Source organism: Sphingomonas sp. 8AM, assembly GCF_902506455.1.
Lineage (GTDB): Bacteria > Pseudomonadota > Alphaproteobacteria > Sphingomonadales > Sphingomonadaceae > Sphingomonas.
The window spans coordinates 2,591,093-2,646,996 of record NZ_LR733844.1; the positions used below are offsets into that span (position 1 = coordinate 2,591,093).

Consider the following 55,904-nt stretch of genomic DNA (forward strand, 5'->3'; position numbering starts at 1 on the left):
GGCCCGGACATTGACGTCCCGGCCCCCGGTACGCCGGGACCCTCGACTCCCAGCATCTGAAAGGCCGAGCGCATGACAGAGAAGACGATCGATCCGATCCCGAACCGTGACGACGAACGGCCCGACATCCAGCAGGCGGTCGAAGCGCGCAGCGATGCGGTGGCACGTGGCGAAGGCGGCAAGGAGCCGGCACGCTTCACTGATACCGGCGAGTTCGACGGAAACAGCGGCACCGGCGGCGAGGTCAAGAATCAGGACCTGACGCAGCAATAGCGCACCGCTTCAGCGGTCTCGCGCCCGCATCTGACCGCGATACTCTTACGTCGCCCCGGACTTGATCCGGGGCCCCGCTTCTTCTGCGCACTCAGGCAAGAAGAAGCGGGATCCCGGATCAGGTCCGGGATGACGAGAGAGTACGGTGGCCCGGTCACTATCGATCTTCACGACTGGGCGCCTTCAGTCTTCGTGCGAGATGCCCTCGCCTTCGATCCTGAGCCACGGCTGCTTGTACTGTTCGAACACCGATACCGTCAGGGATGAAGTTCCACGTCGTTCGCATCGTCCGCGAACGCGCCGATCGGGATTGCGATCAGCCCGTCCAGACCCTCGTTCGTATAGGCGATCGTTCCACCGCACTCGCCGCACCAGCGATACCAGGCGTGGCGACCGCTTTCCGCAACCCGTTCCCAGACGCGAAAAGCGCCCGCGATCGTCACCTTGTCGATCGGAAAGCGCGCCTGCGCCGAGAACGGTCCGCCGGTGCGCCGCTGGCAGGCCCGGCAGTGACACGCCGATACGCGAACCGGCGCGCCGAAGCAGGTCGCGGTCAGCTGACCACACCGGCAATGCGCGTGCCGCGCAATCGTCACCCCAGCGCCTTCTTCAGCAAATCGTTGACAACGGCCGGGTTGGCCTTGCCGCCCATCGCCTTCATCGTCTGGCCGACGAAGAAGCCGAACAGCGCGACCTTGCCGCCGCGGTACTGCTCGAGCTGGCCGGGATTCTTCGCGAGGACGTCGGCGATCACCGCCTCGATCGCGCCCGTGTCGCTGGTCTGCTTGAGCCCGCGCTCCTCGACGATCTTGCCGGGCGCGTCGCCGGTTTCCAGCATCGCCTCGAACACCTGCTTGGCGAGGCTGCCCGACAGCGTGCCGTCGGCAACCAGCGCGAGCAACTCGGCGGCCTGACCGGGCGTGACCGGGCTGTCGCCGATCGACTTGCCCAATCGATTGAGCGCGCCGAATAATTCGCTGCTGACCCAATTGGCGGCGGCAACGGGCTTCGCACCGGCATCGAGCAGCGCGTCGAACCAGCGCGCACTTTCGACCTCGCCGGTCAGCACCTGCGCATTGTACGGCGTGATCCCGAGCGCTTCGTAGCGGGCGCGCTTGGCGTCGGGCAGCTCGGGCAGGCTGGCGCGGCATTCATCGAGGAACGCTTCGTCGAGTTCGAGCGGAAGCAGATCGGGATCGGGGAAGTAGCGGTAATCGTGCGCATCTTCCTTCGAGCGCATCGACCGCGTCGTGCCGCTGTCCGGGTTGAACAGCCGCGTCTCCTGCACGATCGTGCCGCCGGCCTCGATCACCTCAACCTGCCGCGCCGCCTCATGTTCGATCGCCTGCATCACAAAGCGGATCGAGTTGACGTTCTTGGTCTCGGTACGGGTGCCGAATTCGTCGCCCGGCTTGCGAACCGAGACGTTGACGTCGGCGCGCATCGAGCCCTGGTCCATATTGCCGTCGCACGATCCGACATAGCGCAGGATCGAGCGCAGCTTGGTCAGATACGCCCCCGCCTCGGCGGGCGAGCGCATGTCGGGACGGCTGACGATTTCCATCAGCGCGACGCCCGAACGGTTGAGGTCGACATAGGAGCGCGTCGGATGCTGGTCGTGCATCAGCTTGCCCGCATCCTGCTCGACGTGGATGCGCTCGACGCCGATCGTCTTGGTGTCGTCACCAATCTCGATGTCGACCGCACCCTCTCCAACGATAGGATGATAAAGCTGCGAGATCTGATAGCCCTGCGGCAGATCGGCGTAGAAGTAGTTCTTTCGGTCGAACCGCGACCATTTGTTGATCTGCGCGTCAATCGCCATGCCGGTGCGCACCGCCTGACGGATGCACTCGCGGTTTGGGACCGGCAGCATGCCGGGCATTGCGGCGTCGACCAGCGAGACCTGCGTGTTCGGCTCGGCACCGAAGGTGGTGGCCGCGCCGGAGAACAATTTGGCGTTCGACGTCACCTGCGCATGGACTTCGAGGCCGATCACGACCTCCCATTCGCCGGTGGCGCCCTTGATGCGGAACGGGGTGGATGCGTCAGCCATGATTCGTCTTTCTTACCACCACTTAGCCGGGCGCGCCGTGAAGCCCGCGCGTTCCTCGATCGCCAGCGCGGCGTTGAGGACGCCCTGTTCGTCGAGCGGTTTGCCGATGATCTGAAGCCCGAGCGGCAGCCCCGACGCATCCAAACCACCCGGCACGCTCATCGCAGGCAAGCCGGCGAGGCTGGAGGGGACGGTGAATACGTCGTTGAGATACATGGCCAAAGGATCGGCTGACTTCTCGCCGAGCGCGAACGCTGCCGACGGCGCGGTCGGGGTGAGCAGCACGTCGCAGACCTCCCACGCCCGCTCGAAATCGCACGCGATCAACGTGCGGACCTTTTGCGCCTGCGTATAATAAGCGTCGTAGAAGCCGGCGGAGAGCACGTAGGTGCCGATCAGGATGCGGCGTTTGACCTCGTCGCCGAAGCCTTCGGCGCGCGTCCGTGCGTACATCTCCTGCAAATTAGCCCCCTCGGGGAGATCGCGGAGGCCGTAACGGACCCCATCATAGCGCGCGAGGTTCGACGAAGCCTCCGCCGGTGCAATGATGTAATAGGCCGGCAGCGCGTATCTGGTGTGCGGCAGCGAGACGTCGACGATCTCGGCCCCCGCATCCTTCAGCCACACGATCCCCTGCTGCCAGAGCGCCTCGATCTCGGCGGGCATGCCGTCGACGCGATACTCCTTCGGGATGCCGACGCGCTTGCCGGCGAGCGAGCCGTTGAGCTGCGCTTCCCAGTTCGGCACGGGCAGGTCGAGCGACGTCGCGTCCTTCGCGTCGAACCCCGCCATCGCCTCCAGCATGATCGCGCAGTCGCGGACGTCGCGCGCCATTGGCCCGGCCTGATCGAGCGACGAGGCGAAGGCGATCGTCCCCCAGCGCGAGCAACGGCCGTAGGTGGGCTTGATCCCCGAGATGCCGACGAAGGCCGCCGGCTGGCGGATCGAGCCGCCGGTGTCGGTGCCGGTCGCGCCCGGTGCGACACGCGCCGCGACCGCCGAGGACGAACCGCCCGACGAGCCGCCGGGCGCGAGCGGCGCGTTGCCGCCGTCGTTGCGCCGCCACGGGCTGATGACGTTGCCGAAATAGCTGGTCTCGTTCGACGAGCCCATCGCGAACTGGTCGAGGTTCAGCTTGCCGAGCATCCCCGCGCCGGCGTTCCACAGGTTCTGCGACACCGTCGACTCATACGCGGGCGTGAAGCCTTCGAGGATGTGGCTGGCCGCGGTGGTCGGCACGCCCTTGGTGCAGAACAGGTCCTTCATCCCGATCGGCACGCCGGCCATCGGCCTCAGCGTCTCGCCCGCCGCGCGCGCCTGATCGGCGGCGTCGGCGGCGGCGAGCGCATGCTCGGGGGTTTCGACGAGGAAGGCGTTCAGCGGCTTTGCAGCGGCGACCGCGGCGTTGAACGCCTCGGCCACTTCGCGCGCCGAGAAATCGCCGTCGCGGACGCCGTTGCGGATCGCGGCGATGCCCAGATCGGTGAGTGCGGTCATTATTCGATCACCTTGGGCACAGTGAAGAAGCCATGTTCGGCCTGCGGGGCGTTGGCCAGCACCGCGTCGCGGACCCCGCCGTCGGTGACGACATCATCGCGCAGACGCAAATGGTTGGGGATCACGGCGGTCATCGGATCGACCCCGGCAGTATCGACCTCGCCCAGTTGCTCGATCCAGTCGAGGATGTTGCCGAGTTCGGGCGCGAGCCGGGCGGCTTCGTCGTCGGTGATGGCGATACGGGCGAGGCCGGCGATGCGCCTGACGGTTGCGGTGTCAACGGACATGCCGCCGCCGCTACCACCCGGCGGCACGATCTTGCAACACGCCTCGCACGGTTGCGCGACGCGCATTCCTGAGGCACCAGCTTTGCGGTTGCGGACCCGGCGCTTTTGCTGCACCGCACAATGGTGACGCTCATTTGGCCCGCAAATTCCTCTACGTCGTCGTCGCATTGATCGTGCTGGCGACTGCGGCTGCCTTTGCCTATCGCCTGTGGGGTGTCGGGATGATGCGGATGGCAATGGTGCCGGGCGAGTCGTTCCGCGACCAGAAGCTGCTGACCGCAAGGGATTATGCGCCGGATTCGATGTGGCTGGCGCGCCCGGCGCTCGCGCGCAATCCGGCCTTGTGGACCCCGCCCGGCTATACGCCGCGCAAGGCCCCCGGCGGCGCGGCGGTGTTCTTCATCCACCCGACCTCGTACCTCAATCGCGCGCACTGGAACGCGCCGTTGACCGATGAGGAGGCGAACAACCGCGCCGCGCTGTTCCTGCGCGGTCAGGCGAGCGCGTTCAACGAGGCGGGCGAGATCTGGGCGCCGCGTTACCGGCAGGCGACGTTCGGCGCGTTCCTGACCGATCAGCGCGCCGCCGAACAGGCGCTGGCGCTGGCATATGGCGACATCCTCGCCGCCTTCGACGCCTTTCTGGCCGAGGCCGGGCCGACGCGCCCGATCATCCTGGCCGGGCACAGTCAGGGCGGGCTGCACCTGACGCATCTGCTCAAGGACCGGGTTGCGGGCACCCCGCTGGCGAAGCGGATCGTCGCGGCCTATGTCGTCGGCTGGCCGGTGTCGGTGAGCAACGATCTGCCGGCGCTGGGGCTGCCGGCGTGCGAGCGCGCCGACCAGCGTGGGTGCATCTTGTCGTGGCAGACGTTTGCCGAGCCGGCCGATCCGTCGCTGATCCTCGACAATTACGATCGCTCGACCGGGTTCGACGGCAAGCCGCGCCGCGGTACGCAGATGCTGTGCACGAACCCGCTGACCGGCACACCGAACGCCGTCGCGCCGTCGAGCGCCAATCTGGGCACCCTGTTCCCCAATGCGGCGATGAGCGAGGCGCGGATCGAGGCGGGGCGGATCGGCGCGAAGTGCGGCGGGCGCGGGCTGCTGCTGATCGGCTCTCCGCCCGACGTCGGACCGTATACGCTGCCCGGCAACAATTATCATGTGTATGATTACAGCCTGTTCTGGGCGAACGTCCGCGCGGATGCGGTGCGGCGGCTGGCGGCGGGGTGATGTGGCGTGATCTGCAACGTCCACGCTTCGTGCCGCCTGAGCTTGTCAAAGGGCGGGTTCGCCGGGGCACGTGCTTCGACAGGCTCAGCACAAACGGGTTCATCCGTCATTGCGAGCGTAGCGAAGCAATCCAGAGCCGGACCAGGACGCTCTGGATTGCTTCGCTACGCTCGCAATGACGGGGGAGTTGCCTTCGATGATCGTCATTGAAGCGGCGGCGTTTCGCGCCATGCTGCCGGAGGGCGGGCGGCTGCTCGGGCTCGACGTCGGGACCAAGACGGTCGGCACCGCGCTGTGCGATGCGGAGTGGAGCTTCGCGAGCCCGGCGCAATTGATCCGGCGCGCGAAGTTCACCGTCGACAAGGCGGCGCTGGTCGCACTGTCGGAGGCGCAGCAGGTGCGCGGCTGGGTGATCGGGCTGCCGCTGAATCTCGATGGCAGCGAAAGCCCACGCAGCCAGTCGACGCGGGCGTTCGCGCGCAATTGTCGCGACACCGGGCTGCCGATCCTGCTGTGGGACGAGCGCTGGTCGACGGTGGCGGCGGAGCGCGCCTTGATCGAGCAGGACTTCAGCCGGGCGAAGCGGGCGGAGCGGATCGATAATCATGCCGCGGCGCATATCCTGCAAGCAGCGATTGATGCGCTGGTGGCGGTTTGATGCGACGAACCGTCCGCTAACGCCCAGTAGCGGACGATTCGAGAGCCCGGGAGTGAACGCTGGTTTTGTACCGGCTAGGTGAGACCGATTGAGGCGCTCGGATGTCGATCAGCCTTCAGGAGAGTAAGCGTGCTTTTTCACACCATGGTCGGATCGAACGACATTGAACGGTCCAAGCGCTTCTACGAAACGGTGCTCGGCACCTTGGGTGCAGGGGAAGGGAAGCGGAACATCGCCGACAGCGGCCATACACGTCTAATCTACAATAACGGCAACGGGACGAACTTCATCGTCAGCCAGCCGATCAACGACGAACCGGCAAGCGTCGCCAACGGCAGCACCGTCGCCTTTTCCTGCGACTCGCCCGAGCAGGTGAAGCAGCTTCACGACACCGCCATTGCCGCTGGCGGCACCTCGATCGAAGCTCCGCCCGGACCACGCGAAACTGCCTCCATGGGCACCATCGAACTGGCCTATTTTCGTGACCCTGACGGTAACAAACTGTGTGGAATTCATTTTCCTGCCTGATCCGTCCGGTACGGCTCCGCTGTTGACCTTGGCGGACCTCGATCATGCAATCGCGCGAATGTCCGCTAACCACCATAATCGAACATCGCGAGTAGTGCGTTTCGGGGTTTGTGGACGCCCTTGAGTCGGCGAGCAGGCACCAGTAAACCATCGGGTCGCGCAGCGCACGCGAAGCGGCGCAGCCATTGTCGAGAGATCATCGCAGTTTCGCTCATGTCTCCCGTCAGGCAGCGGCGCCATCGTCTCTGCGGCCTTTGCGTGCTCCGCGCGAACCCACGCCGACTTGCCCCCTCCCCGCTCCGCCATTAGGCAGCGGCTTCGATGAACCAGTCGGACCACCGCCCCGCCACGCTGATCCCCGGAGGCGCGGTGTTTCCGCACCGCCACCTGACCGGGATCGAAGGCCTAGAGCCGCACGAAATCACCTTCCTGCTCGACGAGGCGGAGACCTGGGTCGAGGCGAACCGCACCCGCGCCGCGCCCGATCAGCGGCTGGCGGGCTTCACGCAGATCAACGCCTTTTTCGAGAACAGCACGCGCACGCTGCTGAGCTTCGAGATCGCGGGCAAGCGGCTCGGCGCCGATGTCGTCAACATGCATGCCGCGCAGTCGAGCGTGAAGAAGGGCGAGACGCTGATCGACACCGCGATGACGCTGAACGCGATGCGCGCGGACGTGATCGTGATCCGGCATATGTCGAGCGGCGCGGTGCGGCTGATCGCGGACAAGGTCGATTGCCCGGTGCTCAACGCCGGGGACGGGCGGCACGAGCATCCGACGCAGGCGCTGCTCGACGCGCTCACGATCCGGCGGCGGCTGGGGGGAATCGCGAACAAGCGCGTCGTGATCTGCGGCGACCTGCTCCACAGCCGCGTCGCGCGCTCGAACATCCTCGCGCTGACCGCGCTGGCCGCCGAGGTGCGGGTCTGTGCGCCGTCGACGTTGATGCCGCCCGCGATCGAACGGTTCGGCGCGACCGCCTTCACCGACTTCGACAAGGCGATCGAGGGCGCGGACGTGGTGATGATGCTGCGGCTGCAGACCGAGCGCATGGCGGGCGGCTATGTCCCCTCCACGCGCGAATATTATCTCCGCTACGGGCTGACGCTCGAGCGATTGAACGCGCGCGCGCCGGGCGCGCTGGTGATGCATCCCGGGCCGATGAACCGCGGGGTGGAAATCGATTCGGCGGTGGCCGACCATGTCGAGCAATCGGCGATCACGGAGCAGGTGCAGATGGGCGTGGCGGTGCGGATGGCCTGTCTGGATGTGCTGACACGGCGTGCGCGCAAGGTGGAGGGCTGGGCATGACGCAGGCGCTGCACCTGACCAATGCGCGGCTGGTCTGCCCGGCCGGCGGCGAGCGCGACGGCGAGTTATTGATCGTCGACGGCACGATCGTTTCGGGCGAGGCGCCGAGCCATGCCGAGCGCATCGATTGTCGCGGCAGGTTGCTCGCGCCTGGCATCATCGACGTCGGCGTGGCGCGGATCGATCGCGCGGCGGCGCGCGCCGGCGGCGTGGTGCGGGTCGCGCCGATGCCCGATCAGGTGCCGGTGCTCGACGAGCCGGGCGCGGTGCAGCGGCTCGCGCTGATCGGGCGGCCCGATCTGTGGATCCATCCGATCGCGGCGGCGACGCGCGGGCTGGCGGGCAAGGACCTCGCCGAGATGGCGATCTGTTTGTCGGCGGGCGCGCGCGCCGTCGGAACCGGGCGCGGCTGGATCGCTGACTCGGGCGTGATGCACCGCGTACTGATGTATGCGCGCGATCTTGATGTGGTGGTCGTCTCGCATGCCGAGGACGGCGGGCTGGCGGCGGGCGCGGTGGCGACCGAGGGCGAGACCGCGACGCGGCTCGGGCTGCCGTCCGCGCCGGCGCTTGCCGAGCCGCTGGCGATAGCGCGCGACCTGATGCTGGCGGAGGAGACCGGCGCGCGGTTGCACCTGCGTTGCGTCACCACTGCGGCGGGGTTCGCCTTGGTGCGCGCGGCCAAGGCGCGCGGGGTGCGGGTGACGTGCGGCGTCACGCCCGCCTATCTGTTACTCAGCGACAATGCGATGAGCGATTTCCGCACCTTCGCGCATCTCTCCCCGCCGCTGCGCAGCGAGGACGATCGCAAGGCAGCGCTGGCGGCGCTGGCGGACGGGACGATCGACCTGCTGTGTTCGGGGCATGATCCGCGCGGGCCGGAGGAAAAGCGCCTGCCGTTCGCCGACGCCAGCGCGGGGGCGGCGGATGCGGCGACGCTGCTGCCGCTGGCCTTGGGGCTGGCGCGCGACGGGCGCGTGACGCTGCCGCAGCTGTTTGCACTGTTGGCGACCGGACCGGCGGCGTTGCTCGGGCTGGAGACGGGCACGCTGGCGGCGGGGATGCCGGGCGACGTGATCCTGATCGACGAGAGCGCGCCGTGGCAGATCGACGCCGACCGGTTGCCGGGCAAGGCGGGCAATACGCCGTTTGACGGGTTGCCGGTGCAGGGGCGTGTCACCGCGATGTGGAAGGGTGGCCGCGCGATCGCGGGGTAGCGTCGCCCGGGCGCTGTTCCGGGGTGACGGGACGATCAGCGCGCCGCGACTGCCACCGTCGTGGGGTCAGCGCGGCGGAGCGCGAGCGCCTCGGGCTGGCCGGGGTCGTTCGCGGGGATGATCCTGAGCAGTGCGGCAACCTGCTCCGCCGCGGCTTGCGGGCGGGCGAAACGCATCCAGCCGAGCATCCGTTCGCGCGCCTGCGCCGGCGGCAGGTCGAGCCCGACGAGGAAGAAGGCGTCCGGCCATTCGCCGGCCAGTGCAAGCGCCAGCGCGAGGTTCTGCCGGGTGCGCGCATCGGCACCGGGAACGCGCATCGCCGCCATCAACACCTCGACGCCCTGCCCCGGCTGTCCGGCCAACGCCAGCGCCAGCCCGCGATCGGCAGCCGGGATAAGCGCGGCGTAGCGCGATAGCGTCGCCTGTGCGGCATCGTGCTGCCCGCTCGCGATCTGCGCGAGCACGAGGTGGAGCGCGGTGGCGCCGTCCGCCTGTCGCAGTGCGAGCGCGTCGTCGAACGCCTGCGCCGCCGAACGGAAGCGACCAGCGCGCAGGTACGCGGTGCCGAGCAGCACGCGGCGGTCGCCGTCGCTGCCGTCGTGCATAACGGCCTGTTCGGCGCGGGCGACCGCCACTGGCCAGCGGCGCTGGCGGAGCGCGCGCTCGGCGGCCACCTCATCGGCCGCGCCGGCATCGGCGACGACAGGGGCGCGGCCGAAATCGAAATGCCAGACGCTGCAGCCGGCCAGCGACAGCGCGGCGGCGACGATCGTCGCGAGGCGGGACAGACCGGCGCTCATCAGGTCAACACCCGGCGGCCGAAGCTGTGCGCGGTCGCACGCACCGCGCCATAGCCGCCACCGGGCGTGCTGGTCGTGAAGACGGTACGCCGGAAATTCTTTTCCAGCCGGTCGAAGACCTGCGTCCAGAGCGCGACGATCTCGCCGGCGGCAGCCCCGTCCGGGTCGGTTTCGATCACGGTGCGACCATCCGCCATCGCCGTCGCAAATTCGGTGTGCTGGTGGAGGGTGACCGCGGCGACCGTGCCGTGCTGCGACAGGGCGATGGCGGTGTCGGCGGTGATCGCGGCGCCCGCAATCGCGGCGTTGACGACGAACAGCAACGGCTTGCCCGAGCGTTCGCAGAGCTCGACGGTACCGCCGACCGCATGGAGATCGTGCGGGCTGGGGCGCGTCGGCACGACGATCAGCTCGGCGAGGTGGATCGCCGCCTGGATCGCGACGGTCAGCGCCGGCGGCGTGTCGATCACCACCAGCCGCACGCCCTGCTCACGCAGCGCGTCGAGATCCGGCGCGAGGCGGGTGACGCCGGTGGCGGAAAAGGAGGGCGACGGCGCGGTACGCGCGGCGGCCCATGGCGCGAGCGTACCGTGCGGGTCGAGGTCGAGCAGCGCGACCGGCCCGAGGCCGGCGCGTTCCGCCTGCACCGCCAGATGCCCGGCAAGCGTCGTCTTGCCCGACCCGCCCTTCTGCGATGCGACCGCGAGTACGCGCATGTTGGCTGCCGATGTCCCCGTTGATCCGTGCGGCTGCTTGCCACGCGGATGGTGGAGGAAGCGTTAATGCCGTTCGATCAGATACTTGCCCATTCAGCGCGCGGGACGCCCTGTGCCCAGAGCAGCGCGCTCAGGTCGCCGTGCTCGATCCGCGCCGCCGCCGCCGCGGCGACGATCGGCTTGGCGTGGTAAGCGACGCCCAGCCCGGCGACCTCGATCATCGCCAGATCGTTCGCCCCGTCGCCGACCGCGAGCGTCGCCGCGTCCGCGAGCCCGAGCGCCGCGCGGGTTTCCAGCAGCGTCTCGCGCTTGGTGGCGGCGCCGACGATCGGGCGCGCGACGGTGCCCGACAGCATCGCACCGTCGATCTCCAGCACGTTGGCGATCGCGCGGTCGAAGCCGATTTCGGCGGCAACCGGTTCGGCGAAGCGCGTGAAGCCGCCCGACACCAGCACTGCGCTCGCCCCCCACCCGCGCATCGTGCGGACCAGCGCGCGCGCGCCGGGCATCAACTGCACGCGCTCGGCGCGGCAGGTGTCGATGACCGCAGCGTCGAGCCCCCTGAGCAACGCGACGCGCGCGTCGAGCGCGGCCTCGAAATCCAGCTCTCCACGCATCGCCGCTTCCGTGATCGCGGCGATCTTCGGCTTGAGCCCGGCGTAATCGGCGAGTTCGTCGATGCACTCGACGGTGATCATCGTCGAATCCATATCGGCGACGAGCAGCATCTTGCGGCGACCGTCGCGCGGCTGGACAATGATATCGACGCGGTCGAACACGCCCTCGAGCGCGGCGCGCGCGTCGGCGGGGGCCAGCTCGAACTGCCAGTCGGCGGCGTCGCCCTCGTCAATCCATGCCAGCGTCGTCGGCGCACAGCCGGCCGCGGCGAGGCGATCGTGCGCCTCGGCCATGATGTTGGGCGTCAGCCGCCCTGCTGCTATCAGCGTCGCCGTGAACATGCCTAACCCCGCAAAGCCAAGGCTGGCGCTCATCGCAGGGCCGACCGCCAGCGGCAAGAGCGCGCTGGCGGTCGAGCTGGCGGAGCGGATCGGCGGGACGGTGATCAACGCCGACGCCAGCCAGGTCTATCGCGACCTGCGCGTGCTGTCGGCGCGCCCCTCCCCCGCCGACGAGGCGCGCGTGCCGCATCGGCTGTTCGGTTATGTCGATGGCGCGGAGGCGTGTTCGGCGGCGCGCTGGGCGGCGGACGCGGCGGCGGAAGTGCGGCGCGTTCATTCGGCCGGCGGCGTGCCGGTGCTGGTCGGCGGGACCGGGCTGTACCTGCGCACCCTGCTCGACGGGATCGCGCCGGTGCCGGAGATCGACGCCAACGTGCGTGCCGCGGTGCGCGCGCTGCCGGTCGCGGAGGCTCACGCAGCCCTCTCGCGCGAGGACCCGGAGGCGGCGGCGCGGCTCAACGCGCGCGACACGACGCGCGTCGCGCGTGCGTTGGAAGTCGTGCGGTCGACGGGGCGGACGCTGGCCGCGTGGCAGGCAGCGCGGTGCGGCGGAATCGGGGACACGGTCGACGTGCGCGGGCTGGTGCTGTTGCCTGGTCGTGAGACGCTGATGACGCGCTGCGACGCGCGGCTGGTGCAGATGTTTGACGAAGGTGGAGTCGACGAGGTCGCCACGCTGCTCGCGCGCACCGACGTGCCCGCCGACGCGCCGGTGCGGCGTGCGATCGGCGTGCCCGAAATCGCCGCCATGCTGTCGGGTACGCTGTCACGCGATGACGCTCTGGCGGCGGCGCAACTCGCCACGCGGCGCTATGCCAAGCGGCAATATACGTGGTTTCGCAATCAGTTGCCCCGGGAGTGGCAATGCTGCACCGCGCCAAATTCGCAATTTTATTTCTCCAATAGCGGTTGACGCGTAACTTTCTATGCCGTAGCGCCCCCGGAGCCGGCAGGCTAAGACGCTTGCCCTTTCCCAATGAGGAGACGTGACGTGACCGAGAAGAGCGGAGCAGACATCCTGGTCGAGGCGCTGTGCGATCTCGGCGTGGAGGTCGTGTTCGGCTATCCGGGCGGTGCCGTCCTGCCGATCTACGACGCCTTGTTCCGGAATTCGGTCGAGAAGGGTGGGCGCATTCGCCACATTCTCGTGCGTCACGAACAGGCTGCGACCCATGCGGCGGAAGGCTATGCGCGCTCGACCGGCAAGCCCGGCGTCGTGCTCGTCACCTCCGGTCCCGGCGCGACCAATGCGGTCACCGGGATCACCGACGCGCTGCTCGATTCGATCCCGATGGTGGTCATCACCGGGCAGGTGCCGACCGCGCTGATCGGCTCGGACGCGTTCCAGGAAGCCGACACGGTCGGCATCACGCGTCACTGCTCGAAGCACAATTACCTCGTGAAGGATCCGGCACGGCTCGGCGCGGTGATCCACGAGGCGTTCCATATCGCGACCTCGGGCCGCCCGGGTCCGGTCGTGGTCGATATTCCCAAGGACGTGCAGGTTGCGACCGCCGGCTATGCGAAACCCGGCCCGATCCAGCACAAGACCTATCGCCCGCAGATCAAGGCCGATCGCGCCGCGATCGAGCAGGTCGTCGACATGCTGGCGGCGGCGGAGCGCCCGGTGCTCTATACCGGCGGCGGGGTCATCAACTCCGGCCCGGCGGCATCGCAACTGCTGCAGGAGCTGGTAAAGATCACCGGCGCGCCGGTCACCTCGACGCTGATGGGGCTGGGTGCCTATCCCGCGAGCGGGCCGCAATGGCTCGGGATGCTGGGGATGCACGGTACCTATGAAGCCAATATGGCGATGAACCAGGCCGATCTGGTCGTCGCGATCGGCTCGCGCTTCGACGATCGGGTTACCGGGCGGCTCGACGCTTTCTCGCCCAACAGCCGCAAGGTGCATATCGACATCGACCGGTCGAGCATCAACAAGACGGTGCGGATCGACCTGCCGATCGTTGCCGATGCCGGCCACGCGATGCAGGACATGATCCACGTCTGGAAGGCGCGCCAGCATCCGAAGCCCGACATTGCCGAATGGCAGCGGCGGATCGAGGGCTGGCGGGCGCGCAAGTGCCTCGACTTCCCGGAGACCGGGCCGAACGAGAACAAGGGCGAGATCATGCCGCAGCGCGCCGTCCGTGCGCTGTATGACGCCACGCACCATCGCCAGCCGATCATCACCACCGAGGTCGGGCAGCACCAGATGTGGGCCGCGCAGCATTTCGGGTTCGATCTGCCGAACAAGTGGCTGACGAGCGGTGGGCTCGGTACGATGGGCTATGGCCTGCCCGCGGCGATCGGCGCGCAGCTCGGCAACCCCAATGCTTTGGTCATCGACATCGCGGGCGAAGCCTCGATCCAGATGAACATTCAGGAGCTGGCGACGGCATCGCAATATCGCCTGCCGGTGAAGGTGTTCATCCTCAACAACGAATATATGGGGATGGTCCGCCAGTGGCAGGAGTTGACCTATGAGAGCCGCTATGCCGAGAGCTATTCGGACTCGCTGCCCGATTTCGTGAAGCTGGCCGAGGCTTACGGCTGGAAGGGTATCCGCATCGAGCGGCCCGACCAGCTTGAGGACGGGATCGCCGCGATGCTCGCGCATGATGGCCCGGTGATGGTGGATTGCATGGTGGCCAAGCTCGCCAATTGCTTCCCGATGATCCCGAGCGGCGCGGCGCATACCGACATGATCCTGCAGGCCAATGAGGTCAGCGGGACGATGGACGACGAGGCCAAGGCGCTGGTTTGATCGAGGCTCCCCTCCCTTTCAAGGGAGGGGCTGGGGGTGGGTGGCGTGCTCGTGATACGGCACCGCCCGCGCCCCGATCAGCTGTACGCCGCCAAGACGCCACCCACCCCCGACCCCTCCCTTGCAAGGGAGGGGAGTGAGAGCTGAAATGCACATCCGTGAAGAGAAAGCCGAACGCCACACGTTGGCGGTGATCGTCGACAACGAGCCGGGCATCCTCGCCCGGATCGCCGGGCTGTTCACCGCGCGCGGCTACAATATCGAGAGCCTGACGGTCAGCGAGATCACCGCCGACAAGGCGGTCAGCCGGATCACGATCGTCACCAGCGCCAGCCCGGCGACGCTGGAGCAGATCGTCGCGCAGCTCGACCGGCTGGTGCCCGTCCACCGCGTCCACGACCTGACCGCCGAGGGCGACCACGTCGAGCGCGAGCTGGCGCTGGTCAAGGTGCGCGGCACCGGCGACCATCGCATCGAGGCGCTGCGGCTCGCCGAAGTCTATCGCGCGCGGGTGGTCGATGCGACGACCAGCAGCTTCGTGTTCGAGGTGACGGGCGGGACGAGCAAGATCGACAAGTTTCTGGAGTTGATGGCGGAGGTCGGCCTGATCGAGGTCGCGCGTACCGGCATCGTCGCCATCGCGCGCGGCAAGGACGCGGCGTAAAACTTCGCTATTGGATCAACATAACCCGTCACCCCGGACTTGATCCGGGGTCCCGCTTCCTCTGCCACGCCAGCGAAGAAGCGGGACCCCGGCGCAAGGCCGGGGTGACGAAAAAGGAGCAAGAACATGAAGGTCTATTACGATCGCGACGCAGATCTGAATCTGATCACCGGCAAGAAGATCGCCATCGTCGGTTATGGCTCGCAGGGGCACGCCCATGCACAGAACCTGCGCGATTCGGGGATCAAGGAGGTCGCGATCGCGCTGCGCGAGGGCTCGGCGACGGCGAAGAAGGCTGAGGACGCCGGGTTCAAGGTGATGAGCACCAAGGATGCTGCGGCTTGGGCCGACATCCTGATGATCCTCGCTCCTGACGAGCATCAGGCCGCGATCTACGAGGACGATATCAAGGGCCGGATGAAGCCGGGCAGCGCGCTGGCCTTTGCGCACGGCCTGAACGTCCATTTCGGGCTGATCGAGCCGCCGGCGGACATCGACGTCATCATGATCGCGCCGAAGGGCCCGGGCCATACCGTGCGCAGCGAGTACGTCCGCGGCGGCGGCGTGCCGTGCCTGATCGCAATCCACCAGGACGCCAGCGGCAATGCGCATGACGTCGCGCTGGCCTATGCCAGCGGCGTCGGTGGCGGGCGCTCGGGGATCATCGAGACGAACTTCAAGGAAGAATGCGAGACCGATCTGTTCGGCGAGCAGGCGGTGCTGTGCGGCGGCGTGACCCACCTGATCCAGGCCGGGTTCGAGACGCTGGTCGAGGCCGGCTATGCGCCGGAAATGGCGTATTTCGAGTGCCTGCACGAGACGAAGCTGATCGTCGACCTGCTGTACGAGGGCGGGATCGCGAACATGCGCTACTCGATCTCGAACACCGCCGAGTACGGCGACATCGTCACGGGTCCGCGGATCATCACCGACGAGACGAAGAAGGAAATGAAGCGCGTGCTGGCCGACATCCAGTCGGGGCGGTTCGTAAAGAACTTCGTGCTCGACAATCGCGCGGGTCAGCCGGAGCTGAAGGCGGCGCGCAAGGCCGCGGCGGCGCACCAGATCGAGAAGACCGGTGCGGAATTGCGCGCGATGATGCCGTGGATCGGCGCGAACAAGCTGGTGGATAAGGAGAAGAACTGATCGCAGCGCAGCGTGCGGCAGCCGTGCTGCCGCCCGACTGCGCCAGATCGGCCGGCGCGGCAGAGCCGGCCCATAGGGCACGGCTTTGCCGGGTCCGACGGGCCGGCGGGTGGCCATCGCTCTCCTCCCGTTCAAGGGCGGTGCCGGGGGTGGGTGGCGTGCTTGTGGTACGATTGCCACAGCTTATGGGGCGGCCGTAACCATCCGGACGCCACCCACCCCAACCCACAAGACCTCGACCAGCCCGAGATACGCCAGGTTGCGGTCGAGCCCGGCGGTCGGGCGCTTGCCGGTTTCCTGGATCGGATGCACCGGGAATTCCAGCACGATCCCGCCCATCTCGCGCACGCCCTCGCGCACGCGCTCCGCCAGCACCAGATGGTGGCGGTTGCACGGGCTGAGATCAGAACCGGTCTGCGCGATTCCGATGATCGGGCGGCCCGACTGCAATTCCTCCAGCGTCAGCCCGAAGTTCAGATAGCGCTCCAGATACAGCGCCGTCATGTCGATGTTCGCCGGATTGTCGAACCACGCACGGCTGCGCAGCTTCGTCGGATCGTGGGGGGCGGTCATGTCAGCAAACTCCGGGGATCAGCGCGCCACCGAGACGCGGTACACCATGCGGTGATGATAGGGCTTGCCCGGATCGACCCGCGCCGAGCCGAACGACGGCTGGTTGGGGGTGTTCGGGAATTTCTGCGGTTCCAGCGCGAAGCCGTCGCCCATGCGGTAGACGTGGCGCTGCTTGCCGACGAACGAGCCGTCGATGAAATTGCCGGAATAGAATTGCACGCCCGGTTCGGTGGTCAGCACCTCGAGCACGCGCCCCGACGCGGTGTCCTCGACACGCGCCGCCAAGCCCGGCTCCTTGGTCGCGCCCTTGTCGAGAACGAAATTGTGGTCGTAGCCGCGGCCGATCACGATCTGCGCGTCGTTGCCGTCACGGACGCTCTGTCCGATCGCACGCGGCCTGGTGAAGTCGAACACCGTGCCGGCCACCGGCGCCAGCTCGCCGGTCGGGATCAGCGCGGCGTTGACGGGCGTGTAGCGCGCCGCCGGGACCGTCAGCAATTGCGGATAAATGCCCGCCGCCGAGCCCTCGCCGGCCAGATCGAACAGTGCGTGGTTGGTCAGGTTGACGACCGTCGCGGCATCGGTCTTCGCATCGAGATCGATGGTCAGCGCGCCCTTGTCGTCGAGGCTGTAGGTCGCCGACACCTGAAGCGTCCCGGGATAGCCCTGATCGCCCGCCGGGCTGGTGATGACCATCGTCACGCTGGCCTGCGGACCCGACTTCACCGACGCGATCCGCCAGATATATTTGTCGAACCCCTTCGTCCCGCCGTGCAGCGAGTTGGTCTTGTCGTTGAGCGGCAGCTGGTACGCCTTGCCGTCGATCGTGAACTTGCCGCCCGCGATGCGATTGGCATAGCGACCGACGGTCTGCCCCCAGAAATTGGGGTTGGTGACGTAGCTGGCGGCATCGTCATAGCCGAGCGTGATGTCGGCGACCTTGCCGTTGCGGTCGGGCGCGTTGAACGACTGGAGCGTCGCGCCGAGCGTCATGATCCGCGCGCTGACGCCGTTGCTGCCCTTCAGCGTGACCGCCTCAATCGCGGTACCGTCGGGCAGCGTCCCGAACGCGGCGCGCTCCGCCGTCGCCGCCAATGCGGAAGAGGCTGTCAAAACACTCGCCAGCGCCATGCCCGCGCCCACCATCCAACGCGTCACCGAATTGCTCACCGACACCCCTCCCGCACTTGCCAGCCAACAGCGTTTGCCGCATTGACCGCTTCTTCGCGGCGAATATAGTCAGACATATCTCTGCGGCGCAACCCCGCCGCGCGAACATGATCAGGTTGAGGAGAGGATGATGGCCGGACCCCCCATTTCACCGGGCGCGACGCGCGCGGGCGGCAGTTCGGGCGGCACGATGCCCGGCTATGGCCGCGCGCTGACGCTGCTCGCCAGCCTGTTCTTCATGTGGGGGTTCATCACCGTCATCAACAACACGCTGCTGCCCCACCTGCGCAGCGTGTTCGACCTGAACTACACGCAGACGACGCTGATCGAAAGCGTCTGGTTCATCGCCTATTTCTTCGCCTCCATCCCTGCGGCCAAGCTTATCGAGCGGATCGGCTATCAAAAGTCGCTCGTGATCGGGCTGCTCATCATGGCGGCCGGCGCGCTGGGCATGGTGCTCGCCGCCAGCCTGCCGAGCTATGGCGTGACGCTTGTCATGCTGTTCGTGATCGCCAGCGGCATCACGCTGCTGCAGGTCGCCGCCAACCCCTATGTCGCGGTGATCGGCCCGGCCGAGACCGCCTCGTCGCGCCTCAATCTGGTGCAGGCGCTCAACTCGGCCGGAACGATGCTCGCGCCGCTGTTCGGTGCGTATCTGATCCTCGGCCGCTCGAAGGGCGGCACCGCCGCGACGGGCACGGTGCTGACCGAGGCGGAGCGGCTCGCCGACGCGCAGTCGGTCGTCCTGCCGTACGTGCTGGTCGCGATCGTGCTGGTCGTGCTCGCCGTCGTCATCGCGCGCTTCCCGCTGCCGGCGATGGGCGGATCGACGAGCCGCGTCGCCAAAGAGGACCGCAAGAACCATTCGCTGTGGAAGCACCGCAACCTCGTGTTCGGCATCCCGGCGATCTTCATCTACCTGATCGCCGAGATCGGCGTCGCGAACCTGTTCGTGAACTTCGTCAGCCAGCCGCAGATCGCCAACATCACCGCCGAACAGGCCGGGCGCTATCTGACGTTCCTGTGGGGCGGGATGATGATCGGGCGCTTCGCGGGTTCGGCGATCATGCAGCGCATTCCGGCGGAGACGGTGCTCGCCGCCTTCTCGATCGGCGCGTTCATCGTCATGCTCATCACCGTGTTCACGACCGGGCCGGTCGCGATGTGGGCGCTGATCTCGGTCGGGCTGTTCCACTCCATCATGTTCCCGACGATCTTCACGCTCGGCATCAAGGGGCTGGGGCCGCTGACCGAGGAAGGTTCGGGGCTGCTGATCATGGCGATCGCCGGCGGTGCGCTGGTGGTGGTACAGGGCAAGCTGGCCGATGCCTATGGCCTGCAGCCGTCGTTCCTGCTGACCGCGGCGTGCGAGCTGTACATTCTCTTCTATGCACTGTGGGGCGCCAAGGCGACCAACGCGCTGCCCGACGTGCCGGTCGACGACACGGCGCACTGATCCCCACCACCGTCCTCCCGGACTTGATCCGCGACCCCGCTTCTTCTTGGCGACCGAAGGAGGAAACGGAATCCGGATCAAGTCCGGAAGGACGTTTGCCCGAAAATGACGCGTACACGAAAAGGCCGGCGGCTCTCGCGAGCCGTCGGCCTTTCGTGTCAGCCGAGCCGCGCCGGCGCGAGCGCTTGACCCGGCACCTCGACCTCGAACGCGAACAGCCCGCCCGCATCAGGCTGGTCGGCCAGCGCCGCGTCGTCGAGCCCCTTGCGCGCGCTGGTCGCGAAGGCGGTCTTCAGATCCGGCCCGCCCAGCGCGATCTTGGTGATGTTGGCGGCGGGCAGCTTCACCTCCTGCCGCAGCGTGCCGTCGGGCGCGTAGCAGCGCGCGCACCAGCCACCCCATAGTCCGAGCCAGACGTTGCCGGCCGAATCGACCGTCACACCGTCGGGCCAGCCATCGGCGGGATCGATCGTCGCGAACACACGCACCGCGCCGGTGGTCCCGTCCGGCGCCAGCGCGACGGCATGGATCACCCCGCCGAGCGTATCGACATGGTACAGCGTCGTGCCATCCGGCGAGAGGCCGGGGCCGTTGGTGATCGCCACCGGATCGATCGCGGTCGTCGTCACCTGCTGACCGTCCCAGCGATGGACGCGCCCGGTAATCCCGGTCTCGCCATCATCCATTGACCCAAAATAGACCGTCCCGTCCTGCGCCACCGTCGCGTCGTTGAGGCGATTGCCCGGCAGATCCGGCTCGACGTCGGCGAGATGCATGAATTCACCGGTGTCGGGGTCGAAGCGCGCGAGCCCGGTCTGCAAGCCGGCCAGCATCGCGCCGCCTGCGCCGGGCAGCACCCAGCCGACCTGCGCCGGTGCCGGCCAGGCGACCACCTCGCCGGAGACCGGATCGTAGCGATGGACGCGCTGCTGCTTGATGTCGACGAACCACAGGACCTCCTGCACCGGGTCCCAGGCAGGCCCCTCGCCGAGGGTCGCCGCACCACGCCACAACGTCCGCACTTCGGTCATCTGTCTCTCCTTGTCCCGTATAGGTCGGCGTACAGGATAGCGCGAGCGGCGCACAGCCTTGACCTCGTCGCCGAAGGCTTTATGTCCTACAAATAAATGGGAGGATGACGTGTCGGGCGGCTACATCGCCATAGATTGGGGAACGACGAACCGGCGTGCGTGGCGGATGTCCGCCGCGGGCGTGGCGGAGGCGTCGCTCAAGGACGCGCGCGGCATCCTGTCGCTGAAGCCTGACGATTATCCGGCGGAAATCGGTGCGATCCGCGCGACGCTTGGCGAGTTGCCGGTGATCGCGGCGGGCATGGTCGGGTCGAATCGCGGTTGGCGCGAGGTCGCCTATGTCGATGCGCCGGCCGGGCTGGACGCGCTGGCGGCGGGCTGCGTGACGATCGACGCGGCGGCGGCGACGCTGGTGCCGGGCGTCGCGTTGCGCGGCGCGGCGCGCGCGGACGTGATGCGCGGCGAGGAGGTGCAGGTGCTCGGCGCGATCACCGCCGGGCTCGCCCCCGCCAATGCCTTGTTCTGCCAGCCGGGCACGCACAACAAATGGATCGCGACCGAGGCCGGGCGCGTCACCGACATCGCCACCGCGCTGACCGGTGAACTGTTCGCGCTGCTGCGCAGGCACGGCATCCTTGCCGGGATGCTCGACGGCACGGTCGCGGACGGCGCGGCATTCCAGGACGGGCTGGCGCGCGGCGCCGGCGCACGTGATCTCACCGTGGCGCTGTTCGAGGTGCGCGCGCGCGTGCTGCTCGGACGGCTCGCCCCCGACGAGGCGGCGGCGTTCGCCAGCGGGGTGCTGATCGGCGCCGACGTCGGCGCGCGCGCGGATCTCGCCGGGCGCACCGTCCAGTTGCTCGCGGGCGGCGCGCTCGCCGATCTCTATGCCGCCGCGATCCGGCACGGCGGCGGCACGCCGGTGACGCTCGACAGCGAGCGCGCCTTTGCCGCCGGCATCCACCGCCTCTGGGAATTGACACGATGACCGAGACACATGCGCGGTTCGACGCCGCCTTCACCGCCGCGCCGCTCGTCGCGATCCTGCGCGGGTTGACCCCAGCCGAGGCGCCCGCGGTCGGCGATGCGTTGGTCGACGCAGGCTTCACGCTGATCGAAGTGCCGCTCAACTCGCCCGATCCGTTCGACAGCATCAAGCTGCTCGTCGAGCGCGTCGGCGATCGCGCGCTGATCGGCGCGGGCACGGTGCTGACGGTCGAGGATGTCGCGCGCCTGCAGGATGTCGGCGGGACGCTGATCGTCTCCCCCAACACCAACACCGACGTTATCGCGGCCACCGCGGCGCGCGGGATGATCTCTATGCCCGGCTATTTCACGGCGAGCGAGGGCTTTGCCGCGCTCGCCGCCGGCGCGACCGCGCTCAAGCTCTTCCCCGCCGACGGCACCACCCCCGGCTATCTCAAGGCGCAGCGCGCGGTGCTGCCCAAGACGACGCGGATGCTCGCGGTCGGCGGGATCGTGCCCGAGAATGTCGCCGAATGGCGCGCCGCCGGGGCCGATGGCTTCGGGCTCGGTTCCAACCTCTATCGTCCCGGCAAGTCTGCCGACGCGGTCGCCGCCGAGGCGCGCCGCTATCTTTCTGCCCTCAAGGACATCGCATGACCGATACCCGTCTGCTTCAACATCGCGGTGACGACGGGCGTCGCCGCGTGATCCTCGCCGAGGGCGACCGCGCGGTCTTCCTGACCGGCGTAGCGACGACCCGCGAACTGGCGCTGGCGGCGATCGCCGCGGGCACGACACTGGCCGAGGCCGCGGCGCAGCGCCGCAGCGACGAGGCGGTCGACATCGCCGCCGAGCTGGACGCCGGGCACCTGCTGCCCGCGATCGATCATGAAGACAGCGCGCGCCTGATGCTGGCGGGCACCGGGCTTACGCATCTCGGCTCCGCATCGGGGCGCGACGCGATGCACAAGGCGGCATCGTCGGCCGAGCACCAGACCGACTCGATGCGAATGTTCCTCGAAGGCGTCGAGGGCGGCAAGCCTGCCGACGGCGTGGTCGGACAGCAGCCGGAATGGTTCTACAAGGGCGACGGCCAGTCGCTGGTCGCGCCGGAAGCGCCGTTCGCGTCGCCCGCCTTCGCGCAGGACGGCGGCGAGGAGCCCGAGCTGGCCGGAATCTATCTGATCGGTGACGACGGCACGCCGTACCGGCTCGGCGTCGCGCTCGCCAACGAGTTCAGCGACCATGTGACCGAGAAGCACAATTACCTGTGGCTGGCGCATTCCAAGCTGCGGCAGGCGTCGCTCGGCGCGGAGTTGCTGCTTGGCACCCCGCCGTCGGACATCCGCGGCACCAGCAAGATCCTCCGCGACGGCCAGACGCTGTGGGAGAAGCCGTTCCTGACCGGCGAGGACAATATGTCGCACCACCTTGCTAATCTGGAGCACCACCACTTCAAATATGCCGGGTTCCGCCGGCCGGGCGACGTGCACGTGCATTTCTTCGGCACCGCGACGCTGTCGGTCGCCGATGGCGTGAAGACGCAGGCCGGTGACGTGTTCGAGATCGCGGCCGCGCCGTTCGCGCTCCCCTTGCGCAACACGCTGACCGATGCGGCCGCCGCCCCGGTCGTGGTGCGCGCGCTGTGACCGCGCCGATCCGTCTCGCGCTGGTCGGCATGGGCAAGATCGCCCACGACCAGCATCTGCCCGCTATCGCCGCCGGCAAGAGCTTTGACCTTGTCGCCACCATCAGCCGCAGCGGCGAGAGCGTCAACGGCCTGCCGTTCTTCCGCGACGTCTACGAACTTGCGGACAGTGGCCTTGAGGTCGATGCGGTGTCGCTGTGCACCCCGCCGCAGGTACGCCGCGCCATCGCGCAATTCTGCATCGAGCAGGGCTGGCACGTCTTCCTCGAAAAGCCGCCGGGCGCGACGCTGGCCGAGGTGATCGCGCTGCGCGACGCGGCGGCGGCGAAGGGCGTCAGCCTGTTCGCGAGCTGGCACTCGCGCTACGCCGATGGCGTCGAGCCGGCGCGCGCATGGCTCGCCGAGCGCGAGGTAAAGCGGGCGACGATCACGTGGCGCGAGGACGTACGCGTCTGGCATCCGGGGCAGGACTGGATCTGGGAGCCGGGTGGCTTCGGGGTGTTCGATCCGGGCATCAACGCGCTGTCGATCGCAACGCGCATCCTCCCGCGCCCCTTCTTCGTCGAGACCGCCGAGCTGGACGTGCCGTCGAACCGCGCGGCACCGATCGCGGCGCGCGTCGCCTTCCGCGACACCGCCGGGGCCGAGATCGCGATGGACCTCGACTTCCGCCAGGAAGGCCCGCAGCATTGGGATATCGAGGTCGAAACCGACGATGGCACCTTGCTGCTGTCGAAGGGCGGATCGGTGCTGACGATCGACGGCAAGGAAGCGCTGGCGCACGACGCCGATCTGCACGGCGAATATCCGGGGCTCTATCACCGTTTCGGCGCGATCGTGCGCGCGGGCGTGTCGGACGTCGACGTCTCGCCGCTCCGCGCGGTGGCCGATGTCTTCCTGCGCGGGCGGCACATCAGCGTCGAGCCTTTTGTAGAATAACCTTATGCCGTCATTGCGAGCGTAGCGAAGCAATCCAGGGCGTCCTGATCCGGCCCTGTATTGCTTCGCTTGGCTCGCAATGAAAAGCCGAACGGGAAGAGCGTAAGCGCTACTCCCGCACCCGCAACATCGCGACCGCCGCACCGGCCATTGTCACCGCGGCGAAAGCCATCGTCCAGATCGGCTCGGTCGGGAAGAAGTGGCGGGTGATCGACCCCATCACCGTCGCGACCAGCAATTGCGGGGTCACGACGAAGACGTTGAACAATCCCATATAGATGCCGAGCTTGCGCTGCGGAAGCGCCGAGGCGAGGATCGCATAGGGCATGGCGAGGATCGTCGACCAGGCGATGCCGATCCCGATCTCGCTGATCAGCAGCCAATGCGCGTCGGGCATGACGAAGATGCTCGCGAAGCCGCCCGCCCCGCACAGCAATCCGACGACATGCGTTCGCGCCTTGCCGATCCGCGCCGACAGCCACGGCAGCAGCAGCGCCGATACCGCGGCGACGCCGTTATAGGTCGCGAACAGCACGTCGACCCAGTTCGCGCCGCGCTGATACGCCGGGCTGGCGGCGTCGGGCGCGGCGAAGAACACCTGCGTGACGACCGGTGTGGTGTTGATCCACATGATGAACAGCGCCGACCAGCTGAAGAACTGGACGACCGCCAGCCGCTTCATCAACGGCGGCATGCCGGCGAAATCGCCGACGATATGCCCCAGCAGCCCCGGCGAGCGCCCCGCCCGCGCGGCGCGGATCGCGACGAGGCTCGCCGCGCCGTAACCGGCGAGTAGCGCCCCGAGCAGGTACATTTCCTTTTCGAGCCCGGCGAGCGCGACCAGCACGACCACCGCCGCACCCGACGCGATCCACAGCAGCGGCGCGATCGCCGGGCGCGCGGCGAGCACGCGCGCGGTGCTGCCGTCCTCCGCCTCCGCAACACCGTCGAACGCCGCCATCTCGGCGGGCGAATATTCACTTGTCGTAACGACGGTCCACAGCACGCTGGCGAGCAGCGCCGCGCCGCCGAACCAGAAGGCGAAGCGCACCGAATCGGGGATCTGGCCCGGCGCGGCGACGTTCGACACCCCGGCCTGTTCGAGCAGCCACGGGAAGATCGACCCGAACACCGCGCCCGCACCGATGAACGCGGTCTGCACGCCATAGCCCGCGGCGTGCTGGTCGCGGTCGAGCATGTCGCCGACGAAGGCGCGGAACGGCTCCATCGAGATGTTGAGCGACGCGTCGAGCACCCACAGCATCATCGCCGCGACGAGCAGCGCCGGGCTGAGCGGCATGACGACCAGCGACAGCGCGGCGAGCAGCGCACCGGCGAGGAAATACGGCCGTCGTCGCCCGAAGCGCCCGAGCCACGTCCGGTCGCTGAAATGCCCGATCACCGGCTGGACGAGCAGCCCGGTAAGCGGCGCGGCGACCCACAAGGCGGGCAGATCGTCGAGCGAGGTGCCGAGCGACTGGAAGATGCGGCTCATGTTCGCGTTCTGGAGCGCGAAGCCGATCTGGATGCCGAAGAAGCCGAACGAGATGTTCGCCAGCCCGGCGAGCGATTGATGGCGGCGGCGCGGGGCGGTCATGCAGGGAGTCCCAGGCCGTATCGACATTCAAGGGTCCCACGATCGTTATCGTCGGTTCGATCCGAACACCTTCCATTCGTCGCCCCGGACTTGATCCGGGGCCCCGCTTCCGGCGACCCGGGAAAAAAGAAGCGGGATCCCGGATCAAGTCCGGGATGACGTGAGGTGAGTGGGTCAGCCATCACGCCACCCTCGCAATCAGCGCGCCATAGGCCGCGAAGCGCGACCCCTCGACGCCACACGCCAGCAGCACCTCGCCGTAAGCCAGCGCCACGTCACGTTCCTCCGGCGACAGGTTAACCACGCACAGCAACCGCTCGCCGTCATGCTCGCGCTCGAACGCGACCACATCGGCAGGCGCGTCCACGAACCGCAGCGTCCCCCATCGCAACGCCGGCGCGGCGCGCCGCACCGCCAGCACGGCCCTCGTCCACTGCAACAGCGACCCGGGTTCCGCCTCCTGCGCATCGACCGCCATCGCGGCGTGGTCGCTCCCGAACGGCAGCCACGGCTCGCCGCTGGTGAAGCCATGCCCCGCGTCCTCGGCCGACCACGGCATCGGCGTCCGCGCGCCGTCGCGGCTGAGCGTCAGCGGCCAGTTGGCGATCGCCTCGGGATCGCGCAATTTCTCGAACGGCACCGCGGTCTGCGTCAGCCCCAGTTCCTCGCCCTGATAGAGGAAGATATTGCCGCGCAGCCCCGCCAGCAGCACCATCTTGGCGCGCGCGAACGCGTCGCGATGCGCGGGCAGCGCCCAGCGCGACACCGCGCGCGGCGCGTCGTGGTTCTCGAACGCCCAGCTCGGCCAGCCCTCACCCTCGGCGCCCGGCCATTGCGACAACGCCGCGCGCACCGCCGCCGGGGTCAGATGATCGGCATAGAGGAAATCGAACCCATAGGCCGTCTCCAACCGCCCCGGCTGCGTATAGGCCTTGCGCACCCAGTCGCTCTCGTCGCCGCCGATCTCGGCGACCGAGAAGCGCGCGTCATATCCGTCGGTCAGCGCACGGATGCGTTCGACGAACGGCAGCATGTCGGGCTGATCCTGACTATGCGTCTTCTGCTGGAAATCGAACGAGCGCGTGCGCGGCTTGTTCGACAGTACGGCCGGTGGGTTGTCGCGCAAATCGGCGGCGCCCATCGCATGGTTGATCGCGTCGAGCCGAAAACCGTCGACCCCGCGCTCCAGCCAGAAACGCCCGACGCCGAGCAGCGCGTTCTGCACCGCCGCGTTGCGGACGTTGAGCTGCGGCTGTTCCTTCAGGAAGGTGTGGAGATAATATTGCTGGCGGCGCGCGTCCCATGTCCACGCCGGGCCGCCGAACACCGACTGCCAGTTGTTCGGCGGCGATCCGTCCGGCTTCGCGTCCGCCCAGACGTACCAGTCGGCCTTGTCGCCGTCGCGCGTGGCGCGGCTCTGCACGAACCACGGGTGGCGATCCGAGGTGTGCGACCACACCTGATCGGTGATGACGCGCAGGCCCAGCTCATGCGCGCGCGCAATCAACGCGTCGAAATCGGCGAGCGTCCCGAACACCGGGTCGACGTCGCAATAATCGGCCACGTCATAACCGAAGTCGGCCATCGGCGAGGTGTAGAAGGGCGAGATCCAGATCGCGTCGACGCCGAGCGACGCGACATGATCGAGATGCGCGGTGATCCCGCGCAGGTCGCCGACGCCGTCCCCGTTCGCATCGGCGAAGCTGCGCGGATAGATCTGGTAGACGGCGGCACCCTGCCACCACGGATAGGTCATCGGCTCTCTCCGATCGCGCAGACGGCATAGCCTAGCGCAGGAAGGCGGACGCGCAACGATCCCGGCGCGGCGGTCTGCGCGGCGCATCCCTCCCCGGCCAGCGTCGTCGCGCTGCCCGCGCCGGTCACCTCGACCAGCCGGTCCAGCGGGGTGGTGGCGGTGTTGAACGCGAGCAGGATTTCGCGCCCGGTCGCCGGATCGATCCGCGATACCGCGAGCAGCCCGCGCGCTTCCTCGCGCGCGCGCAGGATCGTGCGGCCGCGGGTCAGCGCGGGCTCTGCGCGACGCACCCGCGCCAGCATCGCGATCTGGCGGAACAACGGATTGTCCTGCCCGAAATGCGCGGTGGCGGTGGTCGTGTCGGTGCCGAGCAGGCGATTGTCGTTGTAGCTGGCGACACGGCTGGCGAACAGATCCTCGCGCGCATCCTGATCGCCGCCGTCGCCGGTGAAGCCCTGTTCGTCGCCCGAATAGATCGTCGGCACGCCGCGCAAAGTCAGCAGCATCGCGTTCGCCAGCATCGTGCGCCGCAGCACCTCGCCGTCATCGGCCGTGGGGAAGGCCTGTCGCACGAAAAATGCGAACCGGCCATTGTCGTGATTGCTGACGAAGGTCGGCAAGCGCTCCGCCGCCACCGCGCCGCCCTCGTAAAGCGCATCGCCCGCGATCAGCGTCTCGAACGCATCGGTGCCGCGCGTCCCCGCGACGGTATCGAGCACCGCACGGCGGAACGCGAAGTCGAGCACCGCAGGCAGCCTGTCGACGCGCGTGTGCACCGCGAGCGGACCGGGATCGAGCTGGTCGGCGGCGACCTCGCCGAAGATATGGAAATTGGGGATGCCACGTGCGGTGGCGCGCGCCTGCATCGCGGGGACGAACGCCTGCCAGAACTCCGGATTGACGTGGCGCGCGGTGTCGATGCGGAAGCCGTCGACGCCGAAGCGGTCGATCCAGCCGCCAAAGATGTCGATCATCCCCGCCACGACGCGCGGGTTCTCCGTCATCAGATCGTCGAGCCCGACGAAATCGCCCATCGTCGAATTCTCATTGCGGAACGTGGTGTTGCCGCGGTTGTGATAGAACGTGACGTCATTGAGCCACGCCGGCGACTTGGCGCGCTCCTCACCCTTCGGAATGTAAGGCGTGTAGGCATAGGTCGGATCGGTCAGCTTCGCGAAATTGGCCGCAGTCTGCACCTGATCGCCCGCAAAGCCGGGGTTGATCGCGGTGCCGTTCACCCCGCCGCGCCGCTGATACGGGTAATCGGCGCGCGCGCGATAGGCGCAGTCGCCGCACTCGCGATAGCGGATCACGTCGGCGGTGTGGTTGACGATGATGTCCATATAGACCTTCATCCCCCGCGCATGCGCCGCCGTGACGAGCGCCGCGAAGTCGGCATCACTGCCGAAATGTGGGTCGACATGCTCGAAATCGGTGATCCAGTAACCGTGATAGCCGGCGCTCTCCTGCCCCTTCGGTCCCTGCACGGGCTTGTTGCGGAAGATCGGCCCGACCCAGATCGCGGTCGCGCCCAGCGCCGCGATATAGTCGAGCCGGCGCGTGAGACCTTTCAGGTCGCCGCCGTGATAGAAACCCTTCGAGGTCGGATCATAGCCGGTGGTCAGACGATCGCCGGTCAGCCCGCCGCGATCGTTCGCTGCGTCGCCATTGTCGAAGCGGTCGGGGAGCGCGAAGTAGATCACCTCGTCCTGCGGCAGGCGCGTGCGATAGTCCTGCGCCGACGCACTTCCGGCCAGCGACAGCGCCGCCAGCGCGCCCGCGATGATGCTTCTCATGCTCTCTCTCCCGATCGCGGCGTGATGCGCAGCCGCGCCGGGCTTTGCCAAGCGCGCAGCATACGTATTCACAGCCCATGCGCCGCGCAGTAGGATGGCGGTTTCTGCTGAAGGCCCCCGCCGCTGTCCGATCGCGTCACCTCCTTCGACATCGCCGCCGCCGCGGGCGTCTCGCAGCCGACGGTATCGCGCGCGTTGCGCGGCGACCGCACGGTCAGCGCCGCGACGCGGTTGCGGATCGCCGCGATCGCCGAGCAGCTCGGCTACAAGGTCGACCGTGCCGCCTCGTCGCTGCGCCGTGGCGAGGCGAAGACGCTGGCGCTGCTGTTCTTCGAGGACCCGCTGCCCGACGCGACCGCGATCAACCCGTTCTTCCTGTCGATGCTAGGCTCGATCCTGAAGACCTGCGCGCTGCGCGGCTACGACCTGCTCACCTCGTTTCAGCAATTGTCGGCGGACTGGCACAAGGATTACGAGGACAGTCGCAAGGCCGACGGGCTGATCCTGCTCGGCTATGGCGACTGGGAAACCTATCGCGTCCGGCTCGAGCAACTGGTCGGGCAGAAGACGCGCTACGTGCGCTGGGGGTCGGTGGAGCCGAACGGGCTGGGTACGGTGCTCGGCTGCGACAATATCGGCGGCGGGCGCGACGTCGCGCGCCATCTGTTGAACCGCGGACGGAAACGTGTCGCCTTCGTCGGGACGGCGAGCGACCATTATCCCGAATTCCGCGACCGGTATCGCGGTCTGTGCGAGGTGCTGCGCACCGCGGGGCTGCCGGTCGACCCCGGATTGCACGTCGATGCGCTGTCGTCGGAACAGGTCGGCTATGACGCGACCCGTCGGCTGCTCGCGCGCGACATATTCTTCGATGCGCTGTTCGCCGCCTCGGATCTCATTGCTTTGGGGGCGCTGCGCGCGCTCGACGAGGCGGGACGCCGCGTGCCCGACGACGTCGCGGTGGCGGGGTTCGACGACATCCCCGCCGCGCGCCTCTCACGCCCGCCGCTGACGACGGTCGCGCAGGACTATGCCCGCGCCGGGGCGCTGCTGGTCGATACCCTGGTCCGCCAGATCGCGGGCGAGACGACCGAGAACGTCATGCTCCCCGCGACCCTGATGGTGCGCGCCTCGGCGTAGCGCTCGTCATTGCGAGCGAAGCGCGGCAATCAGGGTACCGCGCGGCGCCCGGGATTGCTTTGCGACGCTCGCAATGACGGCCCGGGTCAGAACCGGTACGTCAGCCCGAGGTAATAGTCCGTCCCGTACCGCTGATACCGTCGCACCTGCCGCGGATCGCCGTTGGTGTACTGGAAGAACTCCTGATCGGTCAGGTTCTTGGCCTGCGCGAGGATCGTCAGCCCCTGCAGCGCGCCGCTCTGGAATTCATAGCCGATCTGCGCGTCGAGGATCGTCTCGCCCTTCGCCGTATTCAGCTCCGGCGTCGCCGACAGGCCGCGCACCTCGGCGAGGAAGCTCGAACGATAGCGATAGGTCGCACGCGCCTGGAAGCCGTTCTTCTCGAAATACGCCGTGCCGTTGAGCACCCACTTCGACAACCCGGGCACCGTCTGCACGGTCGCGGGCGAACTGTCGTAGCGGACCGCCGAATGCGTGTAGCTGCCGCTGCCGAACAGGCCGAAGCCATCGAGCGCGGTGGTGAACATGCGCAGCGGCAGCGACGCGGTCGCCTCCGCACCCATGATCTCGCCGCGCCCCGAATTGGCCGGGTTCTTGAACAGGCCGAACTGCGCGTTCTGCGCCTGCACGATCGCCTGCTGCGCCGGTGTCAGCGACGAGAGCAGCGGCGAGAAGTCGTACAGCACGTTGTTGTTCGGATCGACATAGTCGGTTAGGTGCTTGAAATAGCCCGACAGCGCGACATAGCCGCCGGCGCGGAAATACTTCTCCAGCGACAGGTCGATGTTGGTCGACTTGTACGGGCGCAGCTCGGCATTGCCGCCGTCCGACGAGAACGGGCTGCGCAGCGGATCGGACCCCGCACCGACGTTGCCGGGATTGATCGCGACGTTCTGGGAAATCCGCTCCTGATCGAGCCGCGGGCGCACCATCGTCTGCGACGCGCCCATCTTGATGAAACCGTTCGGGATCAGCTCGACCGAGAAGGTCGCGCTCGGCAGGACGTTGGTGTATTTGTCGCCGCCGGACACGTCGGACAGCGTCACCACGCCGCCGTTGAGCCCGGCGATCCGGCCGTCGGAGCTTTGATCGGTATGCACCACCTGCACGCCGATCGAGCCCTTCACCGCCTTGCCGCCGGCCTCGCCGTCGATCACCAGCCGCGCGTAACCGGTCGTGACCTTCTCCTTCACGCCCCACACCTTGGCGAGCGACTCCGGGCGGTTGTCGAACACCGGCGTCAGCAGCCCGAGCACGCCGCGCGGATCGAGCGTCAGCATCCGCGGCACGCCGAGGAAGGCGAGCGAGACCTGCTCGTCGAGCACCACGTCGCCCGGCACCGCAATCGACTTGGGTGTGCCGCTGGCGACGGTGCAGTTGGTGCCGCCGCCCGGCGGGCAGTAGAAGTATGACGTGAAGCGCGCCTTCTTCTCGCGCTGCGTATAATTGCCGCCGACTTCCCAGCCCTTGATGACGCCCAGCGCACCCTGGAAATCGCCGGTCAGATTTGCGCGCAGCGACTTCAGATCGTCGCTGAACTTCGGCCGGTTCTGGAAGCCGGCCTGCACCACCGCGTTGGTGCCGTTATAGCCCCAGCCGCCCGGATCGGTAATGCGGATGACGTTGGTGTCGGCGTAATCCAGCGTCGGGACGATCTGGTACATGCCGTTGTTCTGGCGCGTGATCGTGATCGTGTCCCGCTGCCCGGTGCCGCCATAACCGGTGCCCGAATAGGTTTCGATCAGCTCGTCCTGCCGCGTCGCGCGCGACCAGGCGGCGTCGACGTTGAGCTGGATCGCGTCGTTCAGCCGGACATTGTTGTTCCAGCCGAGCGAGAACATGTCGGACTTGCGGTCGTTCAGATCGTTGCGCTGCACCGTGTATTGCGGGATGAACGTCGCCTTGTCGACGAAGCCATCGGTGACGGTCACCGTTCCCGCGGTCGGCGCGACGTTATAGGCGAGCGGGAATTCGATCCCGCGCAGCTTCTGCGTCTCGGTGAAATGCGTGTAGAGCGCGTCGAAGGTCGAGTGGAACGCATCGCTTGGTGCCCATTCGATCGTGCCGACCCCGCCGTAGCGCTTGAGCATGTTCGACTGGACATAGGGCTTCGCGCCGCCCAGCACGCACGGCCCCGCCGCATCGCCGGTGCAATTCTGCGACAGGTTGTTAAGATTGGGATAGCCCCATGCCTCGTACCGGTCGTAATTGGTCGGCGATTCCTGTGCCGCAGCGCCGATCGCGATGCCGAGCGTATCGTTGGCGAACTTGTCGACATAGGTGGCCGTGGCGCGATAGCCCCAGCGCTCGCCGTCCGGGTTGCGCTTGCCGATGCCGTTGAGCTGGCCGCGTGCCGAAACGATGAACAGCCGGTCCTTCTGGTCGAGCGGGCGCAGCATCCGCAGGTCGACGGTGCCCGACACGCCCGCCGCGATCAGCGAGGCGTCGGCGGACTTGTAGACGTTGACGTTGCTGAAGAATTCCGACGGATATTGGTCGAACTCGACGCCACGGTTGTCGCCGACCGTCACCTGCTCGCGGCCGTTGAGCAGGGTGGTCGAGAAGTCGGGACCGAGCCCGCGGATCGACAGGCTCTGGTCACGCCCCTCGACGCGCTGCGCGGTGACGCCGGGCAGGCGGGCGAGCGAGTCGGCGATCGACACGTCGGGCAGCTTGCCGACATCCTCGGCCGATACCGAATCGACGATCAGCGTCGAACGACGCTTGATGTCCGCCGACTTGGCGAGGCTGGCGCGGATGCCGGTTACGACGATCTCGTCCGCGCCGGCGTCGGTCGCGGTCGGATCGGGATTGGCGTTGGCGTCCGGGGTCGGATCGGCGGCGGGCGCCGGCTGCGTGGCAGTGACCTTCGCGGTCGGGTTGCCGGTCGGCGCATCCGCCTGCGGCGTCGCTTCCTGCGCCAGCGCGGGCGTGGCGACCAGCAGCGCGAGCGCGCTGGCACCGGCCCAGCGGCGAGCTGCGGGCATAAGTGACGGACGGTTCATGTGGAAAATCCTCCCCTGCTCCCGGCGTCCGCGTTGATGCGGACGATCCTCGGGTGTCATGGGAGCCGACTAGGCCCGCACCGGCCGTGCCGCCAAGAAAGTCACATACGTATTCAGCGTTATGCTGTTTGGCTTCCGCTCGTCATTGCGAGCGGAGCGGAGCAATCCAGAGTCGGACCAAGACGCCCTGGATTGCTTCGCTACGCTCGCAATGACGGCGGGTTCACGCCGCCTCTTCCTGCGGCGCCCCCGACGCCGCAGCCAGCAACCTTTTCTCCAGCGCGCGCACCCGCGTGGTGGACGCGATCTTGTCCCCGGTCAGATCGGTCAGATAGAATACGTCGACCGCGCGCTCGCCATAGGTCGCGACATGCGCCGAATGAATCGTCACCTTCGACAGGAACAGCGCATAGGCGAGCTGGTTGAGCAGCGCCGGGCGATCGCGCGCCGCGACCTCGACGACGGTGAAGCGGTTCGACGCCTTGTTGTCGACCAGCACATTGGGCTCGATCCGGAACGCATCCGCCCGCGCGCGCGGAAGCGGCTTGGCCTTCAACCGGTCGGTCAGCTTGCCGCGCCCCGCCAGCGCATCCTCGATCGCGGTCTTGAGCCGGATGAGCTGCCCCGCCTCGTCGAACGGCCGCCCGAGCGGGTCCTGCACAAGAAAGTTGTCGAGCGCCATGCCGTCACGGGTCGTGTGGATGCGCGCATCGATGATGTTGCCGCCCGCGACATGGATCGCGCCGGCGATGCGGCTGAACAGCCCGGGATGATCCGCGGCATAGACCGTCACCAGCGTCGCGCCGCGCTCGGGGTAGACCTGCGCGTCGATCGCAAGCTGCACGTCACCGGTCTGCGTTACGAACGCCGCATTGTGCGCGAGCACGTCGTCGGGCTCGGCGATCCAGTATGGTTCGGGCAGCCGACGCACATACGCCGCCAGCGTCTCCGCATCCCATTGCAGCGATGTACGCAGATGCTCCTGCTTGGTGACGACGCGCTCGCCGCGCCCTTTCTGCTTGTGGCCGAGCCGCAGCACCTCCTCGGCGCGGTCGTAGAGGTCGCCGAGCAACTGCCCCTTCCAGCCGTTCCACGTCCCCGGCCCGACCGCGCGGATATCGACGACGGTCAGCAGCAGCAGCAGCCGCAACCGCTCCGGGCTCTGCACCACTTCGGTGAGGTCGAGGATCGTCTTGAAATCGGTGAGGTCACGGCGGAACGCGGTCGAACTCATCAGCAGGTGATGCCGCACCAGCCACGCGACCGTCTCGGTCTCGGCCGGGGTCAGCCCGAAGCGCGGGCACAGCCGCTCCGCCACCTCCGCGCCGAGGATCGAATGATCGCCGCCCCGCCCCTTGGCGATGTCGTGGAGCAACACCGCGACGTACAGCACGCGCCGCGACACGATCTGCCCCATGATCTCGCTGGGCAGCGGATGATCGTCGGCCAGCGCCCCCGCCTCCATCCGCGCGAGCAGCCCGATCGCGCGGATCGTATGCTCGTCGACGGTATAGTGATGGTACATGTCGAACTGCATCTGCGCGACGATCCGCGCCCAGTCCGGCACGAAGCGCCCGAGCACCCCGGTTTCGTTCATCCAGCGCAGCGGTAATTCGGGATCGTGCGCGCCCGCAAGCAGATCGAGGAAGCGCGCATTGGCCTGCGCGTCACGCCGCACCGCGGTGACCAGCCGCGCGTCGCGCGTCGCGCACCGCAAGGCGAGCGGGTGGATCTCCATCCCCTGTTCGGCGGCGAGCGCGAAAATCTCGACCAGCCGCCGCGGGTCCTGCTGGAAGAAGTCGTCGGACGGCAGCGCGATCCGCCCGCCGTCGTTGGCGAAACCGTCCAGCTTGCGCGGGGTGCGCGCGATCTTGAGCCCCAGCCGGCGCCGACGCGAGAAGCGCTCGTCCATATGCGCCAGGAACAGTCCGGTCAGCGACCCGACCGTGCGCGCCTGCAGGAAGTAGAATTGCATGAAGCGCTCGACCGCCGATTTGCCGGGGCGGTCGGCGTAGTTCATCCGCTGCGCGATCTCGCGCTGATAGTCGAAGGTCAGCCGGTCCTCGGCGCGCCCCGCGATCAGATGCAAATGGCAGCGCACCGCCCACAGGAAATTGTCGGCGCGCTGGAACAGCCGATATTCCTCGCGCGTGAACAGCCCGACCGCGACCAGCTCGTTCGACCGCTGCACTTGATAGGTATATTTGCCGATCCAGAACAACGCGTGGAGATCGCGCAGGCCGCCCTTGCCCTCCTTGATATTGGGCTCGACGACATAGCGGGTGTCGCCCATCCGGACGTGACGCGCATTGCGCTCGGCGAGCTTGTCGGCGGCGAACTGCCGCTCGGTGCCGAGCCGCACGTCGTCGTGGAAGCGCCGCGACGCCTCGCCATACAGATCCTCGTCGCCCCAGACATACCGCCCTTCCAGCAGCGCGGTGCGCACCGTCACGTCGGCCTTCGCCTGCCGCACCATTTCGTCGAGCGAGCGGCTCGAATGGCCGATCTTCAGCCCGAGATCCCACAGCGCATACAGCATCGATTCGATGACCTGCTCGGCCCACGCCGTCTGCTTGCCCGGCGTGAGGAAGCCGATGTCGACGTCGGAGAACGGCGCCATCTCGCCGCGTCCGTACCCGCCGACCGCGAGCAGCAGCAGCCGCTCTCCGGTGGTCGGGTTGGCGAGCGGATACAGCCGCTGCGTGGTGAAGTCGGCGAGCACGCGCAGCAACTGGTCGACCAGATACGCCTGCGCATTCGCCGCCTCGATCCCGCGCGACGGATTGGCGGTGAGCCGGCGCGCGATCTCCGCGCGCCCGGCCTCGAGCGCGCTCTTGAGGAGCAGGCTGACCTGATGACGCAGCGCCGCGGTGTCCTTGCCGGTCGCGGCGGCGACCTGTTCGGCGAGCAAGCGACGATCGACGATCGCGCGGCGATTGGGGAGGTGGTCGAAACGTCCGATCATGCGCGGCGGAATAGCGGGTGGAGGTTAACGCGTCGCGTGTTTTGGCTCCGTCAGGCCGCGCTTCCGTGAAAGGCTGGCTCGAGCGCTCGCAAGGCCCCAAACGCCGGCCGCCGACCCGGCGGAGCGCGCGATCAGTTGCTCCAGCTTCGACCGCAGCGGGCTTTCCATGTCACGTGCAACGATCGAACTGTACATAGCAGACCGTAGCTGAACGCGCCTTGCTCGCGGAACGACACCTCGACGAGCGCGAGCCGTCCGGTCGTCGAAAATACGGGGCTGGTGAAGGTAACGAACATTGCATGGCCCTCATCGTCTCTCGGCGGTGCGGCACGCCCCTTCCACGCACAGATCGGTCGGAAAACGTCCGAGCGGTAAATCTCCTGCCTTGTTGCAAGCTCGGTGAATTCGTCGGCAGACATCGCCAGCCGTTTGCGAGCATCGGGAGCGATGTCGGTCATGGAACCAAGCGAATGGGCGGACGAGCGGACATCGAGGGGATAAGCAGGTGCGTGGTGCCCGATAGCGGCCGTGTACGCGGCCTGAAGGACCGCACAGGTTCTCGGCATCGAAGCGAAGTCGGACACCCGCCAGACAGAAGCTGGCAAAGCCATGGTCGCAGCCGAGGCCGGCATGCCCAGGACCGCAACGATAATCGCAAAGGGCATCAAACCTCCCGTCCCCCTTCGTGTTCACCCATTGTCTATTCAGCGCACCATTGAGTTGCGAAAACCTGCCGTCGCTTGCCAAAAAGCAGCACCGAGGCGTTTCAGCCACGCCGATACAAGCGCAAAACTTTGATGTGACTTACCCTTCCCTCGTTTAGGTAAATCGGTCGAAGATATAATTATTGGCTCATAATGGTGAAAACCGGTTCACCATGGCCCCTGCTGTCCTTCGCGCGGTCGACAATGAAGCGGGCCGCCTGTTATCTCCCCGCTCCTGCAGGACACCGCGCACGAGACAAGAATGCTTTACACCAAACCGCTCTTCCAGCCCGGGGAAGCGACCGCGCTGTTCGATCTGGTCGATGAGGTCACTCATGGTACGCTCGTGACGGCGGTGGGCGAAGGCGTGCAGATTTCGCACCCTGTTTTCATGGCGGATCGCGGCCGGAACCGACTGGTGAGTCACCTCGCACGCGCCAACGACCATGCCGCGGTGATCGAATCGGGTACGCCATCGACCGCGATCATCATGGACCCCGGCGCCTATCTTTCCTCGTCATGGCATCCCGCCGCGCCGCTTCGCGACAGCGCGCCGACATGGGCGTTCCGGGTCGCCCATGTCCATGGACGGCTAGAAACGCTCTCCCGCGCGGCCACGATCGCGCATCTCGCCGAACTGGTCGCGCACCTCGAGAAAAACCGGCCAAACGGCTGGCGGATGGCCGAGCTCGGCCCTGGCGGCCTCGACCGTCGTCTGCCGCGGATCATCGGTTACGAGCTCGTCATCGAGCGTGTGGAAACAAGCTTCCGGCTCGGTCAGGACGAACGCGAACGCGACATGATCGCGGCCGCCGATGCCTTGCGCACCGAAGGAAAAGCAATCCTCGCCGACCGCCTGCTGGCGGCACGCCGCGCGTCACCACCCCGCGACGGGTGAATGCCGTCAGACCCGTCCACGGCGTGCACCCGGAGCAGCCGATCACCTCACCCCTCCCGCGCCAGCGCCTTCAGCCGGTACAGCGTATCGAGCGCCTCGCGCGGCGTCAGCGCGTCTACGTCGAGCGCCTCCACCTCGGCGCGGATCGCGTCGCATGTGTCCTCTTCTGCCTGCATGGCGGCGGCGAACAACGGCAGGTCGTCGAGCCCCGCCGCCAGCCCGCCGGTCCTGGCGCGCCCCGCCTCCAGCTTCGCGAGCACCGCCTTGGCGCGCGAGACGGTCGCGGGCGGCATCCCCGCCAGCCGCGCGACCGCGAGGCCATAGCTGCGGTCGGCCGGCCCGTCGGCGAGTTCGTGGAGCAGCACCAGCTCGCCCTTCCACTCGCGCGCGCGAACGTGGTGAAGCGACAGCGCGTCGCAGCGTTCCGCCAGCCGCGTCAGTTCGTGGTAATGGGTGGCGAACAGGCAGCGGCAGCGATTATCCTCGTGGATCGCCTCCACCACCGCCCAGGCGATCGCCAGCCCGTCATAGGTCGAGGTGCCGCGCCCGACCTCGTCGAGGATCACGAAGCTGCGCTCGGTCGCCTGCGCAAGGATCGCGGCGGTCTCGACCATCTCGACCATGAACGTCGAGCGCCCGCGCGCGAGATTGTCCGATGCGCCGACCCGGCTGAACAAGCGGTCGACCAGCCCGAGCCGCGCCGCCGCGGCGGGCACATAGGCCCCGGCCTGCGCCAGCACCGCGATCAGTGCATTCTGGCGCAGGAACGTCGACTTGCCGCCCATGTTCGGCCCCGTCACCAGCCACAGCCGCGACTTTTCGCCCAGCACGCAGTCATTGGCGACGAAGCGGTCGCCGCTCTTCGCCAGCGCGGCCTCGACCACCGGATGCCGCCCGCCGGTGACGTCGAAACAGGCATGGTCGACGAACGCCGGGCGCGACCAGCCGCCCTCGATCGCGCGCTCGGCCAGCGCGGCGGCGACGTCGAGCCGCGCGAGCGCGTCGGCAGTCGCGGCGATCGCCAAGCGTCCCGCCAGCGCCTGCGCGGTGAGGTCCTCGAGATGCGCGGCCTCGGCGGCAAGCGCGTGCGCGCCGGCCTGCGTCACGCTCGCGGCGACCTCGTGCAACTCGGGCGCGTTGAAGCGCACCACCCCCGCCAGCGTCTGGCGATGCGTGAACCCTGAGTCCGCCGCCATCAACGGATCGGCGGCGCGCGCGGGCACCTCGATATGATAGCCGAGTACGCCATTGTGGCGGATCTTGAGCGCGGAGATCCCGGTCTTCGCGCGGAACGTCGCTTCCAGTGCCGCGATCGCGCGCCGCCCGCCGCTGCCGGTATCGCGCAGCGCGTCGAGCGCCGGGTCATAGCCCGCGGCGATATAGCCGCCATCGCTCGCCTCGATCGGCGGCGACGGCACCAGCGCGCGCTTGAGCAGGTCGATCAGCTCGCCATGCCCGCGCAACCGTGGCGCGATCTGCGACAGCAAAGCGGGCGTGTCGCCCAGCTTGCCGAGCCGGTCGCCGATCGCCCACGCGCCGTCCAGCCCGTCGCGCAACTGCCCGAGATCGCGCGGGCTCCCCCGCCCCGCCGCCAGCCGCCCGAGCGCGCGGCCGATATCGGGCAGCGCGCGCAACGCCGCGCGGATGCGGTCGCGCAGCCCGGCATCGTCGTGAAACAGCCGCACCAGATCGAGCCGCGCCTCGATGTCCGCGCGGTCCATCAGCGGCGCACCGAGGTCGGCGGCGAGCAGCCGCGCGCCCGCCCCCGTCACCGTCCGGTCGACCGCATCGAGCAGGCTGCCCTTGCGCTGCCCCTGCGCGGTGCAGGTGATCTCCAGGCTTTCGCGCGTCGCGGCGTCGATCGCCATCGTGTCGCGTGCGGCCGCCAGCACCGGCGGGCGCAGAAACGGCAATTGCCCCTTGGCGGTATGATCGAGATACGCGACCAGCCCGCCCGCCGCCGCCAGCCCGGCGCGCCCGAACCGCCCGAAGCCGTCGAGCGTGGCGACCGCGAACAGCCGCTTCAATCGCTCCTCGGCGCGCGCGCTGTCGAACTCGGCGCGCGGACGCCACACGGTCGCGGGTGCGTCGCCGCCCTCGGCCGCGACCACCTCCGCCGCGCCGAGCCGCGCCAGCTCGGCGCCCAGCGAGGCGCGGTCGCAGGCGATCACCTCGAACCGCCCGGTCGAGACATCCGCCGCCGCCACCGCGACCTCGCTCCCGGCCTCGCCGATCGCGACGCACCAATTGGCGGCGCGCGCATCGAGCAACGTCTCCTCGGTCAGCGTCCCGGCGGTGACAACGCGGACGATTGCGCGGTTGACCAGCGCCTTCGACCCACGCGCCTTGCGCGCCGCCTCCGGCGATTCGGTCTGCTCGGCGATCGCGACGCGGTGCCCGGCCTTGATGAGCCGCTGCAGATAGGCGGTCGCGGCATGGACCGGCACGCCGCACATCGGGATCTTCTCGCCGGCATGTTCGCCGCGCGAGGTCAGCGCGATGTCGAGCACCTGCGCCGCCACCCGCGCATCATCGAAGAACAATTCGAAGAAATCGCCCATCCGGTAGAAAAGCAGGCAATCCTCGGACTCGGCCTTGAGCGCGAGATATTGCGCCATCATCGGCGTCGGGGCGGGGGTGGTGGTCATTGAAGCGGTCCGGGAATCGCGTGGCGTGTCAGGGATGCGCACGTCGCATCGCGATGCCGTCAGCCATCACGGCGCGCAAGCCACTCCTTGACCGGCAGGCGTCCGGGCTTGCCCCAGGTCTTCAACCATTCGCCAACGATCGCGTGCGAATGGACGCGCCCTGCCGCCACGTCGGCTTCGGCGCGGGCGAGGTCGGCGGCGAGCGCCGACTCGTCGCGGTTCGCCCACCGGTGATAGTCCTCGATGATGCGACACCTATCCATGACGAGAGCATAAGCTGCCCGCCGCACGTCGACCACCCGCCACTTTGACCGCAAGCCGCGGGATGCGGCCCCAGCCGGAAGCCGGTACAAGCATCGCCATGCTCCACTACGCCACCCTTCCCTCCCCCGTCGGCGCGCTGACGCTGGTCGCCGACGACACCGCGCTCGTCGCGATCCTGTGGCCCGACGACAAACCGGAACGCGTACGGCTGGAGGCGACCACCGAGCGCCCCGACCATCCGGTGCTCGCCGCCGCCGCGACGCAGCTGGACGAATATTTCGCCGGCACCCGCACCACCTTCGACCTGCCGCTCGCGCCTCGCGGCACCGCCTTCCAGCGCGACGTCTGGCGCGCACTCGACGCGATCCCCTATGGCGAGACGCGCAGCTACGCCGACATCGCGCAGGCGATCGGCCGTCCCACCGCGACCCGCGCGGTCGGCGCGGCGAACGGGCGCAATCCGATCTCGATCGTCACCCCCTGCCACCGCGTGATCGGCCGATCGGGCGCGCTGACCGGCTTCGCCGGCGGGCTGGCCGCGAAGCAACATCTGCTCGCGCTGGAGCAAGGCCGACGCTGACCGATATTCGCGATGCACCTGCCAACCCCGTCATCCCGGACCTGATCCGGGATCCCGCTTCTGCCTCGGTGAACGAGAGAAGCGGGGCCCCAGATCGGGTCCGGGGCGACGGAGCTACGGAAATCGCACGTCGATAACGCGCGATGATCGTCACGACACGCCGACCATCATCGGCCTCGTGAGATATTCCCAACCGCGCCCGCATTCCGTAAGGGCTGTCGCCATGACCGACGATCGCACCCAGGCCGACGAGCGCAACGTCCAGTTCGAGCGCGAAGCATTATTGTTTCACTCGGAGGGGCGCCCCGGCAAGATCGAGATCGTGCCGTCCAAGCCGATGGCCTCGCAGCGTGATCTGGCGCTGGCCTATTCGCCCGGTGTCGCGATCCCGGTGCAGGCGATCGCCGACGATCCGTCGACCGCCTATGACTATACCGCGAAAGGCAATCTGGTCGCGGTGATCTCGAACGGCACCGCGATTCTCGGCATGGGCAATCTCGGCGCGCTCGCCTCCAAGCCGGTGATGGAAGGCAAGGCGGTGCTGTTCAAGCGCTTCGCCGACGTCGACTCGATCGACATCGAGCTGAAGACCGAGGATGTCGACCGGATCATCGACGCGGTCGAGCTGATGGAGCCGACCTTCGGCGGCATCAATCTCGAGGACATCAAGGCCCCCGAATGTTTCATCATCGAGCAGACGCTGCGCGAACGGATGAACATCCCGGTCTTCCATGACGACCAGCACGGCACCGCGATCATCTGCGCCGCGGGTGTCATCAACGCCTGCCTGCTGACCGGGCGTCGGCTGTCCGAGATCAAGGTCGTCGTCAACGGTGCCGGTGCAGCGGCGATCGCCTGCACCGAACTCATCAAGGCGATGGGCGTCCGCCACGACAACGTCCTGATCTGCGATCGCACCGGCGTGATCTATCAGGGTCGCGACGACGTGAACCAGTGGCAGTCGGCGCACGCCGCCAACACCGATCGCCGCACGCTGACCGAGGCGCTGCGCGGCGCCGACGTGTTCCTCGGGCTGTCGGCAGCGGGCGCGCTCAAGCCGGAAATGGTGGTCGACATGGCTCCCGCCCCGATCATCTTCGCGATGGCCAACCCGGAGCCGGAGATCCGCCCCGAACTCGCCAAGGCAGCGCGCCCCGACGCGATCGTCGCGACCGGGCGCTCGGATTATCCGAACCAGGTCAACAACGTGATCTGCTTCCCGTTCATCTTCCGCGGCGCGCTCGACGTGCGCGCGACCGGCATCAACGACGCGATGAAGATCGCCGCCGCCAACGCCATCGCCGAACTGGCGCGGCAGCGCGTGCCCGAAGAGGTCGCGATCGCCTATGGCGTGCAGCACAGCTTCGGCCCCGAGTACATCATCCCGTCGCCGTTCGATCCGCGGCTGATGGAAATCGTCCCCGCCGCGGTCGCCAAGGCGGCGATGGATTCGGGCGTCGCAACCAAGCCGATCCTCGACATGGCCGCTTATGCAGCGGCGCTGCGCGCGCGGCTCAACCCGACCACCTCGGTGCTCAGCCTCGCCTATGAAGGCGCGAAGGCCAATCCGAAGCGTGTGCTGTTCGCCGAGGGCGAGGAGGAAGTCGTGCTGCGCGCGGCGATCGCATTCAAGGAAGGCGGGTACGGCACGCCGGTGCTCGTCGGGCGCGAGGACGTCTACGACAAGCTCCGTGCGCTCGGCATCGCCAACCCCGAGGAATATGAGCTGCACAACAGCCGCGTCTCGCCGCTGGTGCCCAAGATGGTCGACTTCCTCTACGCGCGCCTGCAACGCCGCGGCTTCCTGCGCCGCGAGGTCGAGCGGATGATCAATCAGGATCGCAACATCTTCGGCTCGGTGCTGCTGCAGCTCGGTGAGGCGGATGCGATGATCACCGGCGTGACGCGCCCGTTCGCGCAGTCGATGCGCGAGATCAAGCGCGTGATCGACCCCGCACCGGGCCGCACCGCGTTCGGCATCCACGTGCTGGTCGGCCAGTCGCACACCGTCTTCATCGCCGACACGACCGTCAACGAGCGTCCGACCGCCGAGGAACTCGCCGACATCGCCGAACAGACCGCCGCGGTCGCGCGCCGGCTCGGGCAGGAGCCGCGCGTCGCGTTCCTCAGCTATTCGACGTTCGGCAACCCCAACGGCCAGTGGCTCGACAACATCCGCGGCGCGGTACAGGTGCTCGACGACCGCAAGGTGAGCTTCGAGTATGAGGGCGAAATGGCCCCCGACGTCGCACTCAACCCGCGCCAGCTCAAGAACTTCCCTTTCGCGCGGCTGTCGGGCCCGGCCAACGTGCTGGTGATGCCGGGGCTGCAATCGGCGAACATTTCCGCCAAGCTGCTGCGCGAGCTGGGCGGCGACGACATGATCGGCCCGATGCTGGTCGGCATGGAAAAGCCGGTCCAGATCGCGCCGATGACCTCGACCGCCGGCGATCTGGTGACGCTGGCGGTGCTGGCCGCGGGGGGGATCGCGCGCTGAGGTGATGGGGGAAAGGCGCTGTCGTGCAGTTGCGGTCGTTTACCTGCACGGCATAGTCCGTAGATGGTCACCGCACGCCTGCCCTTCGGCAAACCTGTTGCTTGGATACTCGCCGCCTTCGTCATACTTGGGCTTCCGGCAACAAGCTGGATTTACTGGCCCGCTGTAGGAAAGGCGGGGGTGCTTTCGCCCGAGGCCGACACGATCATCATCCCGATGGTGAACAGCGTCTTTCTTGCTATTGTGCTTCTGCCCGTCGTCTGCGGAATAACGTGGCTCTGCCTCCGTGGCAAAAATGATGCTGGCAACCTGCTGGCATGGGACGGCACCCGACCCGTCCGCAGCGTCGCCGTGACGCTGTGCTTCGCCATACCGTTTTGCTTTGGACTTTCGTCACTGCTGGATGAGTTTACCGCTCCGCCCGGGTGGCACGGTCTTTGGTGGCTGCCCTATACGTTGATTACGCTGTTCTGGTTGACTGTCATGCGCGGGGCCGCCCTCTCAGACCGGAACGGCTGCTAGCCGCCAACGCCGTCATTCCCGCGCAGGCGGGAATCCAGAACCTCTGACGCTTCGCTTCCATCGACCAACCTGCGCGCCTGGAATGACGGATCGGCGCCGCTAAGCCCCCGCCCGCGCCCGCCGCATCATCCCCTGCGCGCTCGCGACATGGTGCGCATGGCAGATCGCGACCGCCAGCGCGTCGGCGGCATCCGGTCCGGCCAGCTTCGCGCCGGGCAGCAGCACCGCCATCATCGCCTGAATCTGCCGCTTCTCCGCCCCGCCGGTGCCGACTACCGCCTTCTTGACCGTCGAGGGATGATACTCCCCGATCGTCAGCCCCGCGCCGCTCGCCGCCAGCAACACGACGCCCCGCGCCTGCCCCAGCTTGAGCGTCGATTGCGCGTTGGTGTTGCCCAGCACCTCCTCGACCGCCGCCTCGTCGGGCCGCTCGGCGCGGATGACGTCGATCAGCGCGGCGTAGAGGTTCGCCAGCCGGCGCGGCAGCGGCATCGACGGATCGGTGCGGATCTGCCCGTTGCCGACATGGCTCAGCCGGTTCCCCTCCGCGCGGATCACCCCCCAACCGGTGGTGCCGAGACCGGGATCGAGACCGAGGATGATCATGCCTTAAGCCCCTCCCCCTCGGGGGAGGGGTTGGGGTGGGGCAGGCCGGACCACCGATCCGGTCTGCCTTGGAGAGCGGCTACGATCGTGAGGAGGACACCTTCCATGGTGTCGCGGATGTCGAGGTTCGAGAAGCGCAGGGTGTGGAAGCCTTTGTTGCCGGTAAATCGGTCACGCTCGGCGTCTTTGACGGGATCGTGCGTGTCGCCATCGACCTCCACGATCAGCCCCTTCGCCGGGCAGAAGAAGTCGGCGATGTAAGGCGCGATGACGTGCTGGCGTCGAAACTTGTAACTGAGCTTGGTGCCCGACAGTTCACGCCACAGCCGTTTCTCCCATTCGGTGGGATTACGGCGCATCTCCGCGGCGCGGGCCAGCAGCTCCTTCTCGCTCGTCATTCCCCCACCCCAACCCCTCCCCTGAAGGGGAGGGGCTTAAGAACTAAGCCAGCTTCGCCATCACCTCGTCGGACACCTCGTAATTCCCCCACACCGTCTGCACGTCGTCATCGTCGTCAAGCGCGTCGATCAGCTTGAACAGCGTCGCCGCATCCACCTCGGTGACCTCGACCATCGTCTGCGGACGCCACGCCAGCTTCGCGCCTTCGGCCTCGCCCAGCACCGGCTCCAGCGCCTTGGCGACCTCATGCAACGAGCCCTGCTCGGTCCAGATCTCATGCCCTTCCTCGGAGGAGGTCACGTCCTCGGCCCCGGCCTCCAGCGCCGCCTCGAACACCTTCTCGGCATCGCCCGCGCTCGCCGGATAGTTGATGAGCCCCATCCGGTCGAAGCCGTGGCTCACCGAACCGCTCGCGCCCAGATTGCCGCCGTTCTTCGACACCGCGGTGCGCACGTTGGTGGCGGTACGGTTGCGATTGTCGGACAGCGCCTCGATGATCAGGCTCACGCCCCCGGGCCCGAAGCCTTCGTAGCGGATTTCCTCGTAATTCTCGGTATCGCCCTTGCTCGCCTTGTCGATCGCGCGCTGGATATTGTCCTTGGGCATCGACTGCGCCTTGGCGGCGTTGATCGCGGCGCGCAGCCGCGGGTTCATGTCGGGATCGGGCAGCCCCATCTTCGCCGCGACGGTGATTTCGCGGCTGAGCTTGGAAAACATGCCGGAGCGCTTCTTATCCTGCGCGCCCTTGCGGTGCATGATGTTCTTGAACTTGGAATGGCCTGCCATGATCGCCTCTGACGGATAATCCCGTGCCTTTACGCGCGCGGAGCACCATTCGCCAAGCCGTCTATCTTGGCCTCCAGCGCGGCCAGCCGCTCGATCACCAGCCCGTCGATCTTTTCGTGGAGCCGCAGGATCTCCAGCTCGGCACGCAGATTGGTCTCGTAATCGAGGCTCGCGGCGAGCCGGTCCTTCGACGCCTGCCGGTTCTGGCTCATCATGATCACCGGCGCCTGCACCGCGGCGAGCGTCGACAGCATCAGGTTCAGGAAGATGTACGGATAGGGATCGAACTGCATCCCGAAATATTTCAACACGTCGGTGTTGAGCAGCATCCAGCCGATCAGCACCACCGCGAAGGCGATGATGAACCCCCACGACCCGCCGACCGCCGCGACCCTGTCGGCCAGCCGGTCGCCGAAGCTGGCGCGCAGATCGGCCTCGTCGGCGGCGTCGCGGCTGACCAAGGTCCCGGCATCGATACTGTCGAGGACGCGGCGTTCCTCGGCATCCAGCGAGTGGCGCGGCTTGCCGATGATGCGCAGCGCGAGATCGGCGATCGGTGGACGGTGCGCCATATGTATTCCCTTTCGTGAGGCGTCGCCGTAGCCGCGCGCCGCGGGTGCGCAAAGCGCTTGCTCAACCGGGGCATGATCGGCCAAACGGGGCGCGATCATGACCGTCAGCGTAGACATGGGCAGCGACGAGCGCGGCGCGCCCGTGACCATGGACCTCGAAGAATTGCTCGCCACCCGATTGCTCGTCCAGGGCAATTCCGGGTCCGGCAAGTCGCACCTGCTGCGCCGCTTGCTCGAGAAGAGCGCCGGGCAGGTGCAACAGGTGGTGATCGATCCCGAGGGCGATTTCGTCACTCTGTCCGAGCGCTACGGCCATGTCGTGATCGAGGGCGCGGATTATGCCGAGCGCGAGCTGGCACGGATCGCCGCCCGGCTCCGCGAGCATCGCGCCAGCGTGGTGCTCAGCCTCGAGGGGCTGGAGGCGGAGGGCCAGATGCGCTGCGCCGCTGGCTTCCTCAATGCGCTGTTCGATGCGCCGCGCGAACATTGGTACCCCGCGCTCGTGGTGGTCGACGAGGCGCAATTGTTCGCGCCGACCACCGGCGGCGAGGTCGCCGAAGAGGTGCGCCGCGCCTCGCTGTCGGCGATGACCAATCTGATGTGCCGCGGGCGCAAGCGTGGCCTCGCGGGCGTGATCGCGACGCAGCGGCTGGCGAAGCTCGCCAAGAACGTCGCCGCCGAGGCGAGCAACTTCCTGATGGGGCGCACCTTTCTCGACATCGACATGGCGCGCGCCGCCGATCTGCTCGGCATGGAGCGGCGGCAGGCCGAATCGATTCGCGATCTGGCGCGCGGCACCTTCATGGCGCTGGGGCCGGCGGTGTCGCGGCGCCCGATCACCGTGCGGATCGGCACGGTCGAGACGCAGGCGCGCAGCGGCAGCCCGAAGCTGGTCCCGCTGCCGCAGGCCGATTCGGTCGATCTGCAGAGCCTGCTGGACGTCACGCCCGATGCCGCGCCGACGCTGCCGATGACCTTCGATCCGCGCCCGCGCCGCGTGCCCGCCGACGAACTGCTGTCCGACATCGAGGCGCCGGCGCCCTCCACCCCCGCCCCGTCGCTGCCCGACCGCAACGAGGAAGAGGTCGAGGCGGTCTATGCCGAGGTGCTGCGCGCGATCGTGACCGACGAGGAAAGCAGCGGCCGTCCCGCGGCGGTGCTCTATCAGGATTTCCAGGTGCGCTGCCGGATGGCGGGGATCGCCAAACCGGCGCTCGATCTGCCGGCGTTCAGCCGTCGGCTGTCGTGCGCGCGCGCCGGCATCTTCGATCCGCATGCCGCGGAATGGGCAAGCGTGCTCGCGCTGGCCGGCGGGCTGCCGGACGACATGCTCGGCGCGTTCCTGCTCGTCGCCAAGGCGGCGCGGGACGGCGCGCCCTGCCCGTCCGACATCGCGATCGCGAATACCTATGGCACCAGCTCGATCGGGCGGGTCAAGCGGCTGATCGGGTATATCGAGGGCCGCGACCTGTTCGTGACGCGCACTGACATGGGCGGCAAGCGGTCGATCACGATCCCGCATCTGGGCTGGACGACGGCGCCGGCGGAAGCGGCGTAGCGCCTCGCTCCCTGTTGCCCTGCCGATCCGCCGTCATTCCGGACTTGATCCGGGGCCCCGCTTTCTCTCAACAGAAATAGGAAGCGGGATCCCGGATCAAGTCCGGGATGACGGGAGGCAAACACCATCCGTCATTGCGAGCGTAGCGAAGCAATCCAGGGCCGCCGGAGGAAAGCGGTCGTTCCATCGTCGCCGTTCGACACGCGCGCCGCGCCCTCACCGAACCTTCAACGCATCCTCGATCTGCGCGGCGGGCGCGGACAGCATCGTGAACACGGTATGCGCGGCGATCCCCGCCATCGTCACACCGACCGCCACCAGCACGAGAAACTGGAACATCGACGCGAAGCTGCGCGACCGTTCCACCTTGCGCGCCATTTGCGCCTCATGCGCCAGCCGGCGTTCGGCGCGGCGGTCGTTCTCGACACTCGTATCGGTGCGCACCGGGCGGCTGGCGAGCCGCGGCTCGTCGATCAGCGCCTTGACCGACAGCCGGTCCTGAGAGCGCAGGCCGAAGAACCGCCCCTTGTTCCACTGCACCCGCCCGACGATGACCAGCGTACCGCGACGGATCTCGACGTAGCTGCCGATGGCCGGCGGCTGATCGCAGCCCGCCATCAGACCGCGCGAGGAGACATTGTGGATCACGATATCGTGCCAGCTTGCGTCCAGCCGCATCCGCGACGGGATGAGCACGGTAATCCGCTCCTCCCGTGGCCGGAGACCGGTCTGTAAGGCCGCTAGCACCCGTCGTCATCCCCCGCACCGTCGATCACGCAACCGTATACGGACGGGAAGCGAAGATACTCTTAACAGCGATGGCAATGATCGCCGTCAATGATCTAGAGCATACCGAGCGCCTGCATATAGACTTCCAGGATCGACTGTTCTTCTTGATACTCCTCGCGCTTCTTCTTGCGGATCTGCAGGATTTTGCGGATCGCCTTGGCATCGTAACCGCGGCTCTTCGCCTCGGCCATCACGTCTTTGATGTCGTCGGCGATGCCCTTCTTCTCTTCTTCGAGTCGCTCGGCACGCTCGATCAACAGCCGCAGTTCATCGGCTGCCACCGAACCGCCGCCCATGCCTTCGCCACGCTCTTCCGCCATGATATTCCCCGAAAACAATGACGCCGCCCGCGACGCCGACGCGAATCGCGCGGGCGGGGACGGCGTGGTGGATACCCCGATGGGGTGCGGCGGCGCGTCTACGCCCGCACGCGCCGATGCTCAAGGGCGACGCCGACGCTTCGCCGGTCCGCCGTCCGGTTACGCGTTCTTCTTGACGCTTTCGGCCATCCGCGCGAGCTGTTCGGGGCTCGCGTCGGCCTGATGCTCCGCCTTCCACTGCGCGTAGGGCATGCCGTAGATCGCCTCGCGCGCATCGTCCTTTCCAAGCCCGCCGGCCTCGCCGACCCAGTCCGACAGGCAGTTGCGGCAAAAGCCCGCCAGCCCCATCAGGTCGACGTTCTGGGCATCGGTGCGGTGGCGCAAATGCCTGACCAGCCTCCGGAAAGCCGCGGCCGCTACGGCGTCGTCGAGGGTATCGAGCCGATCCATGTTGTCTCCGTCATTTGATCCTGCGGCGTTACTCGCTAAGGCCATGCCGGCAAAGCAGGAAGGCGCATGACCCTGAACCCGAATCACATCGCTCCGCGTTCGCGCAAGGTCCGCGTACTCGCGACGCTCGGCCCGGCCAGCAACACGCTGGAGATGATCACCACCCTCTTCCAGGCGGGCGCTGACGCGTTCCGCGTCAACATGAGCCACGGCGACCAGCAATCGAAGATCGCGGTCATCCAGGCGATCCGCTCGATGGAAGAGCGCTTCAAGCGCCCGACGACGATCCTCGCCGATCTTCAGGGGCCGAAGCTGCGCGTCGGCAAGTTCGACGGCGGGCGCGTCACGCTGGAACATGGCAGCACGTTCGTGCTCGACCATGATCCGACGCCGGGCGACGCGACGCGCGTGCGACTGCCGCACAAGGAGATTTTCGCCGCGATCGAGCCGGGCGCGCGCCTGCTGCTCGACGACGGCAAGCTGGTGCTGCGCGTTTCTGAGCATGACGCCGATCGCATCGTCACCACGGTGGAGGTCGGCGGCGCGCTGTCCGACAACAAGGGGCTCAACGTCCCCGACGTCGTGATCCCGATGGCGGCGATGACCGAGAAGGACCGTTCCGACCTCGCCTTTGCGATCGAGCAGGGGGTCGACTGGATCGCGCTGTCGTTCGTGCAGCGTCCCGAGGATCTGTGGGAAGCGCGCAAGCTGATCGGCGGCAAGGCGGCGTTGCTCGCCAAGATCGAGAAGCCGGCCGCGATCGAGCGGCTGGAGGAGATCGTCGAGGCGTGCGACGGCGTGATGGTCGCGCGTGGCGATCTCGGCGTCGAGCTGCCGCCGCAGTCGGTGCCGCCGCTCCAGAAGCGGATCGTCGAAACCGCGCGCCGGATGGGTCGTCCGGTCGTCGTCGCGACGCAGATGCTGGAATCGATGATCCAGAGCCCGTCGCCGACCCGCGCCGAAGTGTCGGACGTCGCCACCGCGATCTACGACGGCGCGGACGCGATCATGCTCTCGGCGGAAAGCGCCGCGGGCCAGTGGCCGGTCGAATCGGTCGCGATGATGAACGCGATCGGCGACGCGGTGGAGCGCGATCCGATGCACGGCGACCGCATCCACTTCACAGTGATGCGCCCCGACCCGACCACCGCCGACGCGCTGGCCGAGGCGGCGAAGAACATCGCCGATACCGTTTCGGCCTCGGCGATCATCTGCTTCACGATGTCCGGGTCGACCGCGCGCCGCATCGCGCGCGAGCGTCCGTCGGTGCCGATCCTCGTGCTGACCCCCAGCACCGACACCGCACGGCGGCTCGGGCTGCTCTGGGGCACGCACAACGTCAACACGCGTGACGTCGAGTCGTTCGAGGAGATGGTGGCCAAGGCCAAGCGCATCGCGCTGCGCCAGGGGATCGCCAAGGCCGGCGACCGCGTGATCGTGATGGCGGGCGTGCCGTTCCGCACGCCGGGCTCGACCAACGTGCTGCACGTCGTGCAGATCGTCGGCGACGAGCTGAAGGACTATCGCTCACCCGACGCGCAGTGACGTGAGGCTGCACCTGTCGCGCCGGAAACGGCGCGACAGGTCCCGCACGCCGCTTGGGCGCGGCCGGGGTATATCGGGCATTAACCCGTTGGCCGCGAACGGCTCGTCGCATCGGGTCACGCTTCGCCGCAAACGACCCGCAATTGCAAATCTCGACAACGTCGCCGGCAAGTTTGTACAAGCCGTCCGCCCCTCGATCGGTCATCTGCGCCGCTCCAGGGTGGGTGGATGGACGGCGACGACGAGCATGAAGCGGGTGATACGCAACAAACAACTTCGGCTCGATCTCGCGGCGGCGCGCCGCGCCCACGATGCGGTCACCGACCCGCTCTCGCTCCGCACGCTCGGCGCCTATATCGCCGAACTTGAAGCGCAATTATATCATGTCGACGGACGGACGCCGGTAACCGCCGCCGTTGGCTGACCACACGGACGAGCGACCACCGGCCGCCCGTCCCGAGGTTGTTATGTGCTGACCGCGCGCGGCTCGGCAGTCAGCGGCGGGGTTTGCTGGTGCTGGACCACTTTCCAGACCTCATGCTCCAGCCGGCGGTAGGTCGAGGTGCAGTGCGCCACATAGCGTTCGTCGCCCTTGGTCGCCTCGACACCATAGGCGATCACGATCAGGCCTTCCTGCGGCCGGACGATCCGCCCGTCCTTGATGGTAACGCGCTCCCAGCGCGGCGTCTGCGACACGGCGTCGACAGCGGCCTGGCTTTCAAGGACATACGGCGGCTGCGGCACGACCATCAGCGCCGATTCGTCGATCGACTCACGATAGTGATCGGCATCCCCGGTCCACAGGCTTTCCTCGAACGCCCACACGCGCTGGTCTTCCATGGCACTCTCCGATCTGGTGTCGGAACCTGAAAGCCGCGGTGGGTCCGAACGTTCCGCTGCGCCTCAGCGCAACAGCCCGGCCTCGACCAGCGCCGGGCGCAGCGTCGCGGCGTCGGTGAACAGATGTGCGTGGATGCCCAGCGCCTGTGCGCCAGCGATATTGGCGGCATTGTCGTCGATGAAAAACGCCTCGCCCGCCGCCAGCCCGAATCGGTCGAGCGCGAGCCGGTAGATCGCCGCATCGGGCTTCACCAGCCGCTCGTCACCCGACACGACGATGTCGCGGAAGCGATCGAACACCGCCGCCTCGCGCGCGCGGAACGGCGGAAAGAATTCGTGGCTGAAGTTGGTGATCGCGAACAGCGGCACGCCCGCCGCGTCCAGCTCCTCGACGATCGCGATCATGCCGGGGATCGGCCCCGGGATCTGCTCGCCGAAGCGCGGCCCCCACAACGCGATCATCGCGGCATGTTCCGGAAAACGCGCGCCAAGCTCCGCGCTGGTCTCCGCGAACGGACGACCGGCGTCGTGCTGGAAATGCCACTCGCGCGTGGCGACCTCGTTCAGGAACACGTCGAGCGCCTGTTCGTCGTCGAACAGACGCTCGTACAGAACCCGCGGGTTCCAGTCGTACAGGACGTGCCCGACGTCGAAGATGACCGACGTCGGCTGCACGCCGGAAATCAGCCCTGGCGGGCCTTGAACCGGCGATTCGTCTTGTTGATGACATAGGTCCGGCCGCGACGGCGGATCACGCGATTGTCGCGATGACGGTCCTTGAGCGACTTCAGGCTGTTGCGGATCTTCATGGCTGCGCTTCTTCGAAAACTGGGAAGCGCGCCGCCTAGAGAGCACGGCCGTGAAAGTCAACCGAGCGGGCGCTTGCGATGCCCGGAGCTTGCACCGCAAGCGTGCGTTGTTATGTCGCAACGATCTTATCGAGGGTGTGTCATGCGTCGCGCGATTCTTCTGGCTCTTTCGCTGGCACCGCTGGCCGCCTGCACCACCGGGCCGCAACATTTCCCGGTTCAGGCGACGCGTTTCCATTATGATGCGGTGGCGGAGCGCGGGACGATCGCGGTCGAGCCGCTGCCCGGCCCCTCCTCCGCCAGCCTCGAATACAAGACCTATGCCGCCGCGGTCGAGGCCGAGCTGCTCCGCAACGGCTTCACCAGCGCGGCGCCGGGCACCAAGCCCGAGTTCATCGCCACGGTCGGCTTCACCCGCGCCGAACGCGGGCTGCCGCCGAAGCGCTCGCCGATCCAGATCGGCATCGGCGGCGGCGGCTATTCGGGCGGCTGGCGCGGCGGCACCGGGCTCGGCGGCGGCGTGAGCTTGCCCGTCGGCGGCGATACGGGCGGGCGGCTCGGGCTGGTCACCGAACTGGCGGTCCGTATCCGCCACGGTGCCGACGCGATCTGGGAGGGTCAGGCGCAATCGCTGACCGACACCAGCGCGCCCGACGCCGATGCTGCCTCGGTCGCCTCGCGACTCGCCGGCGCGCTCTTCAAGAATTTCCCCGGTGATTCGGGACGGACGGTCGAGGTAAAATGACGCTGAATATCAATGCCGCCTTCGACGGCGGCAACATCAAGGGCGTCGGCATCGAGGGCGCGGGCGACGACTGGCGCTGCGATCTGGAGATCGTCCGCGATCACCAGTCCGACTTCTTCCAATGGTTCTATTTCCGCGCCGCCGGGCTGCGCGGCAAGCGCGTCGCCTTCCGCATTCTCAACGCCGGGGACTCGGCCTATCCGTTCGGCTGGCCGGGCTACAAGGCACGCGCCTCGACCGATCTCGACCAGTGGCGGATGATCGACACACGCTACGACGGCGGCGTGCTCAGCTTCGACTGGACGGGGCAAACCGATCTGGCGTGGTTCGCCTATTTCGCGCCCTATACGATGGAGATGCACGCCCGGCTGGTCGCGCGGATCGCGGCGCGCGCGGGCGTGACGCACCGCCAGCTTGGCGAGACGCTCGACGGGCAGGCGATGGACTATTTGCGCCTCGGCACCGGCGCGAAGCAGGTGTGGCTCTACGCCCGCCAGCATCCCGGCGAATCGATGACCGAATGGTGGATGGACGGCGCGCTCGACTGGCTGACCAGCCCCGCCGCCGCGCCGCTGCTCCGCGCGGCGACCGTCCATGTCGTCCCCAACATGAACCCCGACGGCACGCGCCGCGGGCATCTGCGCACCAATGCAGCGGGCGTGAACCTCAACCGCGAGTGGCACGCGCCGACCGCCGAGCGCAGCCCCGAAGTGCTGTGCGTCCTGCGCGAGATGGACGCGACCGGCGTCACCTTCGCGATGGACGTCCACGGCGACGAGGCGATCGCCGCCAATTTCATCGCCGGGTTCGAGGGCATCCCGTCGTGGAACAACGCGCGCGGCGACAGCTTCACCGAATTCGGCCGGCGGCTGGCGGCGCACACCCCCGATTTCCAGACCCAGCTCGGCTATGAGAAGTCCGCGCCCGGCAACGCTAATCTGTCGATGTCGACCAATCAGCTCGCCGAGCGGTTCGGCGCGGTGTCGGTGACGCTGGAAATGCCGTTCAAGGATCACGACGCCAACCCCGACCCGGCGTTCGGCTGGAGCGCTGAGCGGTCGCGCGCACTCGGCGTCGCGTGCCTCGAGGTGCTGACGGAGATGATCGGCACGCTTTAAGCGCGACCACGTCAAGTCGAACCGGCGTCGTCATTGCGAGCGTATCGAAGCAATGACGAGCTTGGGCCGGTTCCGTGTATGCGCAAGGGTCACCCCCCCCCGCGACGGCGCGCCTCAGCCCCGCCGTTCATTGCTCTGCGGACGCCTCCTGCCCCGCTCTACCCGACTCGCCCTCGCCGTGCGCCCGATGCCGCTTGGCCATCGCGGCCAGCCGCTTCAGCAGCTCCGCCTCGGCCCGCGCCCGCGCCGAGGTCACCAGCCGCCCGCCGCTCGCCTTCACCATGGCCGGCATCGGACGCGCATCCTCGCGCTGCAACAACAGCCGCAGCATCGCATCCGAATAGCGCCGGCGATGCGCCACCACCTCGCCCTTGTAGACGATCGGCTCCAGCCACCCCTCGACCGCCCGCGCATAGGCGGCGCGCTCCAGCGCGGGCAAGCGATAGGCGAGCGCCGCATCCCATGCCGCGCCGAATTCGGGAATGCGGCGTTTGACGCGATAGGCGGAGGTTGAACTCAGCCCGACCCGATCACAGGCCGAGCGCACGCACCCCGTCTCGCGCAATGCCCGCAGAAAGGTCGTCTGCCGCAGCGGCGTCCACCCGTCATGCCGATGCCGGAACGCTGCCTCACCGTCGTCGCTCATGCCGATCCCCCATGCTGCCAATGGAGAAAATACCGCAACGCCCTGCATGTAGGACAGCCCGACTCATACCGTCGCCCCGGACTTGATCCGGGGCGACCGGGGAGGCAGATGCCCGGAGCATGGCACGAGACACGCTCCCGCGCCACCACCGCCGTCCCCCCTCACCCCCGCCACTTGGCCAGCGCCGCATCATATCGCTCGCGCGCCGCATCGCGCGCGTCCTCCAGCGCGCGCCGCTCCGCGCGCCAGCGCCGGTCGACGGTCTTTTCCTCGCGCTCCAGCGCCGCGCGGCGTTGCGCCAGCGCCTTGCGCTCCGTTTCTGCGGCGGCGGCCGCTGCGTCGAGCGCCGCCTCCGCGTCATCCAGCGCCGTGCGGCTCGGCCGGGGCGCGGGCTTGGCGGTGGTCTTCTTCGGCACCGTAGGGGTGCCCGCCCGCCGCGGTGCGGGCGCGGC

At 67.9% G+C, this 55,904-nt stretch carries 54 protein-coding genes and 1 pseudogene (1 of these 55 cut by a window edge); 25 read left to right on the forward strand and 30 right to left on the reverse strand.

Annotated features, from left to right (window positions below; genetic code table 11):
• The first annotated feature begins 72 nt into the window (after positions 1-72).
• Positions 73-273: a hypothetical protein gene (locus tag BACI71_RS12255; RefSeq protein WP_159758995.1), complete on the forward strand. Its 201-nt coding sequence runs from the start codon at positions 73-75 to the stop codon at positions 271-273.
• 257 nt (positions 274-530) lie between these two features.
• Here BACI71_RS12255 and BACI71_RS12260 read toward each other — a convergent pair whose 3' ends face one another.
• The 4 genes from BACI71_RS12260 to gatC are packed head-to-tail and all read right to left on the reverse strand — an operon-like array spanning position 531 to position 4,113.
• Positions 531-869 carry a GFA family protein gene (locus tag BACI71_RS12260; protein WP_236552972.1) on the reverse strand — a complete coding sequence of 113 codons (339 nt, stop codon included), beginning with the start codon at positions 867-869 and terminating at the stop codon, positions 531-533.
• On the reverse strand, positions 866-2,329 hold the full coding sequence (gene gatB / locus BACI71_RS12265) for an Asp-tRNA(Asn)/Glu-tRNA(Gln) amidotransferase subunit GatB (protein WP_159758997.1): 1,464 nt from the start codon (positions 2,327-2,329) through the stop codon (positions 866-868). Before gatB ends, BACI71_RS12260 begins: the two co-directional genes overlap by 4 nt.
• A gap of 12 nt (positions 2,330-2,341) precedes the next feature.
• Positions 2,342-3,826 (reverse strand): Asp-tRNA(Asn)/Glu-tRNA(Gln) amidotransferase subunit GatA, encoded by a 1,485-nt coding sequence (gene gatA, locus BACI71_RS12270; protein WP_159758999.1) that lies wholly within the window; start codon positions 3,824-3,826, stop codon positions 2,342-2,344.
• Positions 3,826-4,113, reverse strand: coding sequence for an Asp-tRNA(Asn)/Glu-tRNA(Gln) amidotransferase subunit GatC (gatC, locus tag BACI71_RS12275; RefSeq protein ID WP_159759001.1), 288 nt, complete (start codon positions 4,111-4,113; stop codon positions 3,826-3,828). Before gatC ends, gatA begins: the two co-directional genes overlap by 1 nt.
• A gap of 134 nt (positions 4,114-4,247) precedes the next feature.
• Here gatC and BACI71_RS12280 point away from each other — a divergent pair, with 134 nt between their 5' ends.
• From BACI71_RS12280 to BACI71_RS12300, 5 genes are all read left to right on the forward strand, one after another.
• Complete coding sequence (locus BACI71_RS12280; protein ID WP_159759003.1) at positions 4,248-5,348, forward strand: DUF3089 domain-containing protein; 1,101 nt, start codon at positions 4,248-4,250, stop codon at positions 5,346-5,348.
• 196 nt (positions 5,349-5,544) lie between these two features.
• Entirely contained in the window at positions 5,545-6,006 is a 462-nt protein-coding gene (gene ruvX, locus BACI71_RS12285) for a Holliday junction resolvase RuvX (RefSeq protein WP_159759005.1), read from the forward strand.
• A gap of 129 nt (positions 6,007-6,135) precedes the next feature.
• Positions 6,136-6,534 carry a VOC family protein gene (locus tag BACI71_RS12290; RefSeq protein ID WP_159759007.1) on the forward strand — a complete coding sequence of 133 codons (399 nt, stop codon included), beginning with the start codon at positions 6,136-6,138 and terminating at the stop codon, positions 6,532-6,534.
• A 321-nt stretch (positions 6,535-6,855) separates the two neighbouring features.
• On the forward strand, positions 6,856-7,845 hold the full coding sequence (locus tag BACI71_RS12295) for an aspartate carbamoyltransferase catalytic subunit (RefSeq protein WP_159759009.1): 990 nt from the start codon (positions 6,856-6,858) through the stop codon (positions 7,843-7,845).
• Positions 7,842-9,062 (forward strand): dihydroorotase, encoded by a 1,221-nt coding sequence (locus BACI71_RS12300; protein ID WP_159759011.1) that lies wholly within the window; start codon positions 7,842-7,844, stop codon positions 9,060-9,062. Before BACI71_RS12295 ends, BACI71_RS12300 begins: the two co-directional genes overlap by 4 nt.
• Positions 9,063-9,097: 35 nt before the next feature.
• On the opposite strand, the gene BACI71_RS12305 is transcribed toward BACI71_RS12300, so the two are convergent.
• The 3 genes from BACI71_RS12305 to serB form a co-directional block, all read right to left on the reverse strand.
• Positions 9,098-9,862 carry a tetratricopeptide repeat protein gene (locus tag BACI71_RS12305; RefSeq protein ID WP_159759013.1) on the reverse strand — a complete coding sequence of 255 codons (765 nt, stop codon included), beginning with the start codon at positions 9,860-9,862 and terminating at the stop codon, positions 9,098-9,100.
• Positions 9,862-10,578 (reverse strand): ParA family protein, encoded by a 717-nt coding sequence (locus BACI71_RS12310; protein WP_159759015.1) that lies wholly within the window; start codon positions 10,576-10,578, stop codon positions 9,862-9,864. The genes BACI71_RS12305 and BACI71_RS12310 overlap by 1 nt, the downstream gene beginning before the upstream one ends.
• A 77-nt stretch (positions 10,579-10,655) precedes the next feature.
• Complete coding sequence (serB, locus tag BACI71_RS12315; RefSeq protein ID WP_159759017.1) at positions 10,656-11,537, reverse strand: phosphoserine phosphatase SerB; 882 nt, start codon at positions 11,535-11,537, stop codon at positions 10,656-10,658.
• On the opposite strand from serB, the gene miaA reads away from it, so the two are divergent.
• The 4 genes from miaA (at position 11,536) to ilvC (ending at position 16,114) form a co-directional block, all read left to right on the forward strand.
• Positions 11,536-12,450 carry a tRNA (adenosine(37)-N6)-dimethylallyltransferase MiaA gene (gene miaA, locus BACI71_RS12320; RefSeq protein ID WP_159759019.1) on the forward strand — a complete coding sequence of 305 codons (915 nt, stop codon included), beginning with the start codon at positions 11,536-11,538 and terminating at the stop codon, positions 12,448-12,450. The two genes, serB and miaA, sit on opposite strands and share 2 nt — an antisense overlap.
• A 63-nt stretch (positions 12,451-12,513) precedes the next feature.
• A complete protein-coding gene (gene ilvB, locus BACI71_RS12325; protein ID WP_201297365.1) occupies positions 12,514-14,304 on the forward strand; it encodes a biosynthetic-type acetolactate synthase large subunit in 1,791 nt (596 codons plus the stop codon).
• A 148-nt stretch (positions 14,305-14,452) separates the two neighbouring features.
• The gene (ilvN, locus tag BACI71_RS12330; protein WP_028965305.1) at positions 14,453-14,968 is read left to right on the forward strand and encodes an acetolactate synthase small subunit; all 516 of its coding nucleotides are present in this window, start codon (positions 14,453-14,455) and stop codon (positions 14,966-14,968) included.
• Positions 14,969-15,094: 126 nt separating this feature from the next.
• The gene (ilvC, locus tag BACI71_RS12335; protein WP_159759023.1) at positions 15,095-16,114 is read left to right on the forward strand and encodes a ketol-acid reductoisomerase; all 1,020 of its coding nucleotides are present in this window, start codon (positions 15,095-15,097) and stop codon (positions 16,112-16,114) included.
• Positions 16,115-16,339: 225 nt separating this feature from the next.
• Here the strand turns inward: ilvC and BACI71_RS12340 are convergent.
• A pseudogene (locus BACI71_RS12340) lies at positions 16,340-16,687 on the reverse strand (dihydroxy-acid dehydratase domain-containing protein); the annotation flags it as partial.
• A gap of 18 nt (positions 16,688-16,705) precedes the next feature.
• Entirely contained in the window at positions 16,706-17,833 is a 1,128-nt protein-coding gene (locus BACI71_RS12345) for an aldose epimerase family protein (RefSeq protein ID WP_159761168.1), read from the reverse strand.
• 154 nt (positions 17,834-17,987) lie between these two features.
• Here BACI71_RS12345 and BACI71_RS12350 point away from each other — a divergent pair, with 154 nt between their 5' ends.
• Positions 17,988-19,313 (forward strand): sugar MFS transporter, encoded by a 1,326-nt coding sequence (locus BACI71_RS12350; RefSeq protein WP_159759042.1) that lies wholly within the window; start codon positions 17,988-17,990, stop codon positions 19,311-19,313.
• 158 nt (positions 19,314-19,471) lie between these two features.
• Here BACI71_RS12350 and BACI71_RS12355 read toward each other — a convergent pair whose 3' ends face one another.
• Positions 19,472-20,344 carry an SMP-30/gluconolactonase/LRE family protein gene (locus tag BACI71_RS12355; protein ID WP_159759044.1) on the reverse strand — a complete coding sequence of 291 codons (873 nt, stop codon included), beginning with the start codon at positions 20,342-20,344 and terminating at the stop codon, positions 19,472-19,474.
• Positions 20,345-20,453: 109 nt separating this feature from the next.
• Here BACI71_RS12355 and BACI71_RS12360 point away from each other — a divergent pair, with 109 nt between their 5' ends.
• From BACI71_RS12360 to BACI71_RS12375, 4 genes are read left to right on the forward strand one after another with little or no spacing between them, the layout of a single operon-like run.
• Positions 20,454-21,332, forward strand: a complete 879-nt coding sequence (locus BACI71_RS12360; protein WP_159759046.1) for a 2-dehydro-3-deoxygalactonokinase — start codon at positions 20,454-20,456, stop codon at positions 21,330-21,332.
• Positions 21,329-21,967, forward strand: a complete 639-nt coding sequence (locus tag BACI71_RS12365) for a 2-dehydro-3-deoxy-6-phosphogalactonate aldolase (RefSeq protein WP_159759048.1) — start codon at positions 21,329-21,331, stop codon at positions 21,965-21,967. Before BACI71_RS12360 ends, BACI71_RS12365 begins: the two co-directional genes overlap by 4 nt.
• A complete protein-coding gene (araD1, locus tag BACI71_RS12370; protein WP_159759050.1) occupies positions 21,964-22,959 on the forward strand; it encodes an AraD1 family protein in 996 nt (331 codons plus the stop codon). The genes BACI71_RS12365 and araD1 overlap by 4 nt, the downstream gene beginning before the upstream one ends.
• A complete protein-coding gene (locus tag BACI71_RS12375; RefSeq protein ID WP_159759052.1) occupies positions 22,956-23,897 on the forward strand; it encodes a Gfo/Idh/MocA family protein in 942 nt (313 codons plus the stop codon). The genes araD1 and BACI71_RS12375 overlap by 4 nt, the downstream gene beginning before the upstream one ends.
• A gap of 109 nt (positions 23,898-24,006) precedes the next feature.
• On the opposite strand, the gene BACI71_RS12380 is transcribed toward BACI71_RS12375, so the two are convergent.
• The 3 genes from BACI71_RS12380 to BACI71_RS12390 form a co-directional block, all read right to left on the reverse strand.
• Positions 24,007-25,494, reverse strand: coding sequence for an MFS transporter (locus BACI71_RS12380; protein WP_159759054.1), 1,488 nt, complete (start codon positions 25,492-25,494; stop codon positions 24,007-24,009).
• 181 nt (positions 25,495-25,675) lie between these two features.
• On the reverse strand, positions 25,676-27,250 hold the full coding sequence (locus BACI71_RS12385; protein WP_159759056.1) for an alpha-glucosidase family protein: 1,575 nt from the start codon (positions 27,248-27,250) through the stop codon (positions 25,676-25,678).
• Complete coding sequence (locus BACI71_RS12390) at positions 27,247-29,046, reverse strand: alpha-amylase family glycosyl hydrolase (RefSeq protein WP_159759058.1); 1,800 nt, start codon at positions 29,044-29,046, stop codon at positions 27,247-27,249. Before BACI71_RS12390 ends, BACI71_RS12385 begins: the two co-directional genes overlap by 4 nt.
• Positions 29,047-29,169: 123 nt before the next feature.
• On the opposite strand from BACI71_RS12390, the gene BACI71_RS12395 reads away from it, so the two are divergent.
• On the forward strand, positions 29,170-30,186 hold the full coding sequence (locus BACI71_RS12395; RefSeq protein WP_159761170.1) for a LacI family DNA-binding transcriptional regulator: 1,017 nt from the start codon (positions 29,170-29,172) through the stop codon (positions 30,184-30,186).
• Between the two features lie 86 nt (positions 30,187-30,272).
• Here BACI71_RS12395 and BACI71_RS12400 read toward each other — a convergent pair whose 3' ends face one another.
• From BACI71_RS12400 to BACI71_RS12410, 3 genes are all read right to left on the reverse strand, one after another.
• Entirely contained in the window at positions 30,273-33,191 is a 2,919-nt protein-coding gene (locus BACI71_RS12400; protein WP_236552973.1) for a TonB-dependent receptor, read from the reverse strand.
• Positions 33,192-33,414: 223 nt separating this feature from the next.
• Entirely contained in the window at positions 33,415-36,156 is a 2,742-nt protein-coding gene (locus tag BACI71_RS12405; RefSeq protein WP_159759060.1) for a [protein-PII] uridylyltransferase, read from the reverse strand.
• 131 nt (positions 36,157-36,287) lie between these two features.
• Positions 36,288-36,821 (reverse strand): hypothetical protein, encoded by a 534-nt coding sequence (locus BACI71_RS12410; protein ID WP_159759062.1) that lies wholly within the window; start codon positions 36,819-36,821, stop codon positions 36,288-36,290.
• 301 nt (positions 36,822-37,122) lie between these two features.
• On the opposite strand from BACI71_RS12410, the gene BACI71_RS12415 reads away from it, so the two are divergent.
• Positions 37,123-37,758, forward strand: coding sequence for an FMN-binding negative transcriptional regulator (locus tag BACI71_RS12415; protein ID WP_159759064.1), 636 nt, complete (start codon positions 37,123-37,125; stop codon positions 37,756-37,758).
• A 47-nt stretch (positions 37,759-37,805) separates the two neighbouring features.
• Here BACI71_RS12415 and mutS read toward each other — a convergent pair whose 3' ends face one another.
• Positions 37,806-40,379 carry a DNA mismatch repair protein MutS gene (mutS, locus tag BACI71_RS12420; protein WP_159761174.1) on the reverse strand — a complete coding sequence of 858 codons (2,574 nt, stop codon included), beginning with the start codon at positions 40,377-40,379 and terminating at the stop codon, positions 37,806-37,808.
• Positions 40,380-40,465: 86 nt separating this feature from the next.
• A complete protein-coding gene (locus BACI71_RS12425; protein ID WP_236552974.1) occupies positions 40,466-40,705 on the reverse strand; it encodes a hypothetical protein in 240 nt (79 codons plus the stop codon).
• Positions 40,706-40,767: 62 nt separating this feature from the next.
• On the opposite strand from BACI71_RS12425, the gene BACI71_RS12430 reads away from it, so the two are divergent.
• The 3 genes from BACI71_RS12430 (at position 40,768) to BACI71_RS12440 (ending at position 44,269) form a co-directional block, all read left to right on the forward strand.
• Positions 40,768-41,250: a methylated-DNA--[protein]-cysteine S-methyltransferase gene (locus BACI71_RS12430; protein WP_159759066.1), complete on the forward strand. Its 483-nt coding sequence runs from the start codon at positions 40,768-40,770 to the stop codon at positions 41,248-41,250.
• A 223-nt stretch (positions 41,251-41,473) separates the two neighbouring features.
• A complete protein-coding gene (locus BACI71_RS12435) occupies positions 41,474-43,747 on the forward strand; it encodes an NADP-dependent malic enzyme (protein ID WP_159759068.1) in 2,274 nt (757 codons plus the stop codon).
• Between the two features lie 63 nt (positions 43,748-43,810).
• Positions 43,811-44,269, forward strand: a complete 459-nt coding sequence (locus BACI71_RS12440; RefSeq protein ID WP_159759070.1) for a hypothetical protein — start codon at positions 43,811-43,813, stop codon at positions 44,267-44,269.
• Positions 44,270-44,368: 99 nt separating this feature from the next.
• Here BACI71_RS12440 and ruvC read toward each other — a convergent pair whose 3' ends face one another.
• The 4 genes from ruvC to BACI71_RS12460 are packed head-to-tail and all read right to left on the reverse strand — an operon-like array spanning position 44,369 to position 46,632.
• Entirely contained in the window at positions 44,369-44,875 is a 507-nt protein-coding gene (ruvC, locus tag BACI71_RS12445; protein WP_028967736.1) for a crossover junction endodeoxyribonuclease RuvC, read from the reverse strand.
• Positions 44,872-45,273 carry an endonuclease domain-containing protein gene (locus BACI71_RS12450; RefSeq protein ID WP_159759072.1) on the reverse strand — a complete coding sequence of 134 codons (402 nt, stop codon included), beginning with the start codon at positions 45,271-45,273 and terminating at the stop codon, positions 44,872-44,874. Before BACI71_RS12450 ends, ruvC begins: the two co-directional genes overlap by 4 nt.
• 43 nt (positions 45,274-45,316) lie before the next feature.
• Complete coding sequence (locus BACI71_RS12455; RefSeq protein WP_159759074.1) at positions 45,317-46,060, reverse strand: YebC/PmpR family DNA-binding transcriptional regulator; 744 nt, start codon at positions 46,058-46,060, stop codon at positions 45,317-45,319.
• 29 nt (positions 46,061-46,089) lie between these two features.
• Positions 46,090-46,632, reverse strand: coding sequence for a DUF1003 domain-containing protein (locus tag BACI71_RS12460; RefSeq protein ID WP_159759076.1), 543 nt, complete (start codon positions 46,630-46,632; stop codon positions 46,090-46,092).
• A gap of 97 nt (positions 46,633-46,729) precedes the next feature.
• Here BACI71_RS12460 and BACI71_RS12465 point away from each other — a divergent pair, with 97 nt between their 5' ends.
• On the forward strand, positions 46,730-48,190 hold the full coding sequence (locus tag BACI71_RS12465) for an ATP-binding protein (RefSeq protein ID WP_159759078.1): 1,461 nt from the start codon (positions 46,730-46,732) through the stop codon (positions 48,188-48,190).
• 216 nt (positions 48,191-48,406) lie between these two features.
• On the opposite strand, the gene BACI71_RS12470 is transcribed toward BACI71_RS12465, so the two are convergent.
• The 3 genes from BACI71_RS12470 to BACI71_RS12480 form a co-directional block, all read right to left on the reverse strand.
• Entirely contained in the window at positions 48,407-48,886 is a 480-nt protein-coding gene (locus tag BACI71_RS12470) for a PilZ domain-containing protein (RefSeq protein ID WP_159759080.1), read from the reverse strand.
• A gap of 146 nt (positions 48,887-49,032) precedes the next feature.
• Complete coding sequence (locus BACI71_RS12475) at positions 49,033-49,299, reverse strand: DUF2312 domain-containing protein (RefSeq protein WP_056636650.1); 267 nt, start codon at positions 49,297-49,299, stop codon at positions 49,033-49,035.
• 159 nt (positions 49,300-49,458) lie between these two features.
• Positions 49,459-49,749, reverse strand: a complete 291-nt coding sequence (locus BACI71_RS12480) for a DUF1244 domain-containing protein (protein WP_159759082.1) — start codon at positions 49,747-49,749, stop codon at positions 49,459-49,461.
• A 66-nt stretch (positions 49,750-49,815) separates the two neighbouring features.
• On the opposite strand from BACI71_RS12480, the gene pyk reads away from it, so the two are divergent.
• Positions 49,816-51,294, forward strand: a complete 1,479-nt coding sequence (pyk, locus tag BACI71_RS12485; RefSeq protein ID WP_159759084.1) for a pyruvate kinase — start codon at positions 49,816-49,818, stop codon at positions 51,292-51,294.
• Between the two features lie 88 nt (positions 51,295-51,382).
• Positions 51,383-51,718, forward strand: a complete 336-nt coding sequence (locus tag BACI71_RS12490; RefSeq protein WP_159759086.1) for a hypothetical protein — start codon at positions 51,383-51,385, stop codon at positions 51,716-51,718.
• 41 nt (positions 51,719-51,759) lie between these two features.
• Here BACI71_RS12490 and BACI71_RS12495 read toward each other — a convergent pair whose 3' ends face one another.
• The 3 genes from BACI71_RS12495 to ykgO all read right to left on the reverse strand — a co-directional run bounded on the left by BACI71_RS12495 (position 51,760) and on the right by ykgO (position 52,943).
• On the reverse strand, positions 51,760-52,134 hold the full coding sequence (locus BACI71_RS12495; protein ID WP_159759088.1) for a DUF4440 domain-containing protein: 375 nt from the start codon (positions 52,132-52,134) through the stop codon (positions 51,760-51,762).
• Between the two features lie 63 nt (positions 52,135-52,197).
• Positions 52,198-52,809, reverse strand: a complete 612-nt coding sequence (locus tag BACI71_RS12500; RefSeq protein ID WP_159759090.1) for an HAD family hydrolase — start codon at positions 52,807-52,809, stop codon at positions 52,198-52,200.
• A gap of 8 nt (positions 52,810-52,817) precedes the next feature.
• On the reverse strand, positions 52,818-52,943 hold the full coding sequence (gene ykgO / locus BACI71_RS12505; protein ID WP_003046794.1) for a type B 50S ribosomal protein L36: 126 nt from the start codon (positions 52,941-52,943) through the stop codon (positions 52,818-52,820).
• 142 nt (positions 52,944-53,085) lie between these two features.
• On the opposite strand from ykgO, the gene BACI71_RS12510 reads away from it, so the two are divergent.
• Both BACI71_RS12510 and BACI71_RS12515 read left to right on the forward strand, forming a co-directional pair.
• Complete coding sequence (locus BACI71_RS12510; protein ID WP_159759092.1) at positions 53,086-53,688, forward strand: DUF4136 domain-containing protein; 603 nt, start codon at positions 53,086-53,088, stop codon at positions 53,686-53,688.
• Positions 53,685-54,806 (forward strand): M14 family metallopeptidase, encoded by a 1,122-nt coding sequence (locus tag BACI71_RS12515; RefSeq protein ID WP_159759094.1) that lies wholly within the window; start codon positions 53,685-53,687, stop codon positions 54,804-54,806. Before BACI71_RS12510 ends, BACI71_RS12515 begins: the two co-directional genes overlap by 4 nt.
• A 127-nt stretch (positions 54,807-54,933) precedes the next feature.
• On the opposite strand, the gene BACI71_RS12520 is transcribed toward BACI71_RS12515, so the two are convergent.
• Entirely contained in the window at positions 54,934-55,452 is a 519-nt protein-coding gene (locus tag BACI71_RS12520) for a hypothetical protein (protein ID WP_159759096.1), read from the reverse strand.
• A 161-nt stretch (positions 55,453-55,613) separates the two neighbouring features.
• Positions 55,614-55,904, reverse strand: the 3' portion of a protein-coding gene (locus BACI71_RS12525) for a hypothetical protein (protein ID WP_159759098.1). Its footprint extends 225 nt past the window's final position; only the last 291 of its 516 coding nucleotides appear in the window; its start codon lies off the right edge, out of view; it ends in the stop codon at positions 55,614-55,616.

Coding starts and splice junctions, on each gene's coding strand:
- BACI71_RS12255 (WP_159758995.1), top strand. CDS start 73: ATGACAGAGAAGACGATCGATCCGATCCCGAACCGTGACGACGAACGG.
- gatB (WP_159758997.1), bottom strand. CDS start 2,329: ATGGCTGACGCATCCACCCCGTTCCGCATCAAGGGCGCCACCGGCGAA.
- gatA (WP_159758999.1), bottom strand. CDS start 3,826: ATGACCGCACTCACCGATCTGGGCATCGCCGCGATCCGCAACGGCGTC.
- gatC (WP_159759001.1), bottom strand. CDS start 4,113: ATGTCCGTTGACACCGCAACCGTCAGGCGCATCGCCGGCCTCGCCCGT.
- ruvX (WP_159759005.1), top strand. CDS start 5,545: ATGATCGTCATTGAAGCGGCGGCGTTTCGCGCCATGCTGCCGGAGGGC.
- BACI71_RS12295 (WP_159759009.1), top strand. CDS start 6,856: ATGAACCAGTCGGACCACCGCCCCGCCACGCTGATCCCCGGAGGCGCG.
- BACI71_RS12300 (WP_159759011.1), top strand. CDS start 7,842: ATGACGCAGGCGCTGCACCTGACCAATGCGCGGCTGGTCTGCCCGGCC.
- BACI71_RS12305 (WP_159759013.1), bottom strand. CDS start 9,862: ATGAGCGCCGGTCTGTCCCGCCTCGCGACGATCGTCGCCGCCGCGCTG.
- BACI71_RS12310 (WP_159759015.1), bottom strand. CDS start 10,578: ATGCGCGTACTCGCGGTCGCATCGCAGAAGGGCGGGTCGGGCAAGACG.
- miaA (WP_159759019.1), top strand. CDS start 11,536: ATGCCTAACCCCGCAAAGCCAAGGCTGGCGCTCATCGCAGGGCCGACC.
- serB (WP_159759017.1), bottom strand. CDS start 11,537: ATGTTCACGGCGACGCTGATAGCAGCAGGGCGGCTGACGCCCAACATC.
- ilvB (WP_201297365.1), top strand. CDS start 12,514: ATGAGGAGACGTGACGTGACCGAGAAGAGCGGAGCAGACATCCTGGTC.
- ilvN (WP_028965305.1), top strand. CDS start 14,453: ATGCACATCCGTGAAGAGAAAGCCGAACGCCACACGTTGGCGGTGATC.
- ilvC (WP_159759023.1), top strand. CDS start 15,095: ATGAAGGTCTATTACGATCGCGACGCAGATCTGAATCTGATCACCGGC.
- BACI71_RS12345 (WP_159761168.1), bottom strand. CDS start 17,833: ATGGTGGGCGCGGGCATGGCGCTGGCGAGTGTTTTGACAGCCTCTTCC.
- BACI71_RS12350 (WP_159759042.1), top strand. CDS start 17,988: ATGGCCGGACCCCCCATTTCACCGGGCGCGACGCGCGCGGGCGGCAGT.
- BACI71_RS12355 (WP_159759044.1), bottom strand. CDS start 20,344: ATGACCGAAGTGCGGACGTTGTGGCGTGGTGCGGCGACCCTCGGCGAG.
- BACI71_RS12365 (WP_159759048.1), top strand. CDS start 21,329: ATGACCGAGACACATGCGCGGTTCGACGCCGCCTTCACCGCCGCGCCG.
- araD1 (WP_159759050.1), top strand. CDS start 21,964: ATGACCGATACCCGTCTGCTTCAACATCGCGGTGACGACGGGCGTCGC.
- BACI71_RS12380 (WP_159759054.1), bottom strand. CDS start 25,494: ATGACCGCCCCGCGCCGCCGCCATCAATCGCTCGCCGGGCTGGCGAAC.
- BACI71_RS12385 (WP_159759056.1), bottom strand. CDS start 27,250: ATGACCTATCCGTGGTGGCAGGGTGCCGCCGTCTACCAGATCTATCCG.
- BACI71_RS12390 (WP_159759058.1), bottom strand. CDS start 29,046: ATGAGAAGCATCATCGCGGGCGCGCTGGCGGCGCTGTCGCTGGCCGGA.
- BACI71_RS12400 (WP_236552973.1), bottom strand. CDS start 33,191: ATGAACCGTCCGTCACTTATGCCCGCAGCTCGCCGCTGGGCCGGTGCC.
- BACI71_RS12405 (WP_159759060.1), bottom strand. CDS start 36,156: ATGATCGGACGTTTCGACCACCTCCCCAATCGCCGCGCGATCGTCGAT.
- BACI71_RS12410 (WP_159759062.1), bottom strand. CDS start 36,821: ATGCCCTTTGCGATTATCGTTGCGGTCCTGGGCATGCCGGCCTCGGCT.
- BACI71_RS12415 (WP_159759064.1), top strand. CDS start 37,123: ATGCTTTACACCAAACCGCTCTTCCAGCCCGGGGAAGCGACCGCGCTG.
- mutS (WP_159761174.1), bottom strand. CDS start 40,379: ATGATGGCGCAATATCTCGCGCTCAAGGCCGAGTCCGAGGATTGCCTG.
- BACI71_RS12430 (WP_159759066.1), top strand. CDS start 40,768: ATGCTCCACTACGCCACCCTTCCCTCCCCCGTCGGCGCGCTGACGCTG.
- BACI71_RS12435 (WP_159759068.1), top strand. CDS start 41,474: ATGACCGACGATCGCACCCAGGCCGACGAGCGCAACGTCCAGTTCGAG.
- BACI71_RS12440 (WP_159759070.1), top strand. CDS start 43,811: ATGGTCACCGCACGCCTGCCCTTCGGCAAACCTGTTGCTTGGATACTC.
- ruvC (WP_028967736.1), bottom strand. CDS start 44,875: ATGATCATCCTCGGTCTCGATCCCGGTCTCGGCACCACCGGTTGGGGG.
- BACI71_RS12450 (WP_159759072.1), bottom strand. CDS start 45,273: ATGACGAGCGAGAAGGAGCTGCTGGCCCGCGCCGCGGAGATGCGCCGT.
- BACI71_RS12455 (WP_159759074.1), bottom strand. CDS start 46,060: ATGGCAGGCCATTCCAAGTTCAAGAACATCATGCACCGCAAGGGCGCG.
- BACI71_RS12460 (WP_159759076.1), bottom strand. CDS start 46,632: ATGGCGCACCGTCCACCGATCGCCGATCTCGCGCTGCGCATCATCGGC.
- BACI71_RS12465 (WP_159759078.1), top strand. CDS start 46,730: ATGACCGTCAGCGTAGACATGGGCAGCGACGAGCGCGGCGCGCCCGTG.
- BACI71_RS12475 (WP_056636650.1), bottom strand. CDS start 49,299: ATGGCGGAAGAGCGTGGCGAAGGCATGGGCGGCGGTTCGGTGGCAGCC.
- BACI71_RS12480 (WP_159759082.1), bottom strand. CDS start 49,749: ATGGATCGGCTCGATACCCTCGACGACGCCGTAGCGGCCGCGGCTTTC.
- pyk (WP_159759084.1), top strand. CDS start 49,816: ATGACCCTGAACCCGAATCACATCGCTCCGCGTTCGCGCAAGGTCCGC.
- BACI71_RS12495 (WP_159759088.1), bottom strand. CDS start 52,134: ATGGAAGACCAGCGCGTGTGGGCGTTCGAGGAAAGCCTGTGGACCGGG.
- ykgO (WP_003046794.1), bottom strand. CDS start 52,943: ATGAAGATCCGCAACAGCCTGAAGTCGCTCAAGGACCGTCATCGCGAC.
- BACI71_RS12510 (WP_159759092.1), top strand. CDS start 53,086: ATGCGTCGCGCGATTCTTCTGGCTCTTTCGCTGGCACCGCTGGCCGCC.
- BACI71_RS12515 (WP_159759094.1), top strand. CDS start 53,685: ATGACGCTGAATATCAATGCCGCCTTCGACGGCGGCAACATCAAGGGC.
- BACI71_RS12520 (WP_159759096.1), bottom strand. CDS start 55,452: ATGAGCGACGACGGTGAGGCAGCGTTCCGGCATCGGCATGACGGGTGG.